60 protein-coding genes and 4 tRNA genes (1 of these 64 only partly in view) are annotated in these 55116 nt (G+C 50.4%); 31 read left to right on the forward strand and 33 right to left on the reverse strand.

The window, feature by feature from the left end; genetic code table 11:
• The 10 genes from ABGI61_RS05455 to lolB all read right to left on the reverse strand — a co-directional run bounded on the left by ABGI61_RS05455 (nucleotide 1) and on the right by lolB (nucleotide 5612).
• Nucleotides 1-71: transfer RNA gene (locus tag ABGI61_RS05455), tRNA-Gln, on the reverse strand.
• A 51-nt stretch (nucleotides 72-122) separates the two neighbouring features.
• Nucleotides 123-197, reverse strand: a tRNA-Gln gene (locus tag ABGI61_RS05460).
• 30 nt (nucleotides 198-227) lie between these two features.
• Nucleotides 228-312: transfer RNA gene (locus ABGI61_RS05465), tRNA-Leu, on the reverse strand.
• A gap of 20 nt (nucleotides 313-332) precedes the next feature.
• A tRNA-Met gene (locus ABGI61_RS05470) sits at nucleotides 333-409 on the reverse strand.
• A 183-nt stretch (nucleotides 410-592) separates the two neighbouring features.
• Entirely contained in the window at nucleotides 593-1684 is a 1092-nt protein-coding gene (gene ychF / locus ABGI61_RS05475) for a redox-regulated ATPase YchF (protein WP_347598093.1), read from the reverse strand.
• A 46-nt stretch (nucleotides 1685-1730) separates the two neighbouring features.
• Nucleotides 1731-2333 (reverse strand): aminoacyl-tRNA hydrolase, encoded by a 603-nt coding sequence (gene pth, locus ABGI61_RS05480; RefSeq protein WP_347598096.1) that lies wholly within the window; start codon nucleotides 2331-2333, stop codon nucleotides 1731-1733.
• On the reverse strand, nucleotides 2333-2938 hold the full coding sequence (locus tag ABGI61_RS05485) for a 50S ribosomal protein L25/general stress protein Ctc (RefSeq protein ID WP_347598099.1): 606 nt from the start codon (nucleotides 2936-2938) through the stop codon (nucleotides 2333-2335). The genes pth and ABGI61_RS05485 overlap by 1 nt, the downstream gene beginning before the upstream one ends.
• Nucleotides 2939-3101: 163 nt before the next feature.
• On the reverse strand, nucleotides 3102-4037 hold the full coding sequence (locus ABGI61_RS05490) for a ribose-phosphate pyrophosphokinase (protein WP_347598102.1): 936 nt from the start codon (nucleotides 4035-4037) through the stop codon (nucleotides 3102-3104).
• Between the two features lie 76 nt (nucleotides 4038-4113).
• Nucleotides 4114-4959 carry a 4-(cytidine 5'-diphospho)-2-C-methyl-D-erythritol kinase gene (gene ispE, locus ABGI61_RS05495; protein ID WP_347598105.1) on the reverse strand — a complete coding sequence of 282 codons (846 nt, stop codon included), beginning with the start codon at nucleotides 4957-4959 and terminating at the stop codon, nucleotides 4114-4116.
• Nucleotides 4956-5612 (reverse strand): lipoprotein insertase outer membrane protein LolB, encoded by a 657-nt coding sequence (gene lolB, locus ABGI61_RS05500; RefSeq protein ID WP_347598106.1) that lies wholly within the window; start codon nucleotides 5610-5612, stop codon nucleotides 4956-4958. The genes ispE and lolB overlap by 4 nt, the downstream gene beginning before the upstream one ends.
• Nucleotides 5613-5632: 20 nt before the next feature.
• Between lolB and hemA the strand changes: the two genes are divergently transcribed.
• From hemA to kdsA, 6 genes are all read left to right on the forward strand, one after another.
• Nucleotides 5633-6892, forward strand: a complete 1260-nt coding sequence (hemA, locus tag ABGI61_RS05505; RefSeq protein WP_347598109.1) for a glutamyl-tRNA reductase — start codon at nucleotides 5633-5635, stop codon at nucleotides 6890-6892.
• A gap of 18 nt (nucleotides 6893-6910) precedes the next feature.
• Nucleotides 6911-8002, forward strand: a complete 1092-nt coding sequence (gene prfA / locus ABGI61_RS05510) for a peptide chain release factor 1 (RefSeq protein WP_347598112.1) — start codon at nucleotides 6911-6913, stop codon at nucleotides 8000-8002.
• A complete protein-coding gene (gene prmC, locus ABGI61_RS05515) occupies nucleotides 8003-8845 on the forward strand; it encodes a peptide chain release factor N(5)-glutamine methyltransferase (protein WP_347598115.1) in 843 nt (280 codons plus the stop codon).
• 88 nt (nucleotides 8846-8933) lie between these two features.
• On the forward strand, nucleotides 8934-10493 hold the full coding sequence (locus tag ABGI61_RS05520; RefSeq protein WP_347598118.1) for a DUF3369 domain-containing protein: 1560 nt from the start codon (nucleotides 8934-8936) through the stop codon (nucleotides 10491-10493).
• Between the two features lie 50 nt (nucleotides 10494-10543).
• Complete coding sequence (locus ABGI61_RS05525; RefSeq protein WP_347598121.1) at nucleotides 10544-10924, forward strand: SirB2 family protein; 381 nt, start codon at nucleotides 10544-10546, stop codon at nucleotides 10922-10924.
• Between the two features lie 21 nt (nucleotides 10925-10945).
• Nucleotides 10946-11794: a 3-deoxy-8-phosphooctulonate synthase gene (kdsA, locus tag ABGI61_RS05530; protein WP_347598124.1), complete on the forward strand. Its 849-nt coding sequence runs from the start codon at nucleotides 10946-10948 to the stop codon at nucleotides 11792-11794.
• A 44-nt stretch (nucleotides 11795-11838) separates the two neighbouring features.
• Here the strand turns inward: kdsA and ABGI61_RS05535 are convergent, their stop codons facing one another.
• The 4 genes from ABGI61_RS05535 to ABGI61_RS05550 all read right to left on the reverse strand — a co-directional run bounded on the left by ABGI61_RS05535 (nucleotide 11839) and on the right by ABGI61_RS05550 (nucleotide 15225).
• Complete coding sequence (locus ABGI61_RS05535) at nucleotides 11839-12177, reverse strand: DUF3718 domain-containing protein (protein ID WP_347598127.1); 339 nt, start codon at nucleotides 12175-12177, stop codon at nucleotides 11839-11841.
• A 189-nt stretch (nucleotides 12178-12366) separates the two neighbouring features.
• Nucleotides 12367-13110: a LytR/AlgR family response regulator transcription factor gene (locus ABGI61_RS05540; RefSeq protein WP_347598130.1), complete on the reverse strand. Its 744-nt coding sequence runs from the start codon at nucleotides 13108-13110 to the stop codon at nucleotides 12367-12369.
• The gene (locus tag ABGI61_RS05545; protein ID WP_347598133.1) at nucleotides 13094-14164 is read right to left on the reverse strand and encodes a sensor histidine kinase; all 1071 of its coding nucleotides are present in this window, start codon (nucleotides 14162-14164) and stop codon (nucleotides 13094-13096) included. The genes ABGI61_RS05540 and ABGI61_RS05545 overlap by 17 nt, the downstream gene beginning before the upstream one ends.
• Before the next feature lie 11 nt (nucleotides 14165-14175).
• On the reverse strand, nucleotides 14176-15225 hold the full coding sequence (locus tag ABGI61_RS05550) for a sensor histidine kinase (RefSeq protein ID WP_347598135.1): 1050 nt from the start codon (nucleotides 15223-15225) through the stop codon (nucleotides 14176-14178).
• A gap of 169 nt (nucleotides 15226-15394) precedes the next feature.
• On the opposite strand from ABGI61_RS05550, the gene ABGI61_RS05555 reads away from it, so the two are divergent.
• Together ABGI61_RS05555 and ABGI61_RS05560 are read left to right on the forward strand one after the other, a co-directional pair.
• Nucleotides 15395-16408, forward strand: coding sequence for a M14 family zinc carboxypeptidase (locus tag ABGI61_RS05555; protein ID WP_347599083.1), 1014 nt, complete (start codon nucleotides 15395-15397; stop codon nucleotides 16406-16408).
• The gene (locus ABGI61_RS05560) at nucleotides 16399-17175 is read left to right on the forward strand and encodes an alpha/beta fold hydrolase (RefSeq protein WP_347598138.1); all 777 of its coding nucleotides are present in this window, start codon (nucleotides 16399-16401) and stop codon (nucleotides 17173-17175) included. Before ABGI61_RS05555 ends, ABGI61_RS05560 begins: the two co-directional genes overlap by 10 nt.
• Here ABGI61_RS05560 and ABGI61_RS05565 read toward each other — a convergent pair.
• Nucleotides 17156-17884 carry a tRNA-uridine aminocarboxypropyltransferase gene (locus ABGI61_RS05565; RefSeq protein ID WP_347598141.1) on the reverse strand — a complete coding sequence of 243 codons (729 nt, stop codon included), beginning with the start codon at nucleotides 17882-17884 and terminating at the stop codon, nucleotides 17156-17158. The two genes, ABGI61_RS05560 and ABGI61_RS05565, sit on opposite strands and share 20 nt — an antisense overlap.
• A gap of 89 nt (nucleotides 17885-17973) precedes the next feature.
• Here ABGI61_RS05565 and ABGI61_RS05570 point away from each other — a divergent pair, with 89 nt between their 5' ends.
• Together ABGI61_RS05570 and ABGI61_RS05575 are read left to right on the forward strand one after the other, a co-directional pair.
• Nucleotides 17974-18876 carry a pseudouridine synthase gene (locus ABGI61_RS05570; RefSeq protein WP_347598143.1) on the forward strand — a complete coding sequence of 301 codons (903 nt, stop codon included), beginning with the start codon at nucleotides 17974-17976 and terminating at the stop codon, nucleotides 18874-18876.
• A gap of 147 nt (nucleotides 18877-19023) precedes the next feature.
• Complete coding sequence (locus ABGI61_RS05575) at nucleotides 19024-20664, forward strand: methyl-accepting chemotaxis protein (protein WP_347598146.1); 1641 nt, start codon at nucleotides 19024-19026, stop codon at nucleotides 20662-20664.
• A gap of 2 nt (nucleotides 20665-20666) precedes the next feature.
• Here ABGI61_RS05575 and ABGI61_RS05580 read toward each other — a convergent pair whose 3' ends face one another.
• A complete protein-coding gene (locus ABGI61_RS05580; protein ID WP_347598148.1) occupies nucleotides 20667-21119 on the reverse strand; it encodes a YaiI/YqxD family protein in 453 nt (150 codons plus the stop codon).
• Nucleotides 21116-22861, reverse strand: coding sequence for a bifunctional isocitrate dehydrogenase kinase/phosphatase (gene aceK, locus ABGI61_RS05585; protein WP_347598151.1), 1746 nt, complete (start codon nucleotides 22859-22861; stop codon nucleotides 21116-21118). The genes ABGI61_RS05580 and aceK overlap by 4 nt, the downstream gene beginning before the upstream one ends.
• Before the next feature lie 192 nt (nucleotides 22862-23053).
• Here aceK and ABGI61_RS05590 point away from each other — a divergent pair, with 192 nt between their 5' ends.
• The gene (locus tag ABGI61_RS05590) at nucleotides 23054-24142 is read left to right on the forward strand and encodes a porin (protein ID WP_347598154.1); all 1089 of its coding nucleotides are present in this window, start codon (nucleotides 23054-23056) and stop codon (nucleotides 24140-24142) included.
• A gap of 8 nt (nucleotides 24143-24150) precedes the next feature.
• Nucleotides 24151-24561, forward strand: coding sequence for a type 2 periplasmic-binding domain-containing protein (locus ABGI61_RS05595; RefSeq protein WP_347598157.1), 411 nt, complete (start codon nucleotides 24151-24153; stop codon nucleotides 24559-24561).
• 53 nt (nucleotides 24562-24614) lie between these two features.
• Here the strand turns inward: ABGI61_RS05595 and ABGI61_RS05600 are convergent, their stop codons facing one another.
• Nucleotides 24615-26021 carry a YfcC family protein gene (locus ABGI61_RS05600; protein WP_347598160.1) on the reverse strand — a complete coding sequence of 469 codons (1407 nt, stop codon included), beginning with the start codon at nucleotides 26019-26021 and terminating at the stop codon, nucleotides 24615-24617.
• A 223-nt stretch (nucleotides 26022-26244) separates the two neighbouring features.
• Between ABGI61_RS05600 and bdpA the strand changes: the two genes are divergently transcribed.
• Both bdpA and ABGI61_RS05610 read left to right on the forward strand, forming a co-directional pair.
• Nucleotides 26245-27732, forward strand: a complete 1488-nt coding sequence (bdpA, locus tag ABGI61_RS05605; protein WP_347598163.1) for a BAR domain-like protein A BdpA — start codon at nucleotides 26245-26247, stop codon at nucleotides 27730-27732.
• Between the two features lie 87 nt (nucleotides 27733-27819).
• Nucleotides 27820-28005, forward strand: a complete 186-nt coding sequence (locus ABGI61_RS05610) for a hypothetical protein (protein ID WP_347598166.1) — start codon at nucleotides 27820-27822, stop codon at nucleotides 28003-28005.
• A gap of 4 nt (nucleotides 28006-28009) precedes the next feature.
• Here the strand turns inward: ABGI61_RS05610 and yjjX are convergent, their stop codons facing one another.
• Nucleotides 28010-28537 (reverse strand): inosine/xanthosine triphosphatase, encoded by a 528-nt coding sequence (gene yjjX / locus ABGI61_RS05615; protein WP_347598169.1) that lies wholly within the window; start codon nucleotides 28535-28537, stop codon nucleotides 28010-28012.
• Between the two features lie 126 nt (nucleotides 28538-28663).
• On the opposite strand from yjjX, the gene ABGI61_RS05620 reads away from it, so the two are divergent.
• Nucleotides 28664-29374 carry a DUF445 domain-containing protein gene (locus ABGI61_RS05620; RefSeq protein WP_347598172.1) on the forward strand — a complete coding sequence of 237 codons (711 nt, stop codon included), beginning with the start codon at nucleotides 28664-28666 and terminating at the stop codon, nucleotides 29372-29374.
• A 147-nt stretch (nucleotides 29375-29521) separates the two neighbouring features.
• Nucleotides 29522-29899, forward strand: a complete 378-nt coding sequence (locus tag ABGI61_RS05625) for a cytochrome b562 (RefSeq protein WP_347598175.1) — start codon at nucleotides 29522-29524, stop codon at nucleotides 29897-29899.
• A gap of 59 nt (nucleotides 29900-29958) precedes the next feature.
• On the opposite strand, the gene ABGI61_RS05630 is transcribed toward ABGI61_RS05625, so the two are convergent.
• Nucleotides 29959-30657, reverse strand: a complete 699-nt coding sequence (locus tag ABGI61_RS05630; RefSeq protein ID WP_347598177.1) for a YebC/PmpR family DNA-binding transcriptional regulator — start codon at nucleotides 30655-30657, stop codon at nucleotides 29959-29961.
• A gap of 217 nt (nucleotides 30658-30874) precedes the next feature.
• Between ABGI61_RS05630 and ABGI61_RS05635 the strand changes: the two genes are divergently transcribed.
• The 3 genes from ABGI61_RS05635 to ABGI61_RS05645 are packed head-to-tail and all read left to right on the forward strand — an operon-like array spanning nucleotide 30875 to nucleotide 32005.
• On the forward strand, nucleotides 30875-31177 hold the full coding sequence (locus tag ABGI61_RS05635) for a hypothetical protein (protein ID WP_347598180.1): 303 nt from the start codon (nucleotides 30875-30877) through the stop codon (nucleotides 31175-31177).
• Between the two features lie 25 nt (nucleotides 31178-31202).
• A complete protein-coding gene (locus ABGI61_RS05640; protein WP_347598183.1) occupies nucleotides 31203-31721 on the forward strand; it encodes a hypothetical protein in 519 nt (172 codons plus the stop codon).
• A complete protein-coding gene (locus tag ABGI61_RS05645) occupies nucleotides 31718-32005 on the forward strand; it encodes a hypothetical protein (protein ID WP_347598186.1) in 288 nt (95 codons plus the stop codon). Before ABGI61_RS05640 ends, ABGI61_RS05645 begins: the two co-directional genes overlap by 4 nt.
• Nucleotides 32006-32010: 5 nt before the next feature.
• On the opposite strand, the gene ABGI61_RS05650 is transcribed toward ABGI61_RS05645, so the two are convergent.
• Nucleotides 32011-32349: an MGMT family protein gene (locus ABGI61_RS05650; RefSeq protein WP_347598189.1), complete on the reverse strand. Its 339-nt coding sequence runs from the start codon at nucleotides 32347-32349 to the stop codon at nucleotides 32011-32013.
• Nucleotides 32350-32379: 30 nt separating this feature from the next.
• Nucleotides 32380-32793 (reverse strand): YccF domain-containing protein, encoded by a 414-nt coding sequence (locus ABGI61_RS05655; RefSeq protein ID WP_347598192.1) that lies wholly within the window; start codon nucleotides 32791-32793, stop codon nucleotides 32380-32382.
• 159 nt (nucleotides 32794-32952) lie between these two features.
• On the opposite strand from ABGI61_RS05655, the gene ABGI61_RS05660 reads away from it, so the two are divergent.
• Nucleotides 32953-33540, forward strand: a complete 588-nt coding sequence (locus ABGI61_RS05660; RefSeq protein ID WP_347598195.1) for an HAD family hydrolase — start codon at nucleotides 32953-32955, stop codon at nucleotides 33538-33540.
• A gap of 92 nt (nucleotides 33541-33632) precedes the next feature.
• Nucleotides 33633-34622, forward strand: a complete 990-nt coding sequence (locus ABGI61_RS05665) for a GGDEF domain-containing protein (RefSeq protein ID WP_347598198.1) — start codon at nucleotides 33633-33635, stop codon at nucleotides 34620-34622.
• A 2-nt stretch (nucleotides 34623-34624) separates the two neighbouring features.
• On the opposite strand, the gene ABGI61_RS05670 is transcribed toward ABGI61_RS05665, so the two are convergent.
• Nucleotides 34625-37693: a transglycosylase domain-containing protein gene (locus ABGI61_RS05670; RefSeq protein WP_347598201.1), complete on the reverse strand. Its 3069-nt coding sequence runs from the start codon at nucleotides 37691-37693 to the stop codon at nucleotides 34625-34627.
• A 9-nt stretch (nucleotides 37694-37702) separates the two neighbouring features.
• A complete protein-coding gene (gene hemH / locus ABGI61_RS05675; RefSeq protein ID WP_347598204.1) occupies nucleotides 37703-38788 on the reverse strand; it encodes a ferrochelatase in 1086 nt (361 codons plus the stop codon).
• A 204-nt stretch (nucleotides 38789-38992) separates the two neighbouring features.
• Here hemH and ABGI61_RS05680 point away from each other — a divergent pair, with 204 nt between their 5' ends.
• Together ABGI61_RS05680 and ABGI61_RS05685 are read left to right on the forward strand one after the other, a co-directional pair.
• A complete protein-coding gene (locus tag ABGI61_RS05680) occupies nucleotides 38993-39439 on the forward strand; it encodes a hypothetical protein (RefSeq protein ID WP_347598207.1) in 447 nt (148 codons plus the stop codon).
• Entirely contained in the window at nucleotides 39432-40526 is a 1095-nt protein-coding gene (locus tag ABGI61_RS05685; RefSeq protein WP_347598210.1) for a PQQ-dependent sugar dehydrogenase, read from the forward strand. Before ABGI61_RS05680 ends, ABGI61_RS05685 begins: the two co-directional genes overlap by 8 nt.
• Before the next feature lie 51 nt (nucleotides 40527-40577).
• On the opposite strand, the gene ABGI61_RS05690 is transcribed toward ABGI61_RS05685, so the two are convergent.
• On the reverse strand, nucleotides 40578-41066 hold the full coding sequence (locus ABGI61_RS05690) for an FKBP-type peptidyl-prolyl cis-trans isomerase (RefSeq protein ID WP_347598213.1): 489 nt from the start codon (nucleotides 41064-41066) through the stop codon (nucleotides 40578-40580).
• A gap of 152 nt (nucleotides 41067-41218) precedes the next feature.
• On the opposite strand from ABGI61_RS05690, the gene ABGI61_RS05695 reads away from it, so the two are divergent.
• Nucleotides 41219-41965 carry a substrate-binding periplasmic protein gene (locus ABGI61_RS05695; RefSeq protein ID WP_347598216.1) on the forward strand — a complete coding sequence of 249 codons (747 nt, stop codon included), beginning with the start codon at nucleotides 41219-41221 and terminating at the stop codon, nucleotides 41963-41965.
• A gap of 33 nt (nucleotides 41966-41998) precedes the next feature.
• Here the strand turns inward: ABGI61_RS05695 and trpA are convergent, their stop codons facing one another.
• The 7 genes from trpA to ABGI61_RS05730 form a co-directional block, all read right to left on the reverse strand.
• Nucleotides 41999-42799, reverse strand: coding sequence for a tryptophan synthase subunit alpha (trpA, locus tag ABGI61_RS05700; RefSeq protein WP_347598219.1), 801 nt, complete (start codon nucleotides 42797-42799; stop codon nucleotides 41999-42001).
• Nucleotides 42796-43986, reverse strand: coding sequence for a tryptophan synthase subunit beta (gene trpB / locus ABGI61_RS05705; protein ID WP_347598222.1), 1191 nt, complete (start codon nucleotides 43984-43986; stop codon nucleotides 42796-42798). The genes trpA and trpB overlap by 4 nt, the downstream gene beginning before the upstream one ends.
• Entirely contained in the window at nucleotides 43979-45370 is a 1392-nt protein-coding gene (trpCF, locus tag ABGI61_RS05710; RefSeq protein ID WP_347598225.1) for a bifunctional indole-3-glycerol-phosphate synthase TrpC/phosphoribosylanthranilate isomerase TrpF, read from the reverse strand. The genes trpB and trpCF overlap by 8 nt, the downstream gene beginning before the upstream one ends.
• The gene (gene trpD, locus ABGI61_RS05715; protein ID WP_347598228.1) at nucleotides 45363-46397 is read right to left on the reverse strand and encodes an anthranilate phosphoribosyltransferase; all 1035 of its coding nucleotides are present in this window, start codon (nucleotides 46395-46397) and stop codon (nucleotides 45363-45365) included. Before trpD ends, trpCF begins: the two co-directional genes overlap by 8 nt.
• Nucleotides 46398-46399: 2 nt before the next feature.
• Nucleotides 46400-46984 carry an aminodeoxychorismate/anthranilate synthase component II gene (locus ABGI61_RS05720; protein ID WP_347598231.1) on the reverse strand — a complete coding sequence of 195 codons (585 nt, stop codon included), beginning with the start codon at nucleotides 46982-46984 and terminating at the stop codon, nucleotides 46400-46402.
• 3 nt (nucleotides 46985-46987) lie between these two features.
• Nucleotides 46988-48577 (reverse strand): anthranilate synthase component 1, encoded by a 1590-nt coding sequence (locus ABGI61_RS05725; RefSeq protein WP_347598234.1) that lies wholly within the window; start codon nucleotides 48575-48577, stop codon nucleotides 46988-46990.
• A 318-nt stretch (nucleotides 48578-48895) separates the two neighbouring features.
• Entirely contained in the window at nucleotides 48896-49072 is a 177-nt protein-coding gene (locus ABGI61_RS05730) for a DUF6435 family protein (protein ID WP_347598237.1), read from the reverse strand.
• Between the two features lie 118 nt (nucleotides 49073-49190).
• Between ABGI61_RS05730 and rnm the strand changes: the two genes are divergently transcribed.
• The 7 genes from rnm to ABGI61_RS05765 all read left to right on the forward strand — a co-directional run bounded on the left by rnm (nucleotide 49191) and on the right by ABGI61_RS05765 (nucleotide 54701).
• A complete protein-coding gene (rnm, locus tag ABGI61_RS05735; RefSeq protein ID WP_347598240.1) occupies nucleotides 49191-50036 on the forward strand; it encodes an RNase RNM in 846 nt (281 codons plus the stop codon).
• Nucleotides 50037-50074: 38 nt separating this feature from the next.
• Complete coding sequence (locus tag ABGI61_RS05740; protein WP_347598242.1) at nucleotides 50075-50695, forward strand: L-threonylcarbamoyladenylate synthase; 621 nt, start codon at nucleotides 50075-50077, stop codon at nucleotides 50693-50695.
• A 14-nt stretch (nucleotides 50696-50709) separates the two neighbouring features.
• Nucleotides 50710-51546: a segregation and condensation protein A gene (locus ABGI61_RS05745; RefSeq protein ID WP_347598245.1), complete on the forward strand. Its 837-nt coding sequence runs from the start codon at nucleotides 50710-50712 to the stop codon at nucleotides 51544-51546.
• Nucleotides 51546-52130 (forward strand): SMC-Scp complex subunit ScpB, encoded by a 585-nt coding sequence (scpB, locus tag ABGI61_RS05750; protein WP_347598248.1) that lies wholly within the window; start codon nucleotides 51546-51548, stop codon nucleotides 52128-52130. The genes ABGI61_RS05745 and scpB overlap by 1 nt, the downstream gene beginning before the upstream one ends.
• On the forward strand, nucleotides 52130-53140 hold the full coding sequence (gene rluB / locus ABGI61_RS05755) for a 23S rRNA pseudouridine(2605) synthase RluB (protein ID WP_347598251.1): 1011 nt from the start codon (nucleotides 52130-52132) through the stop codon (nucleotides 53138-53140). The genes scpB and rluB overlap by 1 nt, the downstream gene beginning before the upstream one ends.
• A 188-nt stretch (nucleotides 53141-53328) precedes the next feature.
• The gene (locus ABGI61_RS05760) at nucleotides 53329-54147 is read left to right on the forward strand and encodes a hypothetical protein (RefSeq protein ID WP_347598254.1); all 819 of its coding nucleotides are present in this window, start codon (nucleotides 53329-53331) and stop codon (nucleotides 54145-54147) included.
• 80 nt (nucleotides 54148-54227) lie between these two features.
• Nucleotides 54228-54701, forward strand: a complete 474-nt coding sequence (locus ABGI61_RS05765; RefSeq protein ID WP_347598257.1) for a hypothetical protein — start codon at nucleotides 54228-54230, stop codon at nucleotides 54699-54701.
• Here the strand turns inward: ABGI61_RS05765 and ABGI61_RS05770 are convergent, their stop codons facing one another.
• Nucleotides 54702-55116 carry the 3' portion of an SDR family oxidoreductase gene (locus ABGI61_RS05770; RefSeq protein WP_347598260.1) on the reverse strand. It continues 383 nt past the right edge of the window, so only the last 415 of its 798 coding nucleotides appear in the window; its start codon lies off the right edge, out of view — the gene reads right to left on this strand; the stop codon is at nucleotides 54702-54704. It lies immediately after the preceding gene.

Genomic DNA, 55116 nt, shown 5'->3' on the forward strand with positions numbered 1-55116 from the left:
AGGGGCGGCTGGATTCGAACCAACGCATGGCGGGATCAAAACCCGCTGCCTTACCGCTTGGCTACGCCCCTGCAAAACGGGCGTGTCATGTCGTTTTCAAAACCACACAACCTATAAATTAATGGCAGGGGCGGCTGGATTCGAACCAACGCATGGCGGGATCAAAACCCGCTGCCTTACCGCTTGGCTACGCCCCTGCAAAAACTTGTGTGCATCCACTTTAAAAGTGGTGCGGAGAGAGAGACTCGAACTCTCACACCTCGCGGCGCTGGAACCTAAATCCAGTGCGTCTACCAATTCCGCCATCCCCGCATGCACAGGTAAAGTTAAAGTGGTGGCTACAGCGGGAATCGAACCTGCGACCCCAGCATTATGAGTGCTGTGCTCTAACCAGCTGAGCTATGTAGCCACGCTAACTTGACCTAAGCAAGTGGCGCGTATTATCCAGAACTGCCCCTATAGCGTCAACCGTTTTTTTGCGTTAAAAATTCAATGTTGGTTTGTTTGCCGATTTAATATGCAAAACGCTGGTTTCACAGGCAATAAAAAAGCCGTTGTCGCTAAACAACGGCTTTTTCTCAGCAAAAACTGCTTAAACGTTAAAACGAAAATGCATCACATCACCATCTTTTACGATGTAATCTTTACCTTCTAAACGCCATTTGCCGGCTTCTTTAGCACCGGCTTCGCCGTTGTACTGCACAAAGTCGTCGTAGCCAACCACTTCCGCGCGGATAAAGCCTTTTTCAAAGTCGGTGTGAATCACGCCGGCTGCCTGTGGTGCGGTGGCGCCAATAGCGACTGTCCAGGCGCGGACTTCTTTTACACCGGCAGTAAAGTAGGTGTGCAGGTTCAACAGTGAGTAACCGCCACGGATCACGCGGTTCAGGCCAGGCTCTTCCAGGCCCATATCCGCCATAAACTCGGCTTTCTCATCGTCGTCCAGCTCAGCAATTTCTGACTCAATAGCGGCGCATACCGGCACCACTATGGCACCTTCTTTATCAGCAATCGCCTGAACGATGTCTAAATAGGGGTTATTTTCAAAGCCGTCTTCCGTCACGTTAGCGATGTACATGGTTGGCTTGATGGTTAAGAAGTTCATATAGGCGATTAAGGCCTTTTCTTCTTTATCAAGCGGTAGCTGACGTAGCGTTAAACCTTGCTCTAAATGGGCTTTTACTTTTTCCAGTACCGCCATTTCGGCTTTGGCGTCCTTATCGCCGCCTTTGGCTTTTTTGCTCACACGTAAAATGGCACGCTCCGCACTGTCCATATCTGACAGCACTAATTCCATATTGATGGTGTCGATATCGTCGGCCGGGTCAATTTTTCCGGCAACGTGAATAATGTTGTCATCGTCAAAGCAGCGCACAACATGGCCAATAGCATCGGTTTCACGGATATTGGCCAAAAATTTATTGCCCAGGCCTTCGCCTTTGGATGCGCCTTTAACCAGACCCGCGATATCAACGAATTCCATGGTGGTGGGTAGCACGCGCTGCGGGTTCACAATAGCGGCTAATTTGTCTAAACGCAGATCCGGTACTGGCACTACGCCTGTATTGGGCTCGATAGTACAGAACGGAAAGTTAGCCGCTTCAATACCTGCCTTAGTTAACGCGTTAAACAGGGTGGATTTGCCTACGTTTGGTAAGCCAACGATGCCACATTTGAAACCCATAATTAGTATCCTTTACGTGCTGTAAAAAGTTGTACCGGCTGCTGTATCAGCTGGCTTTAAAACTGTGCAGACGGCTTTGCGCTTTGACCAGGCCATCACGGGCGAGAATGTCAAAGCAGCGTACTGCTTCATCAATACTTTGCGCTATCAGCTGTTGTTCACTGGCGGGCGCTTTGCCCAGCACATAGCCGGTAACCTGATCTTTATGGCCAGGGTGACCAATGCCTAAGCGCAGGCGGTAAAAGTTCTGGTTATTCCCCAGGCGCGAGATAATATCGCGCAGGCCATTATGGCCTGCATGGCCGCCACCAAGTTTAAATTTGGCTACGCCGGGTTCCAGCGCCATTTCGTCATGCGCTACCAGGATTTGCTCTGGCGATAGCTTGTAAAACTGTGCCATCGCCAGCACGGCTTTACCGCTTAAATTCATATAAGTAGAGGGAATAAGTAATTTGAATTCTTGCCCGGCACAGATAAATTTGCCGGTATAACCGAAAAATTTCGGTTCGTTTTTTAAGCTGGCATTAAAGGCGTGGGCCAGCTGCTGTACAAACCAGACGCCGGCATTGTGCCGGGTCTGGCTGTATTCCGGGCCAGGATTACCCAGGCCCACAATCAACTGAATGGCTGATTGAGTAGTGTCAGACATTACTCAGCGGCAGTTTCTTCAGCGTCAGCTGCTTTACCAGCTGGTTTGTTCACAGAAACAACAGCTAAGTCCTGACCTTTCGCTAATTGCACGAAAGTAACACCCTTAGGTGCTTTGATGTCAGATAAGTGCAGGTGAGCACCTACTTCAACGTCGCTCATGTCAACTTCGATAAACTCTGGTAAGTCTTTTGGCAGACAAGAGATTTCGATTTCGTTAGCTGCGTGTACTACTACGCCACCTTTTTTCACAGCGGCTTCTTCGTTAACGAAGTGTACTGGTACTGTAGTGTGCAGTTCCTGGCCCGCTTCAACGCGCTGGAAGTCAACGTGCATAACTTTTGGCTTGAACGGGTGACGCTGCATCGCTTTAACGATGGCTTTAACTTCTTCACCAGCAACGTTAATTGTCAGGATATGAGAGTAGAAAGCTTCGAAGCTCTGTGCTTTTAACAGCTTAGAGTGCTCTAAAGTGATAGATTGCGCTGGCTTGCTGCCACCGTAAATAATCGCTGGAACTTTGTCTTCGTGACGCAGGCGGCGGCTCGCACCTTTCCCTGAATCAGTACGGACTTCTGCATTTAATGTAAAGATTGCATCAGACATGATGTACTCCAAAAATTTAAGTATCCCAAGACTTGCGACCAGTCTCAGGCTGGATGCCCCGTTTTGCGGGCGCGACATATTACCACCAGAGCAGGGTGGCTGCAAACACTAAGGTTTAGCAAATAAAAAAAGGCGCCGCAGCGCCTTTTAAACTTATTTAGCCCTAGTCAAACATCGACGAGATAGACTCTTCGTTGCTGATGCGGCGGATACACTCGGCCAGCATCTCGCTTAAGGTCAGTTGACGCACTTTGCTTACTGCCTTCATTTCAGGTGTTAGCGGAATAGTGTCGGTGATAATCAGCTCGTCAATCACGGAGTTGGCAATGTTCTGTGGTGCATTGCCAGAGAATACCGGGTGGGTCGCGTAAGCAAATACGCGCTTGGCGCCTTGCTCTTTTAACGCTTCAGCCGCTTTACATAGGGTGCCGCCGGTATCAATCATGTCATCAACGATAATACAATCGCGATCTTTTACATCGCCGATAATGTGCATAACTTGTGACACGTTAGCTTTAGGACGGCGTTTATCGATAATGGCTAAATCAGCATCGTTTAACAGTTTGGCGATAGCGCGGGCACGCACTACACCGCCGATATCAGGCGATACGACAACCGGTGACTGCAGATCTTTTTTACGCATGTCTTCAAGCAATACCGGGCTGGCGAACACGTTATCTACCGGCACATCAAAGAAGCCCTGGATCTGCTCGGCATGCAGGTCAACGGTCAATACCCGGTCTACACCAACACTGGATAAAAAGTCGGCGACGACTTTAGCGGTAATAGGCACCCGGGCAGAGCGCACCCGACGGTCCTGACGGGCATAGCCAAAGTACGGCATAACGGCGGTGATACGACCGGCTGAGGCGCGGCGCAGGGCGTCGACCATGACGATCAGTTCCATCAGGTTATCGTTGGTTGGCGCGCAGGTAGACTGGATAATAAACACATCAGAACCACGCACGTTTTCATTAATCTGTACGCTCACTTCGCCGTCACTGAAGCGGCCGACTTCGGCATCTCCGAGTTTAATATACAGGCGGCTGGCGATTTTACTTGCGAGTTCTGGTATGGCGTTACCAGCGAAAACCTTCATGTCAGGCACGGTAGGATCCTCAGGGCAGTGGTGAGTCCGGTTTATCAATATGCCGCGTGTTCAACGCGGCCGTTACTTATTCGGTATCTGCCAACGCAGCCCATACAGGCGACTGGTTGACCCCCTTGGCAATAAAACCCTGGCAGTTGGCCGGTAATTGCATAAGGGCATGCTGAGCACTGGTCTGGTCCGGGAATGCGGCGAACACACTGGCGCCAGTACCCGTCATTTGACACGGGGCGTATTCTACCAACCACTGTAAGGTTATTGCAACATTCGGGTAGAGCCGCTCGACCAGTGGTTGGCAGTCATTACGCCATAGGCTCTGGTGCAGTTGCTCAATAGAAATAGGCGCTGAATTTCTAATTAAATCAGGGTGCTGGAATATGTCTGCCGTGCTGACATGGCACTCTGGTGTGACGACTAAATACACTTTTTCTGCCAGGTTAACCGGCTGCAGTTTTTCTCCGACACCTTCAGCAAAGGCAGTAAAACCACGCACAAACAGTGGTACATCGGCGCCTAATGTCAGGCCAAGCCCGGCTAGCGTGTCGACGCTTAAATTAAGCTGCCACAGCTTATTTAGCCCCAGCAAGGTGGTGGCTGCATCAGATGAGCCACCGCCTAAACCACCGCCCATCGGCAGGCGTTTATCCAGGTAAATATCGCAGCCAAACGTGCTGTTGCTGCACTGCTGTAGCAGTCGGGCAGCACGCAGTACTAAATTTTGCTCGTTTATCAGTTCGCTGTTATTGCAATGAAGCGTAATGTGATTGTCGTGGCGCAGGGTAAAGGTCAGCTCATCGCCGACATCCAGCAATTGAAACAGCGTTTGCAGGTTGTGATAGCCATCGGGCCGGCGGCCGGTAATATGCAAAAATAAATTCAGTTTGGCCACTGCCGGCAGTGTTAAGGTGTTCATTGCCAGCTCCGGATCACGATTTTTATTTCGCTGTCACTGCTTTGCAGCAGCAAACGTTGCGGCAGTGCCAGCGCGTCCGGGAAAAAGCGCTGATAACTAAGCTGCCAGACAATGCCGGTGCTGTCGGTGAGTTCAAAGGCGGTGACCCGGTCAAACTCATCGCGCACTATATTGCGGCCGCGTTTGCCGGGGAGGCCGCGCAAATACAGCGGCATATCATGAAGTGGCATCGACCAGCCCGCCAGTTGCCACAGCAAGGTACTGGTATCAGCTGCCTGATAGGTTTCGCCTTTCACGCTGATGCTACTGAGGTTGCCATCATCGGTCAGTTCAAACAGGCTAATACCTAAAAAGTTACTTAAGCGGGCATTAAAATGTTCGCGGCTATGCTGCTGCCAGCGCAAATTACCGCTAATAGACTCGGCTGGGCTTTTAATGCCAACGCTGGCTTGTAGCTCGAACTGCTGCATAGCAAGCAGTTGCTGCTCGCGCTCGGTAACGTTTAGCGGCGCTTGCGCCTGTTTTGTTGGCTGCAGCAGGCTACAACCGGTGACCAGCAGTAACAACAAACCGCTTAATAGCGGTCGCAAAAAGGCATACACCACACTAAAGTCCTTCACTGTGCTTTTCTTGGGTTGGGCTTTTTCGTACAATTCGCCCCCTGACAATTCTGATGATACAGGTGATGGCCATTTTCGCACTCGGCATTAATCATAAAACGGCACCGGTGGCCCTGCGCGAACAAGTTGCTTTTGCGCCTGAGCAGTTGCCTGAAGCCTTGCGCGAACTGACCACGCTAACCAGTATTTCGGACGCGGTAATTTTGTCTACCTGTAACCGCACCGAGCTGTATTTTAACGGCAGTGCTAGCCAAGCGGAACAGGTAATTGTCTGGTTAGCGCAATTTCATGCCGTAAATGCTGCCGAGTTGCAGCCGCATTTGTATTTACATCAGGACAATGCCGCCGCTGAGCATTTAATGCAGGTGGCTGCCGGGCTCGACTCTTTGGTGCTGGGCGAGCCGCAAATTTTAGGCCAGGTTAAGCAGGCCTATAACCAGGCACGTAATGCCGGCACGGTAAACCCACAGTTTGAACGCTTGTTTCAAAAAACCTTTGCCGTGGCCAAGCAGGTACGTACCGACACCGACATTGGCGCCAATGCAGTATCAGTGGCCTTTGCTGCGGTAAGTCTGGCGCGGCAGATTTTTGGTAACCTGAGTAAAGTAAAAGTGTTATTAATTGGCGCCGGTGAAACCATAGAGCTGGTGGCTAAACACTTAAAAGAGCAAGGCGCCGCGCAGCTAACCGTAGCCAACCGCACTTATGAGCGGGCCGTGTTACTTGCTGATCAGTTTGGCGCTTCGGCCATTACACTGGCGCAGGTGCCAACCCAGCTGGCTGATGCCGATGTGGTGATAAGCTCTACCGCCAGTACTTTACCCATTGTCGGCAAAGGCATGGTGGAGCAGGCGCTGAAGCAGCGCAAGCACAAGCCGATGTTTTTAGTCGATTTGGCCGTGCCGCGCGATATCGAGCAGCAGGTAGGTGAGCTGGAAGATGCCTATTTATACACCGTAGATGACTTACAGAGCATAGTGGCGCAGAATCTGAATAACCGCCAGCAGGCAGCCGAGCAAGCCCGGCAAATGATAGCCGTCGGCGTGGCCGAGTTTAGCCAGTGGCTCACCTTACAAGGTAATGTCGACTGGGTGCGCGATTATCGCCAGCGCTGTGAGGCGGTGCGCACTGAGCTTTTGGCCAAAGCAGTAAACCAGTTAGCGGCCGGCCAGGATGCCGAGAAAGTGCTGGCCGAATTTTCCACTAAGCTCAGTAACCGGCTTATGCACAGCCCAACCAAAGCCATTCGTCAGCTGGTGCAGGATGATGAATTACCCAAACAATCACTGATCAACACCTTGTTAGATCTGTAAACAGGCACATAAAACACCATGAAAGAATCGGTATACCGTAAGCTTGAGGGCCTTGCTGAGCGCTATGAAGAAGTGCAGGCGCTGCTAAGCGACGCCAGTGTGATTAGCGATCAGAGCAAATTTCGCGAGTTGTCCAAAGAATACAGCCAGTTGGAAGATATCAGCAAAGCCTTTGCCGATTACCAGCAGGCGCAGCAGGATTTAGCCTCGGCTGAAGAAATGCAAAAAGACAGCGACCCTGAGATGCGCGAAATGGCGCAGGAAGAATATAAGGCTGCCAGAGAGCGGATTGAGCAGCTGGATAAAGAGCTGCAAATTTTATTACTGCCTAAAGATCCGAATGACAACAATAACTGCTTTTTGGAAATTCGAGCCGGTGCCGGTGGTGATGAAGCGGCGATTTTTGCCGGTGATGTGTTTCGGATGTACAGCCGTTTTGCCGAAAAGCAGCGCTGGAAGCTGGAGGTGATTAGCGCCAGCGACGGCGAGCACGGTGGCTATAAAGAAATTATTGCCAGTGTGCAGGGCGAGGGCGCTTACGGTACGTTAAAGTTTGAATCGGGCGGGCACCGCGTGCAGCGCGTACCGGCTACCGAATCACAAGGGCGGGTCCATACCTCAGCCTGTACGGTGGCAATTATGCCGGAAATTCCAGAAAGTGAAGCAATAGAAATTAACCCGGCCGATTTAAAGGTCGACACTTACCGGGCTTCTGGTGCGGGTGGTCAGCACGTTAACCGTACCGATTCGGCTATTCGCATTACTCACTTACCTACCGGTATCGTTGTTGAGTGTCAGGACGAGCGCTCGCAGCATAAGAACCGTGCCCGCGCCATGAGTGTATTGCAATCACGTATTCAGGCGGCAGAAGATGAAAAACGTCGCTTAGCGGAAGAATCGACCCGCCGCTCACTGGTGGGCAGTGGCGACCGTTCAGAGCGTATTCGCACTTACAACTTCCCACAAGGCCGTTTAACTGATCATCGCATCAACCTGACCATTTACCGTTTAAATGAGGTAATGGAAGGCGATTTAGATCAGGTGCTGGAGCCGTTAAAACAAGAGCATCAGGCCGACTTACTGGCCGCGCTGGCAGACGAGAACCGCTAAGTGGCGCCAGGCCAAAGCCTTAGTCAATGGCAAAAGCAGGCACAGCAAAAGCTAAGTCTGGTGAGCCCAACGGCGGATATTGAGGCGCGGCTGTGTCTGTGTCATGTGCTAAAGGTGACTAACACCTATCTTTACAGCCACGCCCAGCGCCAGCTTACCGAAACTGAGCAGGCAGCGCTTAACCAGCTGTTAAGCGCCCGGCTTACCGGGCAGCCGCTGGCCTATTTATTTGGCTACTGGCATTTTTACGATTTAAAACTGCAGGTAAACCCCAGTACCCTGATCCCGCGGCCGGATACCGAGCTGTTGGTTGAGCAGGCACTGAGTCTGGCATTGCCAACCGATGCCAAAGTGCTGGATTTGGGCACCGGCACTGGTGCTATTGCGCTGGCGCTGGCAGCCAACCGGCCACAGTGGCAACTCACGGCTGTAGACTATATCGCCGGGGCAGTAGCGCTGGCGGAGCAAAACCGCCAGCAGCTAAATATCCCTAACGTGACGGTAGTGCAAAGCAACTGGTTTACCGCTGTCAACGGGCAACAGTTTGATCTTATTGTGTCCAACCCGCCGTATATTGACCCATCAGACCGCCATCTCAGTGCGCTGCGTTTTGAACCCATTACGGCACTGACCGCTGCGCAGCAGGGCCTTGCTGATTTACGCCAGATCATTGCTCAGGCACCGGCCTATTTAACTGCTGGTGGCTGGTTGTATCTGGAGCACGGTTATGATCAGGCAGACGCCGTGCGCGGCTTATTAACCGCTGCCGGTTTTAACCAGGTGCAATCACAGCGTGATTATGGCAACAACTGGCGCATTACCGGTGGCTGTTTAGCATTGTAATCGTTGCTTTTTCTTTGACCACGCTGCGTATCCGGCATATAACTAAGCAAGTAATCTTCATTTTATTAATCAGCTAAGGAATAAGCGGATGTCGGATGATTTTTTATTTGCAGAAGAGCCGGAGCAGGTTGAGTCTACAAACCACGGCAGCTGGAAAATCCTGATTGTCGATGACGAGCCCGAAGTGCATGCCGTAACCAAGCTGGCGCTGAGTGACTTTAGTTTTCAGGGCAAAAATCTGGCATTTTTCAGCGCTTATTCTGGTGCAGAAGCAAAGCAGCTGATTGCTGAGCACCCCGATGCCGCTATTATGCTGCTGGATGTGGTGATGGAAACTGACGATGCCGGTTTATTGGTAGCCAGTTACATTCGTGAGCAGCTGCATAATGAGCATGTGCGGATTATATTGCGCACCGGCCAGCCGGGGCAGGCACCCGAGCGTCAGGTTATTATCAATTACGACATTAACGACTATAAATCGAAAACCGAGCTTACGGCACAAAAGCTGTTTACCGTCATTATGTCCAGCTTGCGCTCTTACCGCGATATTCTGTCGCTGGAGCAAAGCCGGCTGGGCTTAGAAAAAATTATTAATGCATCGGCCGATTTATTTTCATCGCACTCCATGGAGCAGTTTATCGATGGCGTGCTACAGCAGCTCACGTCCATCATTGGGTGTGATGAGAACGCATTGTTGGTTAGCTCGTCTATGGTGGCGGGCAATATCAGTGGTGACGTGTCCGATCCGCATAAACTGGTGGTGTTTGCCGGTCAGGGCGAGTTTGAGCGGCAGGAAGGCAAGCCCGTGCAGGACGTGTTGGCGCCAGAGCTGCTTGATGCGTTTGAAGCGGCGTTAAGGTCGCGCGGTATAGTGTATCGTGACAATTATCTGGTAGCGTATTGCACCAGTAAATTTACCCATGGCTCACTGCTGTATATCTCGGGTTTACCGGGCGCTATCACTGCTAATCAGAAAAAGCTGATTGAGCTGTTTTCGCAAAATGTGCAAATTGCCTATGAGAATGTGCAGTTACAACATGAGATTGAAGACACCCAGCGCGAAATCGTCTATCGCTTAAGTGAGGCAGTAGAGCATCGCTCAATAGAAACCGGCAACCATGTTAAGCGGGTCGCTTTTATTTGTTATGAACTGGGTAAAGCCTACGGTTTACCGGAAGAAGAAGCCGAGCGTCTGATGTTTGCCGCACCTTTGCATGATGTTGGCAAGGTCGGCATACCGGATGGTATTTTAAACAAGCCGGCCAAGTTACAGGGGCAAGAGTGGGAAGTGATGAAAACCCACGCCAGTATTGGCTATGAAATTTTAAAAAATTCCAAACGCAGTATTATTCAGGCCGGCGCCGTTATTGCACAGGACCACCATGAAAAGTGGGATGGCACGGGCTACCCTGCCGGTAAAAAAGGCGACGACATTCATATATACGGTCGTATTGCGGCACTGGCTGATGTGTATGACGCGCTGCGTCACCGCCGCTGTTATAAATCAGCCTGGAGTTTAGAACAGGTAATGGCCCATATCGACAATGAATCTGGCAAGCAGTTTGACCCTAAGCTGGTAGAAATATTTAAGCAGCGGGTCGACAAACTGGAGGCAATACTGCAAAAATACCCGGACAGCGATGAGTAACCCGCAGCCAGCATTAGCTGGCTGTTTTATTAACCCAAAGGATAAATGCTATGTATATGGCTTATAAGCATATTCACTTGCTAATGGTGGTGCTGAGTGTCAGTTTTTTATTAATTCGATTTGCCATGAGTTTAAAACCGGCAGCTTTGCTGCAGCATAAATTTTTCAAAATAGCTCCACATGTGATAGACACCCTGCTGTTGTTAAGTGCTGTTATGCTAATGCTGACATTACAGCAATACCCCTTTGTAAACGCCTGGCTGACAGAAAAGTTTATTGCTGTATTGGCGTATATTGCACTGGCTGTAATGGCATTTCGTGGCCGCACTACCTTTATTCGCTGGTTATGTTTCTTAGGTGCACTTGGCTGGCTCGGGCTGGCACTGCGCGTAGCTATTTCGAAACAGCCAGTGTTTTTACCTTTAGCCTGATAACCCATTTTTGGATAGATCATGAACGCTCATACTATTACGGTAGCCGGTATTCCGGTAGCCAACCATTTACCCTTCGTGCTGTTTGGTGGCATGAATGTGCTTGAGTCACGCGATCTGGCAATGCGTATTGCCGAACACTATGTTGAAGTCACCGGCAAACTGGGTATTCCTTATGTGTTTAAAGCCTCGTTTGATAAAGCCAACCGCTCGTCTGTGCACTCGTATCGCGGCCCAGGCCTGGACGAAGGCTTAAAAATATTTGAAGAAATTAAACGCACCTTTAAGGTACCACTGATTACCGACGTGCATGAGCCGTATCAGGCTGCACCGGTGGCTGAAGTAGTAGATGTGATCCAACTGCCGGCGTTTTTAGCCCGCCAAACTGATTTAGTGGTGGCCATGGCAAAAACCGGTGCTGTTATTAACGTGAAGAAGCCGCAGTTTTTAGCACCACATGAAATGCGCCACATTATTACCAAGTTCAAAGAAGCCGGTAACGAACAAGTACTGTTGTGTGAGCGCGGCAGCTGCTTTGGCTATAACAATTTAGTGGTTGATATGCTGGGCATGGATGAAATGAAGCAGTACGGCCCGGTGATCTTTGATGCAACTCATGCGCTGCAAAAGCCGGGTGGGCGTGAAAGCTCTGCCGATGGTCGTCGTGCCCAAGCGGCGCAGCTGGCACGTTCGGGTATGGCACTGGGGTTAGCGGGTTTGTTTATTGAAGCGCATCCGGATCCGAATCAGGCCAAGTGCGATGGCCCCTGTGCTTTACCACTGGCGAAGTTAGAGCCTTATTTACAGCAAATGAAGGCGGTGGATGATTTAGTCAAAAGCTTCGCCACTTTGGATACTGCTGCCAACTAAACCTGCACAGGAGCCGCCTTTGGCGTGCTCCTGTCAGCTGTTGCTTAATTTGGCGCTGCTGCCACATCTTTTATGGTTACCCTGCCTTTCATGCGGGCTTCATACGGCTCCAGCATAGCCGCTACTTTAAAAGCTTGCTGGTTACGGGCAAAGTCGGTAAGAGCCTGACCATTGCAGACCACTTTAGCCACCGCGTTTTGCTTGCTAATACGGTAAGCTTTCAAGGTCTTATGCAACCCCAGCCGGTCATCGGCGGCGGTTTCACTGCATACTTCAACCAAAGCGTTATTGATATAGCGGTTTGGTAATTCATTGCCGGCAAGCGCCGGTACTGCCACACTGGCACTGGCCAGAGATACTGCGAATAGAAGGGCGGTTTTCATTGTGCTGTCCTCTGTCTGTTGGGTGAATATGGCATTTGCCATATTCACAGTGTGGCGTACTAAGCAGGGGTTTACCGCTGCCTTGGGACAGGCGGAAGAGGCCTTGTTATTAAGTGATAAGCCGGTGTTGGCGCGGGATAAACGGTGCCTGGTACATCGTGCGCAGTGTTAAGTGCTAAAACGTTATGTTCAATGCTGGGCCACATTGTCTAGTTTGTCCTGCCAGTTTAATTTGTAACGCCGGGATGCCGGCACTGTCTTGCCGTTGCTTAAGCAAAAGGTATAGTCATTATTATGTGGCTGTACTTTATGCACATGATGCAGGTTAATCAGTACCGAGCGATGTACCTGAACAAAGTGACCGGGCAAGCGTTGCAGCAGCTCTTTCATGGTTTCACGGATAATAAGGGTTTCGCTGAGGGTGTGAATACACATATAGTTGCCAGCAGCCTCTATCAGCAGTATGTCAACATCATCCAGCAGTAAGGTAGAGGCGCCGGTTTTAAAACTCAGCTTGTTGGGTGCTGCTGCCTGAGAAAGTGCTGCCGGCTTATCTAAAGCCGTGCGCGCATCCAGTAAGGTTTGCGCTAGGCGCTGACGCGACACCGGTTTGAGTAAATAGGCAAAAGCAAAATGTTCATAGGCAGCAAAAGCGAATTGCTCATAGGCGGTGACTAAAATAAACAGTGGTCTTGCCAGCGATGAGCTTTTTGCGGAGCGCTGCAGAATGTCGATGCCCTTTATGCCCGGCATCTGAATGTCGAGAAAAACGATATCCAGATCAGGCCCGCCTTGCAGATACTGCAAAGTGTCGTCACCGTTATCAAAACACTGCACGATCTGCAGGTTAGGGTACACCGCCAGTTTGGCTTTTAAGTTACTGATCGCCAGAGGTTCATCGTCGGCAATAATGACTTTAAGGCTGTTGTGCATCAAGGGCCTCCATAGCAATGGTTAACTGGCTGAAAAAATCATTGCCGTTAAGGCTCAGCGTCAGGCTGGCCTGATTTGCAAACAGCAGCTGTAGCCGTTCGGCCAGATTAATCAAGTTCGCCGGTTGTTGCGGTTCAGGCCAGCCGGCGTCGCTCGCTGCCCCCTGTTTTGCCAGTTGAACTCGCAGCTGTTTGGCATCAGCCTCAACGGTTATCTGCAGGCAAACCGGTGTAGCCACTTCGGCTACTGCATAATGAATGGCATTTTCGGCCAGTGGCTGTAATAGCAAAGGCGGAAATTGCAGCTGCAGCGGTGCTGTTAGCAACTGCCAGTGCAACGTTAAACGCTCACCAAAACGAATTTGCTGAATAGCCAGATAGGCTTGCAGAGCGTCCAATTCTTGTTGCAGTGGAGTAAATTCATCCTGCTGGTTTTTCAGGGTATGACGTAAATACACCGAAAGATGCTGAATTAATTGCTCGGCGGCCGCGCCGTTACGCTGAACAATCAACGCATTTAACGCATTTAAGGTGTTAAACATAAAATGTGGGTTGAGCTGATAGCGCAGCACCTTAAGCCTGGCCTGGCGCGCTTGCTGTGCCAGCCGCTGTTGCTGTTGCACACTGGCATAATGTAACTGGTTAGTTTTAATCAGCATAAACACTGCCAGCCAACCTGCCAATGGTAGCAATACTAACGAGAAGGCCATCAGGTACTTAAGTGGTGACGTTACCCCCAGCAACATATCGCTGGCGTGGTGCATAATCAGATATTGCCGCAATAGCACCATCGCCAGCCAAAGCGGTACAAGGTAGTAAAGCAAGCGGCGCAGCTGTGGCCACAGGGCCCGTTGCTGTTGCAGCTCTTGCTGGCCCAGCAGGCCTGTCAGGCAAAGATTTATTAGTGTGATCAGGCTGTAAATCCAAAGATAGGGCCAGGTGGCTTCGTTTTGTAGCGGCACTAACACGGCTAAATGGATAAATTTCACCAGCAGATAACTTAACCAGTACAGCAAGTGCCAATACCAAAACCGATAACGCGGGCTGTTGTGCATCTGCGCCATCCTTAGCACGCTTGCCAGGGCAGTTGAATACTCACCGTAAAGCCCTGTGGGCTTGCGCCAACCTCCAGCCGGGCCAGCTCGCCAAAGTGTTGCAATAGCCGGTTGCGGATATTAGTAAGCCCGACACCGCCGCCACTATGGTCGCTATTTAGCACCGAGCCCGGGCCATCATCGCTGACGGTTAATTGCAGGCAATCTTGTTGACGTTCACCACCTATGGTGATCGTTGCGCCCTGTTTACGGGTGGCTACCGCGTATTTAATGGCATTTTCCACCAGGGGTTGCAGCAATAACGCCGGAATACGCTGTTGTTTCAGGCTGTCGTCTATTTGCCAGTTTACCTTTAGTTTGTCGCCAAAACGGGTTTTTTGCAGTTGCAGATAAGCATTAATGGCCTGTAATTCGTCGGCCAGTTGCACCAGGCTGTCCGGCGCTTTACTAAGCGAGTAGCGTAAAAACGTCGCCAGTTGTTCTGACATGGTTTCAGCGTCATCGTAGCGCTCTGCTTCGAGCAGGGCACAGACAGAATTGAGTGCGTTAAAAGTAAAGTGTGGGTTAAGTTGATGGCTCAGAGCCTGCAATTCTAACTGCTGAACTTTTTGACTTAAGGCGTGGGTCTGGGCCAGCCGCTGCAGCTGCTGCTGATACACCAGTAAGGTGAGATAACAGGCCGCCCAGACGAAGAAAGCCAGCACAGAGGTATCGAGATTACCTATTAGCATGCGTAGATCGACAATCTCTTTATCCCACAGTAGCATCCAAAAGGCATTCTCTGCCGGGATATAGCAAGCCGCTAACAGCACGACACCAGGCAGTAATTGCCAGCTGCTAAAGGCTTGCTGCAACAAACGCTGATAAGTCCAGACAATTAGGCCCCCGGTAAGTAGCATGGCCACCAGCTCGCTGGCCGCCATCATCGGCAGATACCGCCACTCATAAGGTTTAGTGTGCAGTATGGCGTTGTGCCAGGAGCTTAGTACGCCAAGCGAAAAAATCGCCAGCCAGTAATACAGGTTAAAACGCAGTAACGCGCTCAGGCTGACAGGCGGCATAGGTGTCTCCGGCACAATGTGGTGCGCCAAGTATAGGCCAGCTGTTTGTCTTTGCGGGTATCGCAGGATAACCGGATGAAAATACGGGGCAAATCTTCATAAAACTGCCATTTTTATCGCCAGACTATCCGCTAAGCTGTCATGCGAATGTCATTTGATTTTTGCTGAGGTGAGGTTGCAACAGCAGGATGTTTTGCCGGAGCTGGCACAGCTTGAGCAGTTAATTGCTGGCGCACCAGCGGCGCTGCGTGTGACGGTATTAACGCAGGTGCCACATATGAGCGGCAAACTGCCGCTGTATGCTCTGGCGCTGGGTAACCCGGATCCAACGTTACCTGCAATGGTGCTAACAGGCGGTGTCCACGGACTGGAGCGTATTGGTACCCAGGTAGTATTAGCTTACCTGCAAACTTTATTACAGCGCCTGCCCTGGGATATTACGCTGCACCACGCCCTGCAACAGGGCTGTATTTACTTTCTGCCGTTGGTAAACCCAGCGGGCATGGCTAATGGCTGGCGCGCAAATGGCAACAGTGTCGATTTAATGCGCAATGCGCCAGTTGAGTGCAGCGAAGGTGCCGCCTGGCTAGTGGGTGGCCAGCGCATTAGCCGCTTACTGCCGTGGCATCGCGGCCGGCAGGATAGAATGGAGCTGGAGAGTCAGGCGCTGGTCGATTTTATCCAAGGTGAGTTATTTGGCCGGCCGTTTTCACTGGCGCTGGATTGTCACTCGGGCTTTGGCCGCACTGATAGGATCTGGTTTCCTTATGCCAAAAGCCGGCAGCAACCCATCGCACATTTAGCTGAAATGGCACAGCTACGGCAGTTGTTTTTGCAGACCTATCCGCATCAGAATTATATTTTTGAGCCGCAGTCACAGCATTACCTGTGTCATGGCGACTTGTGGGACTATTTGTATGATTTATCGGCGCAGCATAATACCATGCTACTGCCACTGACGTTGGAAATGGGCTCGTGGAACTGGGTGCGGAAAAACCCGTTTCAGCTACTTTCTAGCCTGGGAATGTTTCATCCGGTTAAACCGCATCGGGTTAAACGGGTGCTTCGCAGCCACTTGATCCTAATTAACTTTTTAATTAACGCCACGCTGTCGTACCGCAACTGGCTGCCACTTAGCCAGCCAGAAGTGTTACTGCAAGAGGCGAAGACCCTATGGTATTAAATCCTGCGGTATTAGCCCAACACACACCGGTGTTGCTGCTGCGTGGCTTAAGCCGGGAGCAGCGCCATTGGGGGCGGCTGCGGCCTGTATTGTCATCAGCGCTGCCAAATCCGCTATTAAGCTTTGACTATGCTGGCTGTGGCGAGCTGTACCAACAGCATTCCGCGGCGGATATTGCGCTGCTGCGCCAGTCTGTGCGCCAGCAACTGCAACAATCACCAGCTTTTAATGGTAGGGTGCATCTGGTGGCACTGTCGTTAGGTGGCATGCTGGCGTTGGACTGGGCAATACAGTACCCGCAAGAGATCGCGTCTGTCGTGCTGATTAACAGCAGCGCCAGGCCGCTGTCACCGTTTTATCAGCGTTTACGTTGGCGCAATTACCCGGCGCTACTGGCCTTGCCTTGGCTGAGCTTGCCACTGCGTGAACAGCTGATCTTGCAGCTCACTAGCCGAAAAGCGCGGCAAGATCCGCAGTTGGTAAAGTGTTGGATTGGGTATCAGCAGCAACGCCCGGTAAGCCGGGCCAATATGTTACGCCAGTTGTGGGGAGCCGCGCGGTTTCGGCTATCAGCAGCACCTGTTTGTCCGTCTTTGGTGTTAAGTAGTGCGGCAGATAGCTTAGTTAACCCAGGCTGCTCGTTAGCTTTAGCCAGTTATCTATGCGCAGAGCATCAGCAGCACAGTTGGGCCGGGCATGACATTGCACTGGACGACCCAGACTGGTTAGCGAGCCAAATTGCTGGTTTTATTCAGCGTCAAGTTTAAGGTGCGGTTTGCCGGCAACATAAGCCTGACGAAACAGTAAAAAATACTGTGCCAGCGCTTGTGCAGCCGCCGTATCCTTAGCCAACTTTAGCACTTCGATGGCGACCTCTGCAGTGCATAACTGATGCAAATGCGCTGCTTCGCGTAGCAAGTAAGAAGAGCCTTGCTCGCTTTGAATGCCCAGCACGGGCAGCTTTTCAAGATAAGTACTTTTAAACATTTTTTTTGCTTCGCGCCAGGTGCCGTCCAGCATAACAAACAGCGGCGTTTTCCCGTGTTGTACCGCACTAAGCTCAAGCGGGCTGTTAATACAGCGCTCTGGCTCGGCATATTGTGTAGGAAACACTACTATAGGGGCGTAACGGGGATCACTTAATACCGCTAGCATGGCCGGATCGGGCCGGGTTCTGTCCCAGACAAAAGCATAATTGTCGCTAATCACATCGGCGATGATACGGCCTGTGTTACTGGGTTTGTAGCACTCACCGGTATACATAATAAAGCAAAACGCACTGTGGCTTTTTACTTGTGGTCTTGCAGCGCAAATACATTCGACTTTGGGTAATAGGCAGCTATCGCAACGCTTTACCTTACTGCCCCGGGCGTTAAACACCCGGGTGGCTTTGGCCAGTTCAGTGGCGCGCAGCTGTAACACGGCATTGTGGTGGGAGGGCTTACACACTGTAGGGGGCAAAGTGCTGTCTGACATAGTGAACATCTGCTGCAGGCGGCCAAAAGGCGGCTATTGTAACGGCTTTTATGCTAGACTGCGCGCTGATTTTTCGCCAGGAAACGTCTGTGTCTATTGCCCGTCAAGCCTCTGAAATAACCCTGCCGGCGCCGGATAAGCGCTGGCCAACGGTATATGCGTTTTTGTGCAGTCATTTTGCCCGCATTAGCGCCGATATTTGGCGTGAGCGGGTTTTAGCGGGCAAAGTACATTGGTTTAATGGCGAAGCTATTACGCTGCAAACGCCCTTTCTGCCGGGTAAGCGGCTGTGTTATTACCGCGAGGTCGCCATTGAGCCGGCCATCCCGTTTAGTCATCAGATCCTGTATCAGGATCAGCATATCCTAGTGGCCGATAAACCGCATTTTTTGCCGGTAACGCCGGGGGGTGAGTACGTGAATGAGTGCTTACTGGCACGCTTAAAACGTGATACCGGCATTGACGATATGGTACCGGTGCACCGGCTGGATCGCGATACAGCTGGTCTGGTGTTGTTTTCTATCAATGCGAAAAGCCGGGCGGCCTATTATCAGCTGTTTCAGCAGGCGCAAATCACTAAGCTTTATCAGGCCGTAGCCCCATTAAATGCACAGGCTCAGCACTGTGCGTTACCGAAAAAATGGCATGTAGCCAACAGGATTGAAAAAAGCCAACCGCGGTTTATTAATGCCATAGTGCCGGGGCCGGTTAATGCTGTATCTGATATTCGCCTGATGGCACGGCATGAAAACCTGGGTTTGTTTGCGCTGACACCACACAGCGGCAAAACCCATCAGCTGCGACTACATATGTTTAGCCTGGGCATGCCGATATTGCATGACAACTATTACCCCGAGCTTAAACCAAAGCAGGCCGCTGATTTTAATAAACCTTTGCAATTATTAGCTCAGCAACTGTGTTTTACTGATCCGTTAAGCCACACCGAACGTGTGTTTCATAGCAATCGATGTTTAAGTTTGCCAATCACCTAGCACATATTCCGTGTTGACTAAGCCTTAACTCAGGACAGAAAACCTGAGGTTATTCAGTCGACCAGCGAAAACTCAACTATGCTAACTAAGACGCAGGTTAGCCCTGCGTCATGCCCGAAGTTCAGTTATCTTAGGATGAGTAAATTTATGAGCAGCCTGAAGAATTTGTCGGTTAAATTACAAATCGCTTTACCTATTATTTTATTATCAGTCTTGATTGCGGTAGTTGGTGTTAAGAGCCTCATCACGGTCAATGGCGTTATCGCACAAACTGATATTGCCATTAATAGTCTAACACCAGCCACTACGGCGGTATTAAACGCCGACAGGGATCTGTATCAGGCTGAATTGGCAATGCGCGAATACGTGCTGTTAAGCGAACAAGGTAGGCCAGTAGCCGACGCCCAAAAAGACTTTGCCGACAATGTTCAGCAAGCGCTAGACCGGATGAAAAAGGCGGCAGCGCTGGTGCGCGTACATGATGTGAGCGCTATGACTGACAGTGAGTTTAGTAGGGTGTTTGATACTTGGCACAATCTGGCCAAACAAGCCATGCAGTACGCGCAGCAGAGCAACACTCAGCAAGCCCGGTCATTAATTGAAGGCAGTGAGAGTAAGGCGTTCTCAACCTTACGTGATGAATATAACGGCTTGGGCGAGCGCATTGATCAACGTGCGGAATTGCTGGGCAAAGAACTAACCGACTATGTTAACCAACAAAAAACACTGACGATATTGCTGATGTTGATTGCAGTCGCTATTGCGATTGTCACTGTCGTATTTAGCCCCAGCCTGATTGTTAAGCCGCTTAACCAGCTAAAAACCATGGTCAGTGAGCTGGCCAGCGTGGGGGGCGATTTGACCCGCCGCTTGCCAGTGAGCGGCAGCAATGAAATTGGCGATGTTGCGCTTAAAACCAATGAGTTTATCAGCACATTACAAAAAATGATTGGCGAAGTGCAGCAGCAGCTGAGTGAGCTGGAACAGGCCGCAGCTAATATCGCGCAAAAGACCGAGCTCACCAGCAATAAAGCCGGCGAGCAAACCTCACACATTGAACAGGTACTCACTGCTATTCATCAGATGCAGCACGCGGTACAGGAAATTGCCAGTAATGCGTCACTCACCAATAATGCTACCGAAGATGCTAACAAGGCAGCTGATAGCTCGGGTAAGGTGATCCGCCAGTCGATGCAGCAGATCAATGTGCTGGCCAAAGATATCTCGCAAGTCGTCAAAGCCATTAGCGATCTTGAAGTAGAAAGCCGCAATATTGTCTCGGTGCTGGAGGTAATAGGCGGTATTGCCGAGCAAACGAACTTGCTGGCACTTAATGCGGCGATAGAAGCGGCGCGCGCTGGAGATGCCGGCAGGGGCTTTGCCGTGGTAGCCGATGAGGTGCGTACACTGGCATCGCGCACCCAGCAATCGACCAAAGATATTCATGACATGATTAACCGCCTGCAGCAGGGCGTAAGTCAGGCTGTTTCGGCAATGGATAACGCTAAAAACCAAGTAGCAGAAACCGAGCAGCATGCTTCTTCGGCCAGCAGCTATCTGGATAACATCGTCTCTGGTATTGCCAATATTAATGACATGGCGACCCAGATAGCGGCCGCGACCGAGCAGCAATCTACGGTGGCTGAGCATGTCAACCAAACCGTCAATGGTATTAGCCAAAATGCCAATGAATTATCGGACTTAGCCCGTGATACGGGCAATGACGGTGTGCGGGTGCGTAAACTGGTGCAGCAGGTAAGTGCTCAGGTGGGGCGTTTTAAGGTTTAGCGTCATGAGGTTGCGTAGCGCTGTAGTAACTTGTCTAATTGGTTGGCAAAGGCCTGCCGGTCGCTTTGGTTAAGTGGTGGAGGCCCACCGGTGTGCACGCCGCTGGAGCGCAGCGTATCCATAAAGTCGCGCATGGTCAGCTTCTGTTTAATGGTATCGGTACTGTAGAGCTCGCCGCGCGGGTTAAGGGCAAAAGCGCCTTTGGCCAGAACATCCGCTGCCAGCGGGATGTCGGCAGTAATTACCAAATCCCCAGCCTGGCAGCGGCGCACAATTTCGTTATCCGCCTCGTCAAAGCCGCTCGATACGGTAATAGCCGAGATAATCTTTGACGGTGGCACGCGGATCAGCTGATTAGCTACCAGCAGGGTACTGATCTGTTTGCGCTCGGCGGCACGAAAAATGATGTCTTTGATCACCACCGGGCAGGCATCGGCGTCAACGTATATTTTCATGGTTTAGTGCTCTCATGCTGATAGTGGTGATAAAAACGAATGTCATCCGGGTAAGGAAAGATATCTTCCACTACACCGTCGCGGATGTTTTGTTGCTTTTGCCGCCAGTAAGCGGCGTCAAGCAATTCTGGGTGTTTACTAAACAGCAGTTGGCGAATGTCGCTTTGTGGCGTAACAAAGGTGGCCATTTGCTCGGGGAAGACATCACCTGGCGCTGCACAGACAGTGCCTTCGGCAAACATAGCGTCTTCGTAGTTTTCTGTTTTCGGGAAGCTTCTGAAGTTCACATCTAACAAATACTGTACTTCGTCGTAGTCGTAAAACACCACTCTTTTATGGCGCGTAACACCAAAGTTTTTCAGCAGCATATCGCCGGGGAAAATATTGGCGGCAATCATTTGTTTAATCGCATGACCATAATCGTCCATGATCTGGGCTTTTTCTTCGAAAGACACTTGTTCAAGATATAAATTCAGCGGGATCATGCGTCGTTCAATATACAGATGCTTTATCACCACTAAGTCATCTTCGAAACTGAGTGAGCCGCCGATGGCCTGCTGCAGCTCTTCCAGCAGCTCGGCCGAAAAACGGTTCTTTGGCAGCGCGACGTAAGAATATTCCAACGTATCAGCCATACGGCCAACCCGGTCGTGCTTTTTAACCAGCAGATAGCGCGCTTTTACCGTGTCGCGGCCAAATTCTTTGCTGGGAGCAAATTTATCGCGGATCACTTTAAATACATATGGAAAGGAAGGTAGGGTAAACACCATCATCACCATACCTCGTGTGCCGGGGGCGGCGACAAACTGGTCGTTACTTTTATCCAGGTGGCTTAAAAGCTCGCGGTAAAACTCGGTTTTGCCCTGTTTATGCAAACCAATGCTGGCATAGAGCTCTGCCAGGGTTTTATGCGGCAGCAGCTCGCGTAAAAAATGTACCAGTGATGAAGGCACCTGAGTTGCCACCATAAAATAGGCACGGGAAAAGCCAAAAATAATCGTCATTTGCTTGGCGTCGGTCACCAGGGTATCAATAAATAAGCCTGCCCCTTCGCGGTGCAAAATCGGAATAATAAACGGCTGCTGGCCATCTGGTGTGACAGCGCGGCCGACAATATAAGCAGCCTTATTGCGATAGAACACTGACTTTAAAATATCAAAGCGAATTTGATACACCGGATGGCGGCCATGGCTGGACTGCGCCATAAAGCTTTTTACGATTAAGCGGATATCGCGGTCCAGGTTGATAAAAGGCGTAATAAAGCCAAAGCCGGAGACAATATTACGAATTGTCTGTTTTAGGCCATCCTGCGCCGGAAAGAAACTGTCATAAACGGATGCAATGGGTGCGGGTAAATGCTGTTTACTTAAGGTCGATTCGACAAAAATATTCTGATTATGGAAATACTTACGCTCAAACAGCTGACAAAACACTGAGTTATAGAAGGTCTCGGCCAGTTCAGCTTGCGGGTGAAACGCCAGAAACGCCATGTAATGCTGCTTAACCTGCTGCCACAGGGCTTCATTTAAACACTGGGTAGGCAGCGCACTGGCCAGATGCGCAATCGCTTCGGTGACACGTTGATCATAAAACGAAATACGATCAGAGCTGTCTTGCTGAAAGGCACGCCAGTCGGCCAGTTCAAAACGTTGCTTGGCTTTGGCCGTTATCGTCTGAAATATACTAAAGTGACGGCGAAACCCTTTTAAAATAATTTCAGCGATTTGTTGTGCTTGCTGCATAAAGACAACGATTGGGTTGAGATGGGTCTATGCTAGCAGCAGAACTCTGGTGACAAAAGCCGGTTTTACTGCCTTTACTGCTTGTAGGCGCAAAGTTCGATGATTTTTTGCGGTTTTTCAGCAAAAATTTTTTACTGAACTATGTTTAGCAAAAGGTGTCGCGAACTTTTGGCATCATAACAAGGAGCTTGTATGCGTAGAGCAATATTAGGCAGTTTACCCGGTATACTGTTGTTGTTGTCGCTGACAGTGAGTGCGGACGTCAATATCTCTGGCTTTGCTACTGTTGCCGGTGGCCGGGTGCTAAGTGGTGACGGTGTTGAGGAGTTTGGTTTACCCCCGACCTTTTTAGCCAATTACCCCCAGGTCGGCGTGTATGAGGAAGAATGGTCTTTTAAACCCGATAGCCGTATTGGTTTGCAGGTTTCAGCCGATTTAACGGAAGGCTTATCAGTAACCGGGCAGGTAGTCGCGCGCGGTGCAGACGATTTTGATGCCCGTTTTGAATGGGCGTATCTGTCGTATCAGCTCAACGATACCTGGACCTTGCAAGCAGGTAAAAAACGTTTGCCACTTTACTACTACTCAGACTTTTTTGATGTTGGCTATGCCTATTTATGGATGCGACCGCCGGCTGATAACTACACCTGGCAGATCTTTAATTACACCGGCATTAACGCCCTGTTTAACACTCAGTTAGGCAGTTGGGACGTCAGCGGTAATCTGTATACTGGGCGTGAAGATGACAAAGAAAACAAATTGTTGTCGCAATTTTTTGGTACTAACCCAGTGCGGGAGATTTGGAAAGATATTGTTGGTGGCGTCGTTAGTTTTAACAGAGACTGGCTGGATATCCGCCTGACCTATATGACCTACATTAACGAGCGTTATCGCACAATCAATGGCGTTGTCGAGCGCGTAGACTGGGATGGTGAGCTGGAGCGGCGCGGCAAATTTGCCGGTATCTCGGTTAATATTGACTATAACAATCTGGTGTTATTAACAGAGTTAAATCAGTTAGATCTGGATGGTGGTAAGTTTGATACCTACATGGTGTCACTTGGTTACCGCCTGAATAATATTACACCTTATATCTCCTACGCCGATTTTGACAGTGACGGTGAAATACACAATACCACCAGCATAGGTCTTCGGTACGACTTTCACAGCTCAGCTGCCTTTAAGCTGCAGTACGATGATGTCGAAGACAACGGTGTTGATGGCCTGATGGTAGCAGGTGACAGTAAATCTGTTACCTTTGGTGTCGATTTGGTGTTCTAGGAGGCAGAATGAAAACGTTACTGATCGTTAGCTGTTTTTTACTGCCGCTGAGTGTGAGTGCGGCCATTTCCGTCGTGGTGCATCCATCGAATCAAACCAGTTTAACAAAAGAAGATTTAACCCGCTTATACACCGGCAAGCTAAGTTCGTTTACAGATGGCTCCTCAGCTGTGCCGGTAAACCTGGCTGATTCCGTCCCGCTGCGCTCACAGTTTGATCAAAAGGCGCTAGGCCGCTCGTCAAGCCAGGTGAAGGCATTTTGGTCTAAGCTGGTATTTACCGGCAAAGGCACTCCGCCAAAGGAGGTGGCATCTGACAGCGAGGTCCTGGCACTGGTTGCCAATAACCCGAATATTATTGGTTATGTCAGTGCCGATGCGGTCTCAGATAATGTCAAAGTGGTACTAACGCTGGAATAAGTAAAACTGCTAATTGCAGCCTAAAAAAACAGGCCGGCTATGCCGGCCTGTTTCTATGCAACTACCGGCTGTAAGCTTAAACCGTAGTCAAACACAATTGCCAGCACCAATACTAACGAAGAGGCCAGCATTAACTTGATCATCAGTGGCAGACAAAAGCGGAACCAGTGGCCATAAGGAATACCTGCTATACCAATAATGCCCATCAGCACCGCATTGGTCGGTACGATCATATTTGAAAAACCATCACCAAACTGATAAGCCAGCACTGCCACCTGGCGTGGAATTTCCAGCAAGTCTGCTAATGGCACCATCAGCGGCATAGTGACATAGGCCTGGCCGCTGCCAGAGGGGATAAAGAAATTAAGCAGGGTTTGAATCAGCAACATGCCCACTGCAGCGGCTTCTGCGCCAACATAAGACAGTGGCAAGGACAAGCCATGCACCAGGCTGTGTAGGATCTGGCCATCTTCCATCACCAGCGAAATGCCGCGCGCGATACCAATTAACATCGCTGTGGTGGTCAGCTCCATAGCGCCATCAATAAATTTTTGTGCGGCAGTATCGGCGGATACTTTACCGATAACAGCGCTGAAAAGCCCCCAGCCAATAAAACAGGCGCTTAGCTCGTATAAGTACCAGCCGTGCACTTTAATGCCATAAGCAACTAAACCAATAGTGGCAACGAAACTGGCCAGGATCAGCTTGTGGTTAAGCGCCAAGGCCGGGTAGTTCACCTGTGCTTTATCACCCAGCGGACAGGGCAGGTCTGCTACCATCGAGTTGTCAGGGTTGGCATGCACTTTTTTCGCATAGCTCCACACATGATGAAAGCCAATAAGTACAAAAGGCACAAAAATGGCAAAACGCAGCCAATTGCCAGACATCGGCGGTAAATCAGCAATTTGCTGGGCTATTAATACAGTAAAGGGGTTAAAGGCCGATACGCCATAACCAATACCATAACCGGCCACTGTCATACCAACAGCCGTCATTGCATCCAGCCGCATAGCTTTACACAGTGCCACCAAAATTAGCACAAAAGGAATATACTCGCCTGCGGTGCCGATAAAGCTGGACGCCATGGCAAAACAAAACACCACCATAAAGATCAGCATCTGTGGTTTGCTGTTGTAGCGCTCTAACAGGCGTCCAATCAGTGCGTCAACGGTGCCGGTAGCGCGGGCGATAGATAACACGCCGCCTAAAATCATCACGAAGAAAATCACGTCCTGCGCACTAGCAAAGGCGCGAGGAATTGCGGTAAGCAGCTGCCAAGGGCTTAAATATTGACGGTTTTCAACCAGCTCGAAGGTACCGGGTACCACAGCACTGCGGCCATTGGCCAGGGTTTGAGTCTCAAAAAAGCCCTGGGGTACTATCCAGGTGGCGATCATCGCCAGCACCATCATGCTAAAAAGTAACGTCAGGGTGTGAGGCACCCGCAGCCATTTCGTCATAACACTATCATTCCACTAGGTTGTTGTTACCGGTGACGCCGGTGTTGTTTAGGCGCGACAGTCTACCCCAGCTGTTGCAGCAGGACAAATTAGTGCAACTATGCTGCTTGTTGAAAAATATCTCTGCCCGGGGAGCTTCCTTGCCGTGCAGCGCTGCTGCTAAAATAACCACCACTACCGCGCTTCGTCTTGTAATGCTTTATTAGCTTGTTGTGGAGTCTTTATGCGTTTGCTGTTTGCGTTGTTGTCTACCCTCTGGTTATCTGCGCTACAGGCCTCGCCGGTGGTATTGGTGGATGGTTTTGAGCAGGAAACCGATTACTGGCGCCAACTGGGGGACTGCAAAGCTTTACTGGGCATACCTCGCTCTGGCGAGCTGTCGCTGCGCTGTCAGGCGGGCAGCAGTGTATTGTTTAGCAAACAGGCGCTCAGTGAAATGGGCGTATTAGAGCTGTGGGCCCGGCCGGACAGCATGGCTACTTCCTATCGTATTCAGGTGCTGGTAGCTGATCAGCCATCGTTAAATGCGTTATGGCAGCCTGTCGCTTTGATTGAGCACAATGGTGGCGATACCAGTTATCAGGCCCACCGCGTATCTATTGATGAACCTGCTAAGCGTTACTTGCGGCTGGATATTGAGGCGGTAAACGGTGCGGTAGATATTGACGATCTGCAGGTAGAACGCATTTTACTGGCCACGGCGCTGCAAAAAAATGAGCAGCGTATTGTCAGTGGTATTTTAGATAAGCTGCGGGCAGATCAGAATATCGCGCTGCAGGCTGAGTCGTTTCGCACCCTGGGCGCTAACTATGCTGCGCAGCTGGATATACAGCGCCAGTACCTCGAGTACGCCAATGCGCTGCACTCGGGTATCGCGCTGGCGCTTGCCGGCTCAGAGCGCAATAAAATGTCTAACCCGATGGCTTATGCCAGCTTTCGCAGCATCATTAATGACACCAAACGGGTTACCACGCCACTGCAGCAGGCACGGCTAAATTCTATGCTTAAGCCGTTTGGTGATTTGGTGACTGCGACGCTGAATGTGGTCAGCGCCGGCACCTATTCTGCCTTTGCCGAACCCTTTAAATCGTTTCTGGCGTCCAGTTTTGACAAGTCTAACTACAGTGATGCCGGCCTTAGCCGCAGCGATCGGAAGTTTGCCGAGCAAAACGGCTTGAAAATTTATCAGGACGCTGAGCGCTTTTTAGCCGAGCTGGAAAAAGAGTTGTCTCAGGTTGCTGCGCTGGATAATGACTTGTTGCAGATCCAAAAGAGCATTGATGTGTTTCGTCGTGCGTTGGATAAACAGCTACGCGACACCTTACAGCATGCCAGCCTGGCACGTTCGCAGGAAACCATCAGCCGTGCCCTGAGTAAAGATGAGCAGGTGCGCGAGGCGCTAAAAGCGGAAGTGGCTGGCAATATCCGCCTTAAAGCCAACAGCTATCTGGATGAGGGCAATAACACTGAGCTGGTGCGTTTTGTGCTGAAAACCTCCGAGCAGCTGGAGCAAACCCAAAGCTACAAAGACCAATTTAATCAAATTGCTTCTGCCATGCTAACGTACTACGACAAGTTTGAGCGCTCAGTAAATAGCAACCAGAATCCTTTCACGGAGCCGGCAGATAAGCAGATCTGGGAAAACCATGCACAAAAAGCCCGCAATTATCTGCAGCAATCGAAGGAGTCTTTCAACAAAGCTTACTTGTAATAACCATTCTATTGTTCAGCTTAGGCTCAGGCTGTGGCTTATAAAGTTAGCGGGTACTCTCAAATAAAGGTGATACAGGAGACTGTTATGAGTGCCGTAAAACAAAGCCATCAGCAACAGCATTATTTTTACCCGCAGCAAAAAACGGTGGATTTAACCGCGCAGGAACGTCAGGCCCTGAGCCTGGTATGGGCAGATGAGCGCCGCAGCCAAACCGCTGTTGTGGCAGAGCGGCGTGATGTCGCGCACTGTGCGGTACTGGGCTACAACTAAGCTGTTAAGTGTGCAGTTCAAAGAGCTCTGGCTGCATAAACGGGATCATCGCCAGAATAATAGCCTGCTGATACACGCCGGCGCGTGTCAGTAAATGGTTGGTTAGCATCGCAATAGCGCCACCTTGTTGTTTCACGTTTTGCTGAGCAAACATTCGGTCCATCACATCGCCCAGCTCTTCGCCCTGTTGCAATGCCATAAGTGCAGCGGGCGGCAGCGGCACACTGGCACTGCGGCTTTTGCTAAGCTTGCCCTGATGGGTAATGGCCACCCAGGCAAAGCTGCTATCGCCATCTAAGCCTGCTTCGAGCGCCACATAGTAATCTGCACCGGGTACAGCAGCTGCAACTGCTTGTAGCCGGTTTAGTGCGCCACGTAAGGTTTCGTCGCTGTCCATTGGCTGCGCTGCCACGCCTGACTCGCAGGCCAACCCATCATACTCAATCGCCTGACCGGCAAAGATCTGCTCAAAAGCGGCACTGACCGCACGAATTTTCGCTGGGTTGGCTGAAGCGACTATTACCTTCATCATGTTTCCTCTTGCTATGTTGGCGCCTAGCATAGCGACAATTGCTTTCAAGCTAAAGCTCACCCTTGCCGGGCGCGGGGTGGCTGATTAAAATCGCGCCGTTAATCCTTAAGCTAGGCAGAGGTAGTAATGCATAATAAAAATGTTCTGACGAATGCGTTAGCCGCAGTGTTAAGTGTCATCGGTTGGTATTGGCAGCAGCCGGTGTTGTTGAGTGTTGGTCTATTTGCGCTCTCAGGTGCACTGACCAATGCCTTAGCCGTGCACATGTTATTTGAAAAAGTACCGCTGTTATATGGTTCTGGTGTCATCCCGGCGCGATTCGAGCAGTTTAAAAGCGGCATTTATCAACTGGTAATGACGCAATTTTTCAGCAGTGACAATATTGACCGTTTTATTGCCGGCAAACAGCAAAGTCATAGCCAGGCGTTTGATTTTACTCCGGTAATTGAAAAATCCAACCTGTCGCCAACCTTTGACTCGCTACTTAAAGTGGTGGAGCAGTCGTCTTTGGGCGGCATGTTATCGATGTTTGGCGGCAGCGCGGCGCTGATGCCGTTAAAAGAGCCTTTTATAGCCCGGCTAAAAACGGCGCTGGTGGAGGTGTCGCAGTCTGATGAGTTTAATCAGCTGCTGCTGGCGCAGCTGGACAAGCCAGAGCAGTTGGCAAGCTTGCGCCAACAGGTGGATAGCATAGTGCAGCAGCGACTGGATGAGCTGACGCCGGCGCTGGTAAAAGACATTATCCAGCAAATGATCCGCCAACACTTGGGCTGGCTGGTGGTGTGGGGCGGCGTGTTTGGCGGCCTGATTGGTTTACTGGCTGGGCTGTTGCAATAAAATTAACTGCCGTTGCTGTCTGACCAGTTAGCAAAAACCGGCAGGCCTGTGGCTGGGCGGCTTTCGCTGCCCGGCCGTTTTTTTAACCAGATTTTGGTTTTGCCGGCATTTTGCGGTAAAGTAGCGCCCGATTTTTTGGGGGTATCTATGCGTGGGTTGCTGCTATTAGTTTGCTGTTGGTTGTTGCCGCTACATGCCGCGGTAGATGTTGAGAAAACCATGAAGAACATGGGGTTTGAGTTTAAGCAGGCGATAGAAAGTACCGACAGTGCTACGCTTGTCACGCACCTTAACGAGCTGATTAGGCTGACCCAGCAGGCGCAACAAGCATCCTTCCCGGCTGATAAGGCCGATCAGTTTCAGCAAGGTTTAACAGAGGTATTAGCCGAGCTTGAAAAAGCGCAGCATGCTGCCAGCGAGGGGGATCTGCAGCAGGCGCAGCAGCACTTGCGCCAGGTAGATACGCTGCGTAAACACTACCATAAACTGCGTAAGGTGAGCTTCTGGCAGTTACTCTTTGGCTAGATCAATAAAGCCACCTGGCGGTGGCTTTAGCGGTAGCGATTCGGGCTATAAAACCATTGTTATGCTAAACCTACATACACGTTTTGAACGTCGTCATCAGCGTCTATCGCATCCAAGAAGGCTTCGACTTCAGCGCGCTGCGCATCCTCCAGTGTAACCGGGTTATTTGCACGATAAACCAGCTTGGCAGTTAACACTTTATAGCCAAATTCTGGCAACGCTTTGGCTACGGCATCTAAATCGGTGGCCTCGGTTAAAAACACCACTTCATTGTCTTCGCCTTGTTCAAAGTCTTGTGCACCCGCCTCAATAGCCGCCAGTTCCATATCGGCATCGGCGCTTTCTGGCTCGGCTTCAATTTGCCCCAGATGTTTAAAGTCCCAGGAGACCGCACCAGAGGTAGCTAACTGGCCTTTACGGAACAACTGACGAATACTCATGGCGCTGCGGTTTTTATTGTCGGTCAAACATTCAACAATCACCGGCACCTGGTGTGGTGCAAAGCCTTCGTAAACCACGGTTTCATAGTTAGCCGGGCCATCCAGTAAGCCAGCACCTTTTTTAATGGCGCGCTCCAACGTATCTTTGGGCATAGAGGCTTTTTTCGCCGCTTCAATGGCAGAGCGCAGTTTCGCGTTCATATCCGGATCAGCACCATTACGGGCTGCAACGGCTATTTCTTTTGCTAATTTGGTAAAAATACGGCCTTTAGCGTTGGCTGCATCCATTTTGTGTTTGGCTTTCCACTGTGCGCCCATGCTTGCGCTCCTGTAATCTTGGCTATCAAATCGAACAGGGCGCTAGTCTAGCTAATAGCAGGCTTTTAACGCAATAACAGCCTGGAGAAAACTGTGCTGTGAGCTGCTAGCGGTAAATATCATTTTTTTGTCAGCGTAATTTTTCCCGCTGCGCTGGCAATGTCGGAATAGCCATCCTAGTATGGCTAAGACGGTAAACCAGTTTAAGAGGTGAGAAATGTCAGTAAGCAATATCGGTGGTAATAGCGCTGCACAAGCACAGTTTTACGCACAGGAGAAAGCCAGTACAGTAAGTGCCCGGCAGGATGCGCCCCGCGCAGAGGCGACGCAAAGCCCGGCCGCCGGCGATTCGGTACAAATTAGTGAGCGTGCCAGAGCCTTATTGCAGCGTGATAGTGTAGTTTCGACCCGAGGGAATGGCGAGGGGATTGAGCCGCCAAAGACGACTGGTAATGGAGAAGGGATCGAGCCACCAAAAACTCTGGGCAATGGCGAAGGGATAGAGCCACCAAAAGTGTAATCTTAGGTCACCTAAAGAGTAAGTTATGGCTTGGAATACAATAGAAGCAGTGCTGTTTGAGTTGGGGAAATGGGTTTTTGTTGCCTATTTTTTGATGTTTTTGTTGTCAGTAATGTTAGAGCGTAAAGTGTCATCCTTAGTGATTACGCTGATGGTATTGGCTTTGGCTAATGGTGCCATGACGGCGAGCACACCCATGCTGTATAACATTGCCAGCCAGACGGGCTTATTTTACAAGTTTATTTGGTATATGGCTTTTGTCTGTGTTGATGGTATTGCAATTTACTTGCTGTATAAGTTTCATCGCTTACTCAAACAAAATGTTGGTAGTGTGGCGCAGTTAGTCGGCTCATGTTTTTTCTTGCTGGCCAGTATTCAAAGCCTGAGGTTTTTTGACCGTTACGTGACCGATACGGAGTTACTTCAACCGTTTTATCAATACGGCATTCCAATTATTAATGTCGCGTTAGTACCCATTATTCTGATGATGTGGGCATTACAGCAGCGTAATGAAAACAACAGTACTCAGGTGGTAACAGAATGACATGGTTATACTTTCTCATCTTAGCTGCGCTCAATCTTGCCGCCTGGTTTTTTTTCAAGAAGTTACTGTTGCTGCGCTCTATCAGCCAGATCCAGGCTGAGGTTGAGTTGGAAATGCACAGCCGCGCGCATCAGTTACTGGTGAGACGGGATCAGTTGGAAGTTGGGCTGGTTAAAGAAACCGCTGAGGCTGATGAGCAGTGGAAAGGCGACTTAGCCGAGTATATGGAAGAGTACGAGCAAGAAGCCCTGCTACGTGCAAAGCGGCGGTTAAATGGGGTTTAACCGCATTAATAGCTAAGCTTAAACAGTAGCTCCGCTAAGTCAGGCTGCCAGAGATCTTGCTGTTGTACCCGATTGTTTTTCAGCAACACACCTTCTGCAAGCAACAGCTGGCGCTGCAAATTGGCGGTGTCAGAGCCCGGCGCAAAGGCCAGGCTACGATCACTACGCAGTACCCTAAACCAGGGCACGGCTAACTGCTCTGGGGCATAACCTAAGGCTTTACCCACCAAACGTGCCCGGCCAGGTAATCCCGCTAAATCGGCAATTTGACCATAACTGGCTACCTTACCTGCAGGGATCTGCAGTACAGTTTGCCAGATCCGCTGATAGTGTTGCTTTGACATAAGCTTGTTTGCTCTGTTGTGTGAGTGCCGTTAAATAGCATGACGTGCTACCACCGTTTTGCCAATAGGGGCAATGGATAACAGCGCCAGTTTAAGGTGCGCTATACCAAACGGAATACCGATAATACTGATAAAACACAGTAGTGCGTGTGCCAGATGCCCCAGCGCCAGCCAGATACCGAACAACACAAACCAGATAATATTACCTAAGGTGCCCAGTGTGCCTGTACCAATATCGTCATAGCGGTTGATATGACGGCGGTTTACTGCATCCTGACCAAAAGGCCAGAATGCCATCTCACCAATAACAAAACAGCTGCGGCCGAACGGAATGCCAATAATGCTGATAAAACACAGCAAGCCGGCCAGCCACCACAGCAAGCCCATGACAAAACCACCCAACACGAACCAGAGTATATTAAACAACACACGCAGTATGCTCACTATCACTATTCCTTTTTACGTTAGTTGCCAGGAATAAAGCAGCTGTTGTGCCAGCTTTATTTCTCTGAAAAACAGTGTGTTAGGTGTATTGGTTGGTAAAGCTTTAAGCATTTTGACTAATAAATGGTAAATTCAGCCAGTTGGAGAGGAGTAACAAAGTTGCAGTTAACCCATATAAACGCCGTGGTATTTGATTTAGATGGCACTCTGGTCGACTCGGCACTGGATTTCGCCGCTATTTGCGATGACATTGGCTGGCCGCGCGGCACACCGCTGTTAGAGCAACTAGCCTTGACGCAGGATATAGCAGAGCACAACCGAGCTACTGAGATTATCCGCCGGCATGAGCTACAGGGCGCGCTCGATGCTCGTTGGATGCCAGGGGCCGAGCGCTGTTTACAGCAGCTTGCAGAATCAGGTTTGAAGCTTGCTCTGCTGACCCGCAATATGCGTGAGGCGACGTTTTTAACCATAAAGCGGCTGGGCATTCCGATTAACCAGGTGCTGACGCGTGAAGACTGTGCTGCCAAACCTGATCCCGAAGGCTTACTGCGTTTTTCCGCCAGTCTGCAGGTACCGCTGCAGCAAATGATTTATGTCGGTGATTATATTTTCGATTTACAAACTGCGGCGAATGCCGGTGTGGCGTCATGCCTGTATCTGAACCAGACTAACCAGCAGTTTGCCAGCCAGGCAGATTGGTGTTTTGCGCATTTTAATGACTTGGCACAGGCGCTAAGGCGCTGAAAGGGTGCCGGCTTTTGCAATTAGTTCAATTAATAAGCTAGGATGCAAACAACAGCATGCACAACGTGAGTTAACAGCAGGGGACACGGCAGGTGCTACAGAGACTAAAAGACGATTTTTATCTGGCCATGTTGATGCTGGTTGGCGCTATGATCGTGCTGTGTGTCACGCCTTATGCAATATACCGGCTATATACCGGCAATTACATAGTGGGTATTGCAGACTTAGTGATGGTGCTTTGTGCCGTGCTCGCCAGCCGGCATGCCTGGCGCACCGGCGATACGGTCAAACCCGGTTTATTTATGGCTATCGTATTTTGTATTGGCGCCTTATTGGTGTGCGTCAATCTCGGTGTAGATGGCCTGTTTTGGGTGTATCCGTTTTTGGTGTTTATCTTTTTTCTGGTGTCACCGCTTAGGGCCTTTACTCTGTTGCTGCTGATGCTGTCAACGCTGTTTATTATTGGTAACACCAATCCCGGCCTGGTATTTGCCAGCAGGTTCCAGATGATGGCATTTTTTGTTACCACCTCCATTACCAGTTTGTTTTCGTTTATTTTTGCTTACCGGGCGCAAATACAGCGGCGGGAATTAAAACGACTGGCAACGACTGACAGCTTAACCGGCGCGTCGAACCGGCGGACATTAAATGAACAGTTGGTATTGGCGATAGACGAGCATGCCAGGCGGAACCGGCAGTATGGCTTAATTTTGCTTGATCTGGACCATTTCAAACAAATTAACGACAAGTTTGGCCACAAAACCGGCGATAAAATATTAATAGAGCTGGTGCCGGTGCTGCAGTCCATGCTACGCCAGCATGATCCGGTGTTTCGTTTCGGAGGTGAAGAGTTTGTGGTAATCGTCGCCGACATTAATGCTGCCGCTCTGGAAAAGTTAGCGGAAAAGCTGCGTCAGGGCGTAGCAGAAAAAATGTTTCTACCTGATAACAGCCACATTACCACCTCTGTAGGTATTGCTATGCTGCAAAGTGGCGAAGACTGGGAAGCCTGGTTACACCGCGCCGATATGGCGTTATACCAGGCTAAACATCAGGGGCGTAATCGGGTGGTGGTAGGGTAGTGTTAACGACATTGCTGCTCACCTTGTAAGTAAGGGATCAGCAGTGGCGCCATACTATTCATCACCTGCAGCGGTAAAGCCGAGGTGAAGCTAAAACGCTCTGCATCAGCATCGGGCACATAGGCGGTGAGGACACCAAAGTGCTGGTAGCCCAGATAGAAAGCGAAAGTAGCGGTACGGTTTAGCGCTTTAGAGCTAATCTGCTGGCCGCGGGCATTAAGTTGCACCAGGCGGTTGTCGCCAGTGCCGGTTTTACCACCAATAGCAATCTGTGCTGTGGCATAGGCCGGCTGCAGGCGTCTGGCGGTGCCGTCTGTGGCAACTTGCAGCAGTGCCGTGCGCACCGCAGCGGCCACCTCTGGCTCCAGCACTTGTTGCGCCGGCGGTAGCGGCCGCGCAAAATGTGTTTCATAAGGTGTATCGGCAGCAAAAGTCAGTTTATCAATGCGGATAGTCGGCTGCTTTTTACCGTCATTCAGTATGATGCCTATCAGTTCTGCCAGTGCAGCAGGCCTGTCACCAGAGCTACCCAGCGCGGTAGCCAGTGACGGTACCAGATAATCAAACGGATACCCAAGTCTCTGCCAGCGCTGATGTAAGTCCCAGAAGGCTTCAATTTCTAACATCGTGCGGATACGGTTATCGCGCGCACTGCGAAAACGGGTTTTAAACAGCCATTGATACACTTCTTGTCGGGTAGCGCGGCTGTCATCGATCGCCTGCTGCAATGAAGTGTCAGTAGCCTGCTGCAGATAGGCTAACAGCCAAAGCTCCAGCGGGTGGCTGCGTGACAAATACGCTCTGTCTGGCAGGTTAAACGCTGTACCCTGATATTTATCGAACAGCTTTTGCCACTCGCTTTCAGTGACGGCACCATTAAACTGTTGTTGCAGCACGCTGGCGAACTGTGCGGGTGTCGCGTTAGGCGCAATATACAAATAGGCTGCTGCCAGACGCTCGGGCGTTTGCCGGCTGCTACTCAGATAAAGCTGCAATCGCTGTTCACTGTCTAAATCTTTATACTTTTGCCAAAAACGACGTAAGAAGGTGGTGCCTTCACGGTCAGCAAAGCGGCGCAGGTATTGTTCACGCCGCGGATTATCATCATCTTTTAGCAGTTGATAACTGCTGTTTTCACCGTGATAAATGCTGTAGTTCACCATGTCCTGCAACAAACGCACAAAAGGCAGGTTGATAGACTGTTGTAATGCTTCGGCAATAGTGGGGTTTAATTTGTCTTCTTCTTTACGAAAGTTGTTGAAGGTATGCAGACCGCCGCCGGTGAAAAAGCTCTCTTTGGGGTCGGCGCTGTAGCGCCGCGCTAAAGCTGCTTGTAGCATGGTGTCCAGCTTCACCCCTGGCTGCTCGCTAATGTAACTCACCGCCCATTGTGTCAGGTTGTCCTGCGGTGCCAGCTCAACAAACTGCAGCGCTTGCGGTGTTTCTTCAGCATACAATCTGTGAAGCTCAGCCACGATTTGCAGATAGCTCACCAATACCCGTAGCTTGGCGGTAGAGCCAAGCTCCAGCTTACTGGCATCGTTCATATCAAACGGCTGATCCGTATTATCGGTTTGTACCCGCACTTTATTGCCGTTCTGCGTGCTTTGATACAGCGTAAAACTGTAACGTACCTGTGTTTGTTGCCCCGGCGCTAATAACCGTTCAGCAAACAAACCGGCTTGCTCGGCGCTGTCGTACTGGCGGAGTTTATGTAAGTGCTGGCTAATACCACGCTGCAGCGCCGTATTTATGGTTGTGCCGCTGATCAAGTCCAGCCGGTCCAGCTGATACATATTCTGGCTTAATAACTGACCAAGACGGTTACGCACCATGGTAGTCGCTTTAAAATCCTGGCCTGGTTGAGCTGGCAGCGCGGCTTTGCCATTAAAGCTGAGTTTTTGTGTTAATGCCTTGGCAGCGAGCTGAGGTGGTACTACACCCTGTTGCTGCATCAGACTGATGTAGCGATTACTCAGGTTGTCTAAATCGTTACGGCCCTGTATCAGATAGTATGAGGGCCGACGCTGCGCCACTATCAGTGCTACTACCTGTTTGAGTGCCAAACCTTGCTCATCGGTATAAGGTGCACCTTGTTTTAATAACCTATTTACCTGCTGTGGGGGCGCACCAAACCAGGCGTATAAACCTTCGCCCATGCCATGTACTTCGCCGTAACTTGCAGTAGCCGCCAGCGGCACGGTGTTCATATAGTCCAGCACAATGCGCTGGCGGGCTTCCCAGGTGTCTACACCCTGCTGATAGGCGCGCACGCTGGCTGACACCAGCTGGCGGAACTTTTCTGTCATATTTGACGTTAAGCCCTGTGGGCTATGGCGGTATTTTTCCAGCTGTGTTGCCAGGGTACTGCCGCCAGCCGCTGCGGCAGGAATACCAACCGCACGCTGCAACTGCGACCATACGGCTGCGCCCAGGCGCGGTAAATTCAGTACTGGGTTAGCATGCGGGTGCTCGGGTGTCAGCAAACTTCTGTCTTCAACAAACAGCAGGCTTTGAATGATTAAGGGCGCAACATCAGTTAACCGGCTAAATTGCATCGCAGGTGCTTGATGCTGGTACAGCAGATCGCCGGCACAGCCCTGAATGACCAGCCCAGCATGCTGTTTTTCTGTATAGGGTGGATAAAAACCGTACTGGGCGTAGCGCATCAGGCTGTCGGAAAACTGGCTTTGTGAGCTAATGTGAAAACCGGTATCGGCTAAGGTTTGCTGCCACTGCGTCAGTTGATTGTAACCAAATCGCTGGTCAAACGGGCCTTTCGCCGGATATTGAATTTGACTGGCTTTACCTTCAGCCACTTCATAATGCAGCTTACCGGCTAGCCAGTGCCATAGCTGTGACTGATAAAAATGGTTACGGCTTTCCTGATAAACTGCAACGGCCAGCAAGGCCACTGCCAATAACAGCAGCCAAGGCGTTAAGCGTAATGGGGGTTGTGGCGGTGGCACATAAGGTGCCTCGCGCACGTTGTCAAACTTCATGCGGTTTAATAGCGGTGGCGCATTCAGCGTCGGCTCTTGCCGCGGTTTTTCACCATTGCGGGCACTCATAGGTGCTGTTTAGTCTCCATATTTTTCAGTGTTAAGGCTATTTGCCCGTGTGGCACGATGCTTGTCTGCGCTGACATGCCAACCCTGCAGGTTGTCTTTAATTAGCTGACAAAGGGCGCTGATGTGTGCAGGCTCAGCATTAAGTGCGCTGATGTATTCATAACGTGCTCCACCGGCATGCAAGAAGTACTCTTTGTTTTCCTCACCAATTTCCTCAATCGTTTCCAGGCAATCAGCTGAAAAACCGGGGCAAAATACCTGTACGCTTTTTATCCCCTGTGTGGGCAGCGCTTTTAAGGTTTCATCGGTGTAAGGTTTTAACCATTCTTCGCGGCCAAAGCGCGATTGAAAGGTGGTCAGATACTCCTCTTTACCAAGCCCCAGCTGCTCGGCAATCAAGCGTGATGTTTTATAGCATTCGCAGTGGTAAGGGTCGCCATTGAGCAAATAACGCTTAGGTATGCCGTGATAAGATAATATCAGCTTGTCGGCGCGGCCGTGCTGTTGCCAGTGCTGCCGAATTTTATCCGCTGCTGCGGCAATAAATGGCGGGTAATCCGGGTAGTGCGAAACAAAGCGTAAATCGGGTAACCAGCGGCGACGCATAAAGTTACGGGCGAGTTCATCAAAACTGGACGCCGAGGTTGACGCTGAATATTGTGGATACAGCGGCAATACTAAAAGCTTGCGCACGCCCTGCGCCAACATCTTATCAACTACGCTATCAAAGCTAGGGTTGCCATAGCGCATGGCAAAGTTTACTACCACATCGGTTACACCGTCTTGCTCAAGCTTAGCGGCTATCGCATCACGCTGTGCCTGGGTATGGAATAATAGTGGCGAGCCTTGCTCGGTAAACACGGTGGTATAAGCTTTGGCAGAGCGGCGTGGCCGAAACTGCAAAATGATGCCATTAAGAATGAGCCACCACAGCAGACGCGGCACTTCTACCACTCTGGGGTCAGACAAAAACTGCTTTAAATAGCGTTTAAGTGCCTTGGGTGTTGGCGCATCTGGCGTGCCAAGGTTAGTGATCAGAATACCGATTTTGTCGGCCTGTTTATGGTCGTAATCCCGGGTATTGATATAGCGCATAACGGAAAGGCTGCTCTTTGATTAACGAAACTGTGCTTACGCCAAAAAGGCCTTAACAGTTTACTAGATTTAAAAGCCTGCTCCGATCTTAGCAGCTTCTGCTACGTAGAAGTAAGCTGATGATAAAATTTATCTTGTTGCCCGCTTCGTCAGGCGATAGCCTAAAGTTCGGATAATAAAATTGTATTAACAAGGAGCACCGGCATGACATCTCGGCGCTGGTACCCACTGGGGTATTTGCTGGCGGCAGTGATACTGACCACACTGCTAACCAGCCTGGCCCAAAGTGGTTTCAATCTGGTGGCGATAGCAAGCCTCATAGCAGGTTTAGCTATTGGCGATATCCTGTTTACGCTAGGGTTTGATTTACGTCATTTTACGCTGACCTATGCGCCTATTGCGCTGGTCAATTTGCTGAGTGTGGCGTTGCTGCTAAAGCTGGTACCGTTTCTTGCCCGGCCCTGGCTGGCAGCCCTTCTTAGCGCTTTAGTGCTGTATTTTATGCTGCAGCTGATTAATAGCCTGGCACCTATGCCCACGTTAATTGCGGCTAACCGCACGTTATCAGGCACCGTTGTGATGTTGTTGTGTAGCGCTGCGGGTATGAGCTGTTATCTGTGGCTGCTAAAACGGAGGCAAGCTAATGCGTAGATTTAGTGTGTTGTTATTCTGTTTGGGCCTTTTACCAGCGGTAATAGCGCAGCCGTATCAACTGCAGGTGCTGGCCGACAAACTGCAGTATCCGTGGTCGCTGGCGTTTTTGCCCGATGGCGATATGCTGCTGACAGAACGGGGCGGTGTGTTAAAACGGCTGTCAGCGCAGGGTGAAGAGCGCTTTAGTATGCAGCCAGATTTGCCTGAACTGCTCAAAGCATCCCAAGCCGGCCTGCAGGAAGTGACTCTAACGCCGGATTTTGCCACCAGTCAGCGCATTATTTTAAGTTATGCCTGCGGTACCTTGCAGGCAAACAATACCTGTTTGGCCAGTGCCGAGCTTACCGATACTGGGGTAAAGAATATCCAGCGCATTTTTCAGGCAAAGCCGTTAAAAGCCGGCGCAGCGCACTTCGGCGGGCGTATAGTCTGGTTGGCCGATAACAGCCTGGTGCTCACCCTGGGCGATGGCTTTGACTACCGGGAACAGGCACAAAACCCGGCTAATCATCTGGGCAAACTGGTACGCGTAAACGCCGACGGCACTGTGCCAACCGATAACCCTTTTGTCGCTAAACAAGGTTATGCACCAGAGCTTTATAGCCTGGGGCATCGTAATGTGCAGGGCATTTTTTACGATGCGGTAACGCAGACACTCTACAGTCATGAACATGGCCCGCGTGGCGGTGATGAGCTGAATATTATTTATGCTGGCGCCAATTATGGCTGGCCGGTTGCCACTGAAGGCATAGACTACACCGGCGCGCGTATTTCGCCTTTTACCCGTTACAACGGCATGCAGCCACCAGTGTGGGGTTGGAGCCCTTCTATTGCGCCAGCTGGCATGACGTTGTATCGCGGCAGTTTGTTCAGCGCCTGGCAGGGCAATATTTTTGTTGCTGCGCTGGCGGGCAAAAGTGTGCGCCGGCTGGTGCTGGAAAACCAAAAAGTTGTGCAGGAGCAAACCCTGTTTAGCGAACTAAACCAGCGTATTCGCGATGTGCGTACCGGGCCGGATGGCGCGTTATACCTGCTAACCGACAGCCAGGACGGCCAGCTGATTAGGGTGTTACCGGCAGACTAAACTGCCGGTATTGCTTTAGCTCGTTGTGAAGAAGCGTAGTGGCAATGAAACTTAGTGATGGTGATGGCCACCTTCGCCATGGGCATGGCCATGAGCGATTTCTTCTTCCGTCGCTGCACGTACCGCTAATACTTCGATGGCAAACTGCAGGGTTTTACCGGCCAGCGGATGGTTGGTATCTACTTCCGCTTTAAACATGCCCACTTTGACAATAGTCACCTGGCGCTGACCGTGCTCGGTTTGCACCACAGCTGTCATGCCCGGTTGCCATTTTTTTGCGCCCAGCAGGTGTTTTACCTGGATACTCTGAATAGCGCTCTCATCCCGCTCACCATAGGCTTGCTCTGGTGTTAGCGTAATATCCAGTTTATCGCCAGCGCCTTTACCCTCTAGTGCCTGCTCCAGTGCCGGCAACATTTGCTGATGACCATGCAGATACAGTAGCGGGTGGCTGCCGTGAGATGATTCAATCTGATTGCCCGTGCTGGCATCGCTAAGGGTGTAATGAAACTGCACTACACTGTTGTTACTAATTTGCATAAAAAGAGTTCCGCTGCAAGAAAAGCCGTTATTATCCGGTTGTCACAGTAGAAAATCGACAGCTTTTTTCATTTGTTCCCAAAGTGGCAGTTGGCGCTGGCGTATTTGCTCACTACACTGCAAACAGGCAGTATTATTTTTAGGCGATATTAATGAGAGCATGTCTGGCCACACTGCTTACGCTATTCGGGCTGTTAGCACCGCCTGCTCTGACACAAACCCAGTTTGTGGTCGGCACTGAAGATCTGAATTTTTACCCGCACTATGATTTTACTTCGGCAGACAGCACCGGCTTTGCCAATGAGGTGCTGCAGTTGTTTGCCCAACGTTATGGCTACCAGCTAAGCTTTCAGCCGTTGCCGGTTAAGCGTTTGTACCATGAACTGGATAATCTGGTTGATTTTATTTACCCGGACAATCCGAACTGGGCGAAATATCAGGGCTCGCAGGCCAGCCGTATTTTTAGTGAACCGCTTATTTACAATCTGGGCACTACGCTGGTGTTGCCGGCCGATAAAGAGATCACACTGGAGCGGTTTCGCACCCTGGCAGTGATCCATGGTTTTACGCCTACTGCCTGGTTAGCGTTACATGGTCAGTACCGGTTTAAATTATATGAAGTGCCTAACGCGGCATCGGCAGTGAATTTAGTACTGCGTGGTCAGCTTGATGGCGCTGATATGGAATATAACGTAGCACAGCATATTTTGCGCCAGCAACAACAGGAGGGAGCCTTAGTGGTGGCGCAGAACCTGCCGATGACGCAGGTAGCGTTTCATTTATCCACGATCCGCCACCCACAGGTATTACAGCAGTTTAACCAGTTCTTACTCAGCCATCAGGCCGAAATAACGGCGTTAAAACACAAATATCAGCTGACAGATAGCCTGCCACACTAGCAGGCTACTTATACGACGTTTTAGCTTGGCAGCTTAAGTTGCCGCCTTCATACCAATGACGAACTGTGTTAAATGCGCCAGTAATTCAGCAGGCTGCTGCTGATGCTGCTCAATCAGTTTCACAATGGCCGAGCCGGAAATCGCCCCGGCAGCGCCACTTTGTATGGCATCTTTGACATGTGACGGCGTTGAAATACCAAAACCCAGCAGTGGTGGCGCAGGGTTGTAGCTGCGGATACGGCTTATCAGCTCGCTGGTGGGCATAGCCGCAGCGGTTTCTGTACCGGTAACACCAGCGCGGCTTAACAGATAAGTGTAACCGCGGCCATAAGAGGCGATTTCGCGCAGGTCGTCATCATCAACATTTGGCGGCACAATGTAAATTGGCGCGACATCGTGTTTAATGGCGCTTTGGCGGAACAGTTTGCTCTCGTGCAGCGGCACATCGGCAATCAGCACCGAGTCAACACCGGCCGCTGCGGCCTGGGCATAAAAATTATCGATACCACGTGCCATCACTAAATTAGAATACAGCAGCAAACCAATAGGAATAGTGGCGTGGTACTGGCGAATTTTCGCAATAATATCAAAACTGATGGCTGGCTTAGTACCGGCGGCCAGCGCGCGGATATTGGCACCTTGTATGGTTGGGCCATCGGCGATAGGGTCTGAGAAAGCAATACCTAACTCCAGCGCATCGGCGCCGGCGTCAATCAGTGTTTTAATGATGTCGAACGACAGCTCAGGGTTGGGGTCGCCGATAGTGACAAAAGGCACAAAGGCACCACGGCCTTCGCGGCTTAAGCGGTCAAACATTTGCTGGTAGCGTTTCATAACTGGCCTCCTGCTAATACGCTGTGCACATGGGCTAAATCTTTATCGCCACGGCCGGATAAATTCACCAGTAACACTGTAGGTTCGGTGGCTTGCCCGGCCAGTTTGAGCGCATACGCCAGCGCATGTGAGCTCTCCAGCGCCGGTATAATGCCTTCGCTTTTTGCCAGTTGCTGAAACGCCGCTAAGGCTTCATCATCGTTAATCGCGACATACTCGGCGCGGCCGCTTTGCTGCAAATGGGTATGTTGCGGGCCAACAGCCGGGTAGTCCAAACCGGCAGAAATGGAATACGACTCTTCAATCTGACCGTCAGTGGTTTGCATAATAGCGGTGTAAGCACCGTGCAAAATGCCATAGCTGCCGGTTGATAAGGCTGCACCGTGCTGGTGAGTATCAATGCCTTTACCGCCGGGCTCAACGCCAATCAGTTTAACGCCCTCTTCAGCAATAAAATCGGCAAACATACCAATGGCATTGGAGCCGCCGCCAACACAGGCGATAACCGCATCGGGTAATTTACCCTCGGCTTTTAGGATTTGTTGCTTGGCCTCTTCGCCAATCATCTTTTGAAAATCCCGCACTATGGTCGGGAACGGGTGCGGGCCAGCCGCGGTGCCAAGCATGTAGTGCGTCGTGTCGTAGGTGGCAGACCAGTCACGCATCGCCTCGTTTACCGCATCTTTTAAGGTGCCGCTGCCGCTGGTAACCGGAATAACGGTAGCGCCCATTAGCTTCATGCGAAACACATTCGGTTGCTGGCGCTCAATATCTTTGGCGCCCATATAAATGCGGCACTTTAAGCCCAGCAAAGCACAGGCCAGCGCCGTTGCCACGCCATGCTGGCCGGCACCGGTCTCGGCGATGACTTCTTTTTTACCCATACGCCTGGTTAACAGTGCCTGGCCTAATACCTGGTTGGTTTTATGCGCGCCGCCGTGCAGTAAGTCTTCACGTTTCAGGTAGATTTTTACTAATGGATTAGGCGAAATATTGCGGCACAGCGTTAACGGCGTTGGCCGGCCGGCATACTCGGTTAACAGCTGTTGAAACTCGGCATGAAAGGCCGGATCTTCCAGTGCGTCAACATAGGCTTGCTCCAGCTGTTTAAGCGCTGGTACCAGCAGCTGTGGCACAAACATGCCGCCATACTGGCCAAAATAAGGATTAAGTTTTAGCTCACTCATGGTGAAACTCCCGCAATTGTGTGAAAGCTGACCGGATCTTCGCCGCATCTTTAATGCCTGGCGCGCTTTCCAGCCCTGAATTAAAATCGAGCCCGCGAACAGGCAATCTTGCCGCTGCCAGGCAGTTATCACTGTTTAAACCGCCTGCCAGCATAATAGGTTTACTGGCGCTATGTTCTGCCAGCAGCTGCCAGTTAAAGCTAAGGCCGCTGCCGCCATGTTGTGTTGGATGATAAGCATCGAGCAAGATACGATCGGCCAGAGTTGTAAATGCAGGCAGCTCGTCTTTTACCCGATACGCTTTCCAGATCTGGCAGTCTGCTGGTAGCAGGGGTTTTAGTGCACTGATATAACCATCATCCTCGTCACCATGTAGTTGCACGGCACTAAGGTTTAAGCCATGCGCCAAGCTGGCAACGTCAGCCGGCTCTGCATTAACAAATACACCCACATAATTAAGCGGAGCGCTTTGCTGAACCTGTTGCGCCTGCTCAGGCGTAACGAAACGAGGCGAAGGTGGATAGAAAATCAGCCCTCCGTAATACGCGCCGCCGGCATAGGCTGCAGCAGCATCTTGCGGCCGTGTTAAACCACAGATTTTATGCTCGCCCAGCACCAGTTTGCGCGTAGCGTTGGCTAAGTTAGCTTCGGCCATCAGCGAGCTGCCCACCAAAAAGGCATCGGCGACCCTGGCCAAATGCCGCACCTGTTGGTTGGTATAAATGCCTGACTCTGATACCACAGTTCTGCTTTGCGGGATCAGTTTAGCCAGCGCAAAGCTGGTGTCTAAATTGGTGCTGAGATCGCGCAGATTGCGATTATTAATGCCGATAAGCTCAGCATTAAGGGCAACGGCGCGCAGTGTTTCCTCCTCGTTACTCACCTCTGTAAGTACCGTCATATTAAGCTTTGCCGCGGTAGCGGCGAGCTCGCCGTATTCATTATCGTCCAGTACCGACAGCATCAGCAGTACCGCATCGGCACCGCAGTGGCGGCCTAAGTAAATTTGATAGCTGTCGATAATAAAATCTTTATGCAGCAAAGGCTTGTCGACCAAGCCGCGCATGGTGCGCAGATACTCGTACTTACCCTGAAAGAACTTTTCATCGGTCAGTACTGAAATACAATCAGCATATTGGCCGTATACCTGAGCCAGCTCATGCAAATTAAACTCGGCGCGGATAAGACCTTTGGAAGGCGAGGCCTTTTTACATTCTAAAATAAAGCGCGGCCCGGGTTGTTTTAGCGCCGCGAGAAAATCGCGCTCAGTAGGTTTCACTGCATTGATAAAACCAGCTAGCGGCTGTTGTTGCTTTAATAGAGCAACCTCTTCGCGCTTATGCGCGACGATTTTCGCCAGTACATTCGGCATCGGCTCAGCCATGCGTCACCTCCTGCTGGCTGCAATGTTTAAAGCGCGTTAGCGTATCAAAGGCTTTGGCACTGCTTAGAAGCTCCAGCACGGCGCGGGTGTTTAGCTTTAAGTCATCGCCTAAACCGGCAATTTTTAGCATGGCTGCCACGTTTATGGCCACTGCAGCCTTGTGCGCCTGTTGCCCTTCACCCTGTAAAATAGCCAGGGTCGCAGCGGCGTTTTCAGCAGGCTCACCGCCAGAGAGCGCGCTTAATGGCATTTGCGCTACACCAAAATCATCCGGTGTCAGGCTAAATTCGTTTAGCTCGCCGTCTTTTAACTCACAAACATAGGTATTGCCATGTAATGCCACTTCATCACAGCCGCTGCCGTGTACTACCCAGGCGCGCTTTACGCCCAGTTGCTTTAATGCCTGCGCCATCACACGGCATAACTTAGGATCGTAAACGCCCAGCAACTGATAATCCGGAGCTGCCGGGTTAACCAGCGGGCCTAACAGGTTAAACAAGGTACGGCTTTTAAGTGCGTTACGTACCGGCATCGCATGTTTAATGCCGGCATGATACAGCGGCGCAAATAAAAAACTGCAGCCGGTTTTTTCCAGGGCTGCCGACGCCTGTTCTGGCGACATCTGAATATTAATGCCCAGCTGCTCGAGTAAATCGGCCGAGCCAGAACGTGATGACACACTGCGGTTGCCGTGTTTTACTACCTTAAGCCCCATGGCCGCGCCAACTATGGCGGCGGTGGAGGAAATGTTAATGGTATTACTGCCATCGCCTCCGGTGCCGCAGCAGTCAATGCTGTTGATGCCGGGTTGGGGAAATGCTTTGGCCGCGGCGCGCAGCGCACTGGCGGCGCCGGCAATTTCATCGGCGGTTTCACCACGCATTTTAAGCGCCACCAACAGCGCAGTCAGGTGTACCGGCTCTACCGCGCCTTGTACTACCGCGCTAAAAAACTGCTCGGCTTGGCTAAAACTCAGCGGTTGGCCGGTTAGGCTATGTTGTACTGTGGCTAAAATCGGTTCTGTCATCGTCAGTCTCGCAATAAATAATCAATACTGTTTTTTAGCAACGGCTTACCCAAAGTGGTCAAAATGGACTCGGGGTGAAACTGAAAGCCCAGCATGCGTTTCTCTTCGTTTATCACTGCCATCGGAATATGCCGGTCACTGGCCAACAGCGTTAGGGCATTGGGCATTTCGGTTGCCATAAGCGAGTGATAGCGTGCTACCAAAAAGGGGTTAGGTAAACCGTTAAACAACGCATGCGGTTGCAAGCTTATTGCTGCGGTCTTGCCATGTACGGTTTCACCGGCGCGGCCGACCACACCGCCAAAATGTTCAACAATGGCCTGATGCCCCAGGCAAATGCCTAAAACCGGAAACTTTGCTTCACACAGTTTAAGTAGCGTTGGCATACAACCGGCTTCAGACGGGCTGCCAGGGCCAGGTGACAACACCAGTAATACAGGCGAGGTTTCGCTGCACATTTGCTGGTAGATATAGTCTGCCGGCACGGTGTTGCGATACAGTTTCAGCTGATAACCCAGCTGGGCAAATTCATCCACCAGGTTGTAGGTAAACGAGTCAATATTATCGAGCAAGTAAATGACTGCCATCTGTTACTCCTTAGCCTTGGACGAACTGTGCGCTGATACAATAGCGCTGATAACCGCCTGGGCTTTACTGCGGGTTTCATCGGCTTCTGCCTGGGCGTTGGAGTCAAACACCACACCGGCACCCGCCTGGATATAAGCAGTGTTGTTAGCGACATAGGCTGAGCGGATGACAATACAGCTGTCAAAATCACCATTACCTGCCAGGTAGCCAACGGCACCGCCATAACTGCCGCGGCGCTTACCCTCAACACCGCGGATAAGCTCGGCGGCTTTGACTTTGGGCGCGCCTACCAAGGTGCCCATATTCATACAAGCCTGGTAGGCATGCAGTGCGTCCAGCTCGGGTTTAAGGGTACCAACGACACGTGACACTAAGTGCATCACGTAAGAGTAACGGTCTACTTTTAGCAGCTCTTTGACATAACGGCTGCCCGGCACGCTGATACGCGCCACATCGTTACGTGCTAAATCGACCAACATTAAATGCTCGGCCTTTTCTTTTTCATCCTGCCTCAATTCCAGCTCAATGCGGCTGTCTAAATCGCGGTCTATGCTGCCATCACTTTTAAAGCCACGCCGCCGGGTGCCGGCAATAGGGTAAATTTCTACCTGGCGGCTTTTTGCATCAAACTTCAGCGCCGACTCTGGCGAGGCGCCAAACAAGCTAAAAGAAGCGTCTTTTAAATAGAACATATAGGGGCTGGGATTTTGCTGCTTTAGGCGCTGATATGCGGCCAAAGGATTAGGGCAGGGCAGCGTAAAGCAACGCGACGGCACCACCTGAAACACGTCACCAGCGACAATATGTTGTTTAAGCTTTTCAATCTGGGTGACAAAGTCGGCATCGCTGATATCAACCTGTACCTGAGCGTCAATCGGCGTAACGGCTTCGGCGGTGGCTGCCGGTGTTTGCAGTAACTGTTTTAATTGTTCCAAACGTTTGCCGATGGCAAAACAGTTCGCCGGCGCCTGCTCGCCGCAAAATACATTGCCGACAATACGGCTTTGCTGGCGCTGATGGTCTACCACCAGTAGGGTTTCGGCTAAATAGAATACGTAATCCGGACACTGGTTTTCAGCACTGGGTACCTCTGGCAACTGCTCGACACAGGCCACCATGTCATAGCCGATAACACCGCCCAAAAACACCGCAAAAGGTTCATCGCTCTGACAGCTCAGGCTTTGTTGTAAAGTACGCAGCACACTAAAAGGGTTGGCAGCCTGTAACCTGGCATTTTCTTCCAGTAATAGCGCAGGCCGCTGATAGCGCACGCTAAGTTTTTGTTGGCTTAACGTTACCTCAGCCTCAACACTCAGCTTTTCTGCCATACAGGATAGTAACTGGGCACCATTGCTGCTTACTGCCTGAATTGCCACGCTCTGATCATTACATTCAATACGCAGCGCGGCATCAATCAGCAGCAGGCTTTTTAAGTTATCTTTGCTGTCGATTTCGGCTGATTCCAGCAATAACGAGTAGGGGCTCTGCGCTGTCAGTGCCTGATAACAGGCCAGTGCATCGCTGTGGTAAGGCAGCGGCATGGCAATGCTGGCTACCTCGCCCGGCGTCTCGGTGATATGACTAAAAATCATGCTATTCCCTTGTTATTCCATCATTTTCTTTGTATTGCCGGTTCGCACAATTTTGCAGGCACATAAAAAAAGCCCGCTTCTTGTGGAAACGGGCCTTGGTAAATAAAGCGAATACAACGCCTACACACGCCCGTTGGGAATGTGCCACCACCAGTTAGTCAGGTTCAGGGTTGTGATAAATTGCATTAGCTTTAGTTACCTCGTGTTATCTGCGCTACATAAAACCGCAAAACAGTACTGTGCGTCAAGTGGTTATTTGTTATAACACAGAATTAAAAACGTATAAGCGGCCGGATGGCCGCGGTAATAACAGCATTTTTAGCTGCTGGTTTTTTCTAATTGCTGAATTTTGCGCCAAATTTCTTCGCTCTCTGCAGTTAAATCAGCATACAAGCGCATATCGCCATTACGCTGGGCATGCATCGCTTGCTCCAACTTCTGATCATAAGCTTTGCGCAGTTTTTTAACCGGGTCGGATTTTAACCAGCTAAACATAAGTGTACCTACTTGGTTTTTTTGATATTGGCTTTACGCTGTAACAGCGTTTCAGGTTCAGTTTATTTTGTGATAACCCACTGCTGTGCGACAATAGCGGCCTTAATTTGAGGTGCGAATGAAGATTGATTTACACAGCCATACCTATTGCTCAGACGGTGTATTATCGCCGGCCGATTTAGTAACGCGGGCAGTGGAGAAAGGCGTGGATGTGCTGGCGATTACTGACCATGACACCGTAGCCGGCTTAGCTGACGCAAGACAAGCTATTAGTGATCAGCAATTACCGCTTAAGCTGATTAACGGCGTGGAGATATCGACCAGCTGGCAGCAGCTGGAAATTCATATTGTGGGTTTAAATATTAAGCCTGATTGCCCACAATTCTTAGCCAGGCTGGATACCCAACGTCAGGCACGCGTGGCGCGGGCAGAAGAGATGGCGCGGCGGTTAGAGAAAAACCAGATCCCTGATGTGTTGCCGGCCGTGCTTCAGCTTGCCAATGGCGCTGCACTGACCCGCACCCATTTTGCCCGGCATTTAGTCAGTATCGGCAAAGCCAGCACTATGGATGGCGTATTTAAAAAGTATTTAGGTCGCGGCAAAATTGGTTATGTGCCGAATAACTGGGTTGAGATGAGCGAAGCCATTGCATGGATCCACGATGCCGGTGGTGTCGCCGTGCTGGCGCACCCACTTAAATACAAACTGACGACCAAATGGGTAAAACGCTTAGCTGAGCAATTCGCTGCAGCCGGTGGCGATGCGATAGAGATTATCTCGCCGCAGCAAACACCAGTGCAAAAACGCGAGCTGTGGGCGCTGTGTCAACTACATGGCTTAACCGCGTCGGTCGGGTCGGACTTTCATCAGGCGACAACTTGGAATGATATCGGAAAAAACCTATATTTAACCGACGATGTCACCCCGGTTTGGGCTAACTGGCCGCTACACACTAGCGTGTAACGTCAGCCGTTGCCATTACAACTAAAAGAAGCATAACAATGAGCCAATTTTTTCATATTCACCCGGAAACTCCACAGCAGCGCTTATTAAAGCAAGCAGTGCAAATTATTCAGCAAGGTGGCGTGGTAATACTGCCCACCGACAGTGGCTATGCGCTGGGCTGCCATGTAGGTGACAAAGGCGCCATGGAGCGGATATTGCAAATCCGCCAGGTCAGTGGTGAGCACCATTTTACGTTGATGTGCCGTGATTTATCTGAGCTTTCGGCCTATGCCAAGGTAGAAAATACCGCCTTTCGTTTAATTAAAAACAATACGCCGGGCGCTTATACTTTTATTTTGCGAGGCACTAAAGAGCTGCCGAAACGGCTGTTAAACGACAAGAAAAAAACGATTGGTCTGCGTATCCCAGAGCATAAAATAGCGCTGGCGCTGCTGGCCGAGCTTGGTGAGCCACTATTAACCACCAGTTTGATTTTACCGGGCGAAGAGTTTGCTGAAAGCGATCCGGAAGAAATGCGCGCCCGCCTGGAAAAGCAGGTCGATTTAATTATGCACGGTGGCGTGATTGGTGAGGCGCCGACTACGGTGGTCGACCTATCTGAAGATGAGCCGGTGATTGTTCGTGAAGGCCGTGGCGATACGGCGCCATTTCGCTAATAAGGCCACCGAGCTTGAACGATACCGCGCTTGATGGCGTGCCCGACAGCTTAACAGTACAGCAACCGCTGCCACTTGCCTTTGTGCGCGGCGAAGCGGTGCTGGAGCGGCCGGAAGATTTATATATTCCGCCCGATGCACTGGAAATACTGCTGGATGCCTTTGAGGGGCCGTTGGATTTTTTGCTGTATCTCATTCGCAAGCATAAGTTTGATATTGTTGATTTGCCGGTAAACGAAATAACCCTGCAATATATGGAATATATCGACTTAATGCAGGGGCTGAATTTTGAGCTGGCGGCTGAATATCTGGTGATGGCTGCTATGCTGGCCGAGATTAAATCGCGCTTACTGTTACCAAGGCACGGCCACAGCGAAGAGGAAGAGGCCGACCCGCGGGCCGAGCTTATCCGTCGCCTGCAGGACTATGAAGTGTTTAAGCAGGCCGCGACAGAGCTGGATAGCCTGCCACGTGATGAACGCGATCATTTTACCGCCAAGGCTACACTGGCAGAAAACTTTGCCCCGCTGCTGATTCTGCCGGATGTCGAACTCAGTGAGTTAACGCTGGCGTTAAAAGATATTGTTAAACGGGCGAAAGACTTTCAGCATCATCATATCAAACGCGAGCATTTATCTACCCGCGAGCGCATGAGCCGTATTTTGGACTTATTAAGCGCACATCAGGGGTATCTGGCATTTTCCGCCTGTTTTGATGTCACTGAAGGCCGTGAGGGCGTGGTAGTGACCTTTTTAGCCATGCTCGAGCTGACCAAAGAAAAGCTGGTAGAGATTATTCAGGTTGAGGCCTACGGCCAAATTCATGTCAAATTAAAGGACGCTGAGGCATAATGGCGGGCAAAATAAATGACGTGCAGTTAATGCAGCTGGTAGAAGCGGCCATTTTTGCTGCTGATAAGCCGCTGAGCACTGAGGATTTGCAAAGCACAGTGCTGGATGGCTTAAACGTCAGCAAAAAACGTTTAAGCGACACCTTAGCGCGGCTGATGCAAGATTACGCCGGGCGCGGCATTACTTTAACGGAAACAGCCTCGGGTTATCGCTTTATTACCCGGCCGGAGCTGAGCGATTATTTAGCTCGGCTATGGCCTGAACGCTCGCCGCGCTATTCGCGTGCGGTGCTGGAAACCCTGGCACTGATTGCCTACCGTCAGCCGATAACCCGCGGCGAAATAGAAGATATCCGTGGTGTGTCGGTGAGCAGCCAGATTATGCGCACTTTGCTTGACCGCGGCTGGGTTAAAGTCGTGGGGCATAAAGAAGTACCGGGCCGGCCCGGCCTATACGCGACCACCAAAGAATTTTTAGATTATTTTGGTTTAAAACATTTAAACCAGTTACCCCCCTTGCCGGAATTTCAGGCTATTAGCCTGGATCTGGCCGACACCGTCGTGACGACAGGAGAATTGCACTAATGAGTGATAAAGCTGGCAGTGAAAAACTGCAAAAAGTATTAGCCCGCGCAGGTTTAGGCTCGCGCCGCGAAATGGAAGACTGGATTAGCGGTGGCCGCGTTACGGTAGACGGCAAACCGGCGACATTGGGCGATCGTGTAAGCCCGACCCAGCAAGTGCGGGTAGATGGCCACCCGGTACAAATTGCCAGTGAAGAGCAGCAAATTTGCCGCGTACTGGCCTACCACAAGCCGGAAGGCGAAATATGCTCGCGCACCGATCCGGAAGGTCGGCCGACGGTATTCTCCCGCCTGCCCAACATTAAAGGCGCACGCTGGATAGCCATTGGCCGGCTGGATATTAACACCTCAGGCTTGCTGCTGTTTACCACTGACGGTGAGCTGGCTAACCGTTTAATGCACCCCAAGTTTGAAGTCGAGCGCGAATACGCCGTGCGGGTATTTGGCGAGATCAACGATGCGATGATCCAGCGCCTGCGCACCGGTGTTGAATTGGAAGACGGCAAAGCCAACTTCAAAAAAATCAAAGCGCTGCCGGGTGAGGGCATTAACCGTTGGTTCCATGTGGTGCTAACCGAAGGCCGCAACCGCGAAGTACGCCGTATGTGGGAGTCGCAGGGCGCTGTGGTCAGCCGCCTTATCCGTGTGCGCTACGGTGACTTACTGCTACCCAAACATTTACCGGCCGGTGGTTATGCGGAATATCCGCTGGATGAGGTGAATTACCTGCGTAAGTTAGTCAGCTTAGCGCCGGAAGTGGCAACCTTAGTCAAACCAGAAGACCGCGACGAGCGCCGCCGCCGTATGGCCAGCATGAAACGCGCAGTACGTAAGCACGATATCGCTGCTAAAACACCGGCACGTACACCAAAAGAGCGTAAGCCACTGGAAGATAAGCCGGTTAGGCCAGAAGGCAAGAAGCCAACAAGTCGCAAAACCCCGGCCACACCCAAAGGCCGGCCGCAGCGCCAGCCTACCGGCAAAAAGTCCAGCCGCGAAGGCAGGGGTTAATCAGCATAAACAAAGGCGCATATAGCGCCTTTGTTGTCTCCCACACTAAAAAGAAGTGCCAATACATCCCACTGAACGCGTTACTTTTTGCAATACCTTGTGCATAATGTGATGCCATTTTGTTTACAACTCTGCTTCCTTTAGCCAGTGATAGCTGTTTTGTTCTATTAGCAAGGAATGTTTCCCAATTGAAATCTCAATATAAGTATTTAATCGCTATTTTTGTTGTTTTGTTAATAAGCGGGGCTTGGTGGGTAGTACAGTTATCCCCGTTATCGGATGGTGCTAAATGTGCGACTAATGCTTATTTGGTTAGCCATTTTCACTATTCCAAAAATCGAAATGAAAAGATTGAGATTGATGAAATTCCCGCGGAATTATCGCCAAAGTTAAAAACGTTTCTTACCAAAGCACGCAACTTACCTATAGATGCAGGTGATTGGCAGGTGAAGTCGGCTTTTCCATCATCGCCTGAAGTTTCAGATATGTTCAGTTTAAGGTCTTTTAAAGTTAGCGATGACGATGCACTTTATTCAATAAGTAAATATGATGGTTGTATTGCGAGTATTGATTTGGTTACTAAGAAAGGTGAAGAATTAGTCTCTGTAATTCAAAGTAACCAGATACCATCTTCAACCAAAGCTGGAAGCGGCCAGCCAGCTAATAGTTGCCAGTTCAGTGAAGGGACAGGGCAATTATTTCAATATTACAGAAATGGTAAGTACAGTGATAAAGCGAAGTATGTCTCTTCGATACCACGAGAAGTGTCACAGCTATTCAAAGAATTTCAAAAGTTTAATTATCGTCGAGAGAATTTGTACAACGCTATTGGTACTCCTGAGCGACAAGGAAGCATGTTGAGTTGGAAAATAAGTAACGAAAATATCGGGTTTGTAGAGGCTTTGCTTGATGTTCAAGGTAATTGTGAAAGAACTTTGACTGTAAAGTGGGACGACTCACAGGGTGAACATAAGATTGTTAAGGATAGTTTTTATAAAAAACATTAAGCGGGAGTGTCATTCTTATAGCTGTCGAACACGCTACGAAGGCAGGGTTGGGTAGTGTTAATTTATGACAAGATAGAGTTATGAAAAAAAGTAATATATTTCGCCCTAATAGCAATAGCAGGTTAACTTTTCGCAATGGCTGGCGACGTTTATCAAAAGCCAAAAAAGCAATTTCTTTGCTGTTTTTACTGCTATGGTGTGTGATGTGTGTTGTTGCAAGCCTGAGTTATGACCGCAGTTACTTACTAATTTTGCTGGTATCTGGCTTATCGCTGTTTATCTCCTATGTGACACAAACAGCAAAACCAACGGAGCAAAACGATAGCCTGCTGGCGGCGTTAGCGGTAAATAATGGTCAGTTATCTATTGCAGGCGAAACCTTACCGGCTAATGTTACTAAACTGGTGCTGGGTAAAGACCCTGACCGCGGGATTGCGTTTATTCAGCTAGCCTGGAATAACGGCGATGAGTGGCAATTTGCTATTGAGGAATACCAAGCGGTGGCTCAGTATCTGGCACAAAACCTACCGCAGCTAAATGTGGTACATGAATAGCTAACGTACCTTGCTTTTACGTACCATTTTGTACAAAAGCTCTGGCGATAAGCGCGATACCAGTGCGCCTAAACGTTCTTTTAATCCGCCAACAACAATATAGCTCTTACCTTCCAGCAACGCTTTTACCGCTTTTTCGGCAAAGGTATCTGCGCTCATGGCATTGGCTTGGGCGTCATCCATGCTACCAAGCGCAGTGCCATCACCGGTTAAGGCGTTAAGTGATACATCGGTTTTAACAAAGCCGGGGAATATCGTCGCCACCGTTAAGCCCTGCTCAAAGAGTTCAGCACGTAAGCTATTGGCCCATAAATGCAGTGCCGCCTTGGCAGCGGAATAAGCCCCTCGGTATTGGGTGCCGACTAAGCCGGCGACTGACGAGACAAACACCACTTTGCCGCCACCGTCTGACAGC

The sequence above is a fragment of the Rheinheimera fenheensis genome (assembly GCF_039871805.1).
GTDB lineage: Bacteria > Pseudomonadota > Gammaproteobacteria > Enterobacterales > Alteromonadaceae > Alishewanella > Alishewanella fenheensis.

Coding starts and splice junctions, on each gene's coding strand:
- ABGI61_RS05730 (WP_347598237.1), bottom strand. CDS start 49,072: ATGTTTAGCTGGTTAAAATCCGACCCGGTTAAAAAACTGCGCAAAGCT.
- ABGI61_RS05640 (WP_347598183.1), top strand. CDS start 31,203: ATGGCTTGGAATACAATAGAAGCAGTGCTGTTTGAGTTGGGGAAATGG.
- aceK (WP_347598151.1), bottom strand. CDS start 22,861: ATGCAGCAAGCACAACAAATCGCTGAAATTATTTTAAAAGGGTTTCGC.
- hemA (WP_347598109.1), top strand. CDS start 5,633: ATGATACAGGTGATGGCCATTTTCGCACTCGGCATTAATCATAAAACG.
- ABGI61_RS05580 (WP_347598148.1), bottom strand. CDS start 21,119: ATGAAAATATACGTTGACGCCGATGCCTGCCCGGTGGTGATCAAAGAC.
- ABGI61_RS05625 (WP_347598175.1), top strand. CDS start 29,522: ATGCGTGGGTTGCTGCTATTAGTTTGCTGTTGGTTGTTGCCGCTACAT.
- ABGI61_RS05490 (WP_347598102.1), bottom strand. CDS start 4,037: ATGAAGGTTTTCGCTGGTAACGCCATACCAGAACTCGCAAGTAAAATC.
- ABGI61_RS05720 (WP_347598231.1), bottom strand. CDS start 46,984: ATGGCAGTCATTTACTTGCTCGATAATATTGACTCGTTTACCTACAAC.
- ABGI61_RS05565 (WP_347598141.1), bottom strand. CDS start 17,884: ATGTCAGACAGCACTTTGCCCCCTACAGTGTGTAAGCCCTCCCACCAC.
- ABGI61_RS05690 (WP_347598213.1), bottom strand. CDS start 41,066: ATGCAAATTAGTAACAACAGTGTAGTGCAGTTTCATTACACCCTTAGC.
- ABGI61_RS05695 (WP_347598216.1), top strand. CDS start 41,219: ATGAGAGCATGTCTGGCCACACTGCTTACGCTATTCGGGCTGTTAGCA.
- ABGI61_RS05520 (WP_347598118.1), top strand. CDS start 8,934: ATGTCGGATGATTTTTTATTTGCAGAAGAGCCGGAGCAGGTTGAGTCT.
- trpA (WP_347598219.1), bottom strand. CDS start 42,799: ATGAAACGCTACCAGCAAATGTTTGACCGCTTAAGCCGCGAAGGCCGT.
- ABGI61_RS05525 (WP_347598121.1), top strand. CDS start 10,544: ATGTATATGGCTTATAAGCATATTCACTTGCTAATGGTGGTGCTGAGT.
- rnm (WP_347598240.1), top strand. CDS start 49,191: ATGAAGATTGATTTACACAGCCATACCTATTGCTCAGACGGTGTATTA.
- ABGI61_RS05610 (WP_347598166.1), top strand. CDS start 27,820: ATGAGTGCCGTAAAACAAAGCCATCAGCAACAGCATTATTTTTACCCG.
- ABGI61_RS05670 (WP_347598201.1), bottom strand. CDS start 37,693: ATGAGTGCCCGCAATGGTGAAAAACCGCGGCAAGAGCCGACGCTGAAT.
- scpB (WP_347598248.1), top strand. CDS start 51,546: ATGGCGGGCAAAATAAATGACGTGCAGTTAATGCAGCTGGTAGAAGCG.
- ABGI61_RS05685 (WP_347598210.1), top strand. CDS start 39,432: ATGCGTAGATTTAGTGTGTTGTTATTCTGTTTGGGCCTTTTACCAGCG.
- trpCF (WP_347598225.1), bottom strand. CDS start 45,370: ATGGCTGAGCCGATGCCGAATGTACTGGCGAAAATCGTCGCGCATAAG.
- rluB (WP_347598251.1), top strand. CDS start 52,130: ATGAGTGATAAAGCTGGCAGTGAAAAACTGCAAAAAGTATTAGCCCGC.
- ABGI61_RS05575 (WP_347598146.1), top strand. CDS start 19,024: ATGAGCAGCCTGAAGAATTTGTCGGTTAAATTACAAATCGCTTTACCT.
- ABGI61_RS05635 (WP_347598180.1), top strand. CDS start 30,875: ATGTCAGTAAGCAATATCGGTGGTAATAGCGCTGCACAAGCACAGTTT.
- ABGI61_RS05590 (WP_347598154.1), top strand. CDS start 23,054: ATGCGTAGAGCAATATTAGGCAGTTTACCCGGTATACTGTTGTTGTTG.
- yjjX (WP_347598169.1), bottom strand. CDS start 28,537: ATGATGAAGGTAATAGTCGCTTCAGCCAACCCAGCGAAAATTCGTGCG.
- ABGI61_RS05485 (WP_347598099.1), bottom strand. CDS start 2,938: ATGTCTGATGCAATCTTTACATTAAATGCAGAAGTCCGTACTGATTCA.
- ABGI61_RS05680 (WP_347598207.1), top strand. CDS start 38,993: ATGACATCTCGGCGCTGGTACCCACTGGGGTATTTGCTGGCGGCAGTG.
- ispE (WP_347598105.1), bottom strand. CDS start 4,959: ATGAACACCTTAACACTGCCGGCAGTGGCCAAACTGAATTTATTTTTG.
- hemH (WP_347598204.1), bottom strand. CDS start 38,788: ATGCGCTATATCAATACCCGGGATTACGACCATAAACAGGCCGACAAA.
- prfA (WP_347598112.1), top strand. CDS start 6,911: ATGAAAGAATCGGTATACCGTAAGCTTGAGGGCCTTGCTGAGCGCTAT.
- ABGI61_RS05645 (WP_347598186.1), top strand. CDS start 31,718: ATGACATGGTTATACTTTCTCATCTTAGCTGCGCTCAATCTTGCCGCC.
- ABGI61_RS05535 (WP_347598127.1), bottom strand. CDS start 12,177: ATGAAAACCGCCCTTCTATTCGCAGTATCTCTGGCCAGTGCCAGTGTG.
- pth (WP_347598096.1), bottom strand. CDS start 2,333: ATGTCTGACACTACTCAATCAGCCATTCAGTTGATTGTGGGCCTGGGT.
- ABGI61_RS05620 (WP_347598172.1), top strand. CDS start 28,664: ATGCATAATAAAAATGTTCTGACGAATGCGTTAGCCGCAGTGTTAAGT.
- ABGI61_RS05725 (WP_347598234.1), bottom strand. CDS start 48,577: ATGATTTTTAGTCATATCACCGAGACGCCGGGCGAGGTAGCCAGCATT.
- ABGI61_RS05550 (WP_347598135.1), bottom strand. CDS start 15,225: ATGCCGCCTGTCAGCCTGAGCGCGTTACTGCGTTTTAACCTGTATTAC.
- ABGI61_RS05595 (WP_347598157.1), top strand. CDS start 24,151: ATGAAAACGTTACTGATCGTTAGCTGTTTTTTACTGCCGCTGAGTGTG.
- ABGI61_RS05560 (WP_347598138.1), top strand. CDS start 16,399: ATGGTATTAAATCCTGCGGTATTAGCCCAACACACACCGGTGTTGCTG.
- ABGI61_RS05540 (WP_347598130.1), bottom strand. CDS start 13,110: ATGCACAACAGCCTTAAAGTCATTATTGCCGACGATGAACCTCTGGCG.
- ABGI61_RS05765 (WP_347598257.1), top strand. CDS start 54,228: ATGAAAAAAAGTAATATATTTCGCCCTAATAGCAATAGCAGGTTAACT.
- ABGI61_RS05630 (WP_347598177.1), bottom strand. CDS start 30,657: ATGGGCGCACAGTGGAAAGCCAAACACAAAATGGATGCAGCCAACGCT.
- trpD (WP_347598228.1), bottom strand. CDS start 46,397: ATGACAGAACCGATTTTAGCCACAGTACAACATAGCCTAACCGGCCAA.
- bdpA (WP_347598163.1), top strand. CDS start 26,245: ATGCGTTTGCTGTTTGCGTTGTTGTCTACCCTCTGGTTATCTGCGCTA.
- ychF (WP_347598093.1), bottom strand. CDS start 1,684: ATGGGTTTCAAATGTGGCATCGTTGGCTTACCAAACGTAGGCAAATCC.
- ABGI61_RS05545 (WP_347598133.1), bottom strand. CDS start 14,164: ATGCACAACAGCCCGCGTTATCGGTTTTGGTATTGGCACTTGCTGTAC.
- ABGI61_RS05740 (WP_347598242.1), top strand. CDS start 50,075: ATGAGCCAATTTTTTCATATTCACCCGGAAACTCCACAGCAGCGCTTA.
- ABGI61_RS05600 (WP_347598160.1), bottom strand. CDS start 26,021: ATGACGAAATGGCTGCGGGTGCCTCACACCCTGACGTTACTTTTTAGC.
- trpB (WP_347598222.1), bottom strand. CDS start 43,986: ATGAGTGAGCTAAAACTTAATCCTTATTTTGGCCAGTATGGCGGCATG.
- kdsA (WP_347598124.1), top strand. CDS start 10,946: ATGAACGCTCATACTATTACGGTAGCCGGTATTCCGGTAGCCAACCAT.
- ABGI61_RS05650 (WP_347598189.1), bottom strand. CDS start 32,349: ATGTCAAAGCAACACTATCAGCGGATCTGGCAAACTGTACTGCAGATC.